We start from the raw sequence: 55,586 nt of genomic DNA, 5'->3' as shown, positions 1-55,586 counted from the left end.
GCCAGGTCGGCGGCGACACGATGCAGAAGTCCGGCGGCGACGCGGCCGTGGTACGCATCCACAACACCGAAAAGGCGCTGGCGATCAGCACCGACTGCTCGCCGCGTTACTGCTACGCAGACCCCTACGAGGGCGGCAAGCAGGCCGTGGCCGAGACCTATCGCAACATCAGCGCAGTGGGCGGCCTTCCGCTCGCCATCACCAACTGCCTGAACTTCGCGAACCCGCAGCGTCCCGAAATCATGGCGCAGATCGTCGGCTGCCTTAACGGCATGGGCGATGCCTGCCGCGCGCTCGACTATCCGATCGTTTCGGGCAACGTCTCGCTCTACAACGAATCGAAGGCCACCGGCGGCGGCTCGGCGATCCTGCCGACCCCGGCCATCGGCGGCGTCGGCATCCTCGCCGATCACGAGAAGATGGCTACGGTGGCGTTCAAGAACGCCGGCGACGAAATCTTCGTTCTGGGCGGCAAGGGGACGCACCTTGGCCAGTCGATCTGGCTGCGCGAGATCGCGGGTCAGGAAGCCGGTGAAGCCCCCAAGGTCGACCTCAAGGCCGAAGCCGAGAACGGCGCATCGATCCGTGAATGGATCGGCGCGGGCAAGGTTACCGCCGTTCACGACGTCAGCGACGGCGGTCTGCTCGTTACACTCGCCGAAATGGCGCTCGCCAGCGGCCTTGGCGTTGAACTCGACGGCGCGCTGACCACGGAAGAGGCTTTCGGTGAAGACCAGTCGCGCTATGTCGTGACGGCTCCGGCTGGCACCACCCTGCCCGGCGCCGTAAAGATCGGCACGGTCGGCGGCACTACCGTTTCCGGCGTCGAAATCGCCGCCCTGAAGCAGGCCAACGAGGCCTTCTTCAAGGACTGGATGGAAGCCTGATCCCGTATTGGCGGACTGCTACGGTAGCCCGCTGATCAAGAATTATCGCTCAAGCCCGGCCTTACCGACTGCGTGTGAGGTCGGGCTTGAGCAATTTACCGAACTAGCTCAGGTTTTGCAGGCGGCGCTGGCCGCTATGACCCCACCTACGTCACCGAAAACGCGCTTGGCGAAGTCCGCCTGCCGATGGGCAGGACGAAAAGCCTGCGCATTCGGCAAGCAAACTTGCGACGCCAGAGCACCGGCCCTCAAAAAGATCCCGTCGTCCCCGCGAAGGCGGGGATCCCGCTAAACTTGGTGGGTGGCGCAAGAAAGCGGGGCCCCCGCCTTCGCGAGGGCGACGAGTTCCACACGTTAATGAATCCGCCCAATTGAAGGATCGGCAATCAGCCGCCCGTCGAAGACGCCAACACATTAACCGTCAGCGCCAAAATCCCGAGATTGAACGCAAACGCGAAGAGCCCGTGAAATGTGGACACCCGCCGCATGCTCGAATCGGTGATCTCGATATCGGCAGTCTGGCAGGTCATGCCGATCACGAAGGCGAAGTTCACGAAATCCGAGAAGTCCGGCACGCAGTCGCCCGGGAAATCGAGCCCCCGGCTGTCGCCGCCATCGCGCGAGGAATAGAAAAGCCGCGCATAGTGGAAGGCGTAGATGAGGTTGGCGAAGGTCCAGCAGGACAGCAGCGTCACCACCAACAGCGCAATCTCGCCAGTTTTCAGGCTCTTGTTGTCGAGAACCAGAGTGCCTAGCGCGGCAAGGATCACCGAAGTGACCACCCCAGTCAGCACGAGCAGCATGATCTGCCCGGCATCGTCGCGCTTGGCCTGCTGGCGCATGACCGTGGCATTGCCATTGCACCACAGCGGCACGCAGGACAGCGTGAAAGCGATCACCCCAAGGTCGAAGGCCGTGACAACGGCCTCCACCGCAGGCGCTACGGACAGCAATGGCAGGACGGAAAGCGCCATCACCGCAAGAAACAGCAGGTAGCGCGGGTGCGATAGCCGGCTCAGGATCGGATCTCGTTCACCGGCCATCGCTTGTCCTCTCTCAGACCCGAACCCATTCCTGCTCGTCGATGCCGAGCAGGCGCAGCCCGCTGGTCAGGTCGCCCCGGTCGATCCAGCCGTTGGCCGCCGCGCGCGCCTTGGGCTTGGCGCGATAGGCAATGCCATACGTCGCCGCTTCCAGCATCGGAATGTCGTTGGCGCCGTCCCCAGTGGCAAGCGTGGTGACATCGCCGAGCGCCGCCAGTTCGGCCAGCAGGGTCGCCTTCTTCACCGAGCTGTCGACAATCGGACCGGCAAGGCCGCCGGTCAGCTTGCCGTCCGCAACCTCAAGCCGGTTGCCGACCACATGCTCGAAGCCCAGCGAGGCAGCGACCGGATCCGCGAAGTGATGGAAACCGCCGGTCACCAAAACGGTGCGGCAGCCCAGCTTCTTGAGCGTCTCAACCAAAGTGCGCGCACCCGCAACAGGCCGGATCCGGCTGGCAAGGCATTCGTCGATCGCGCCGACAGAGAGACCCTTGAGCAGGCCCACGCGCTCACGCAGCGCCTGTTCGAAATCGAGTTCGCCCTGCATGGCCCGCTCGGTAATCTCGGCGATACGGTCCTTGATACCCGCGAAATCGCCCAGTTCGTCGATGCACTCCTGCCCGATCATGGTCGAATCCATGTCCGAGATGAACAGGCCGGGCACGATTGGCTCATGATCGCAGACAAGCCCGTCGGTCGGCGCGAAGTGATCGTCCAACGCCTTGCGGAGCGTGGCCGCATCGTCATCCGGCGAGGCGATCTGCATGGTCTGTTCGCAGAAATCGAGCATGGCGGCGGAAGCGAGGCGCACGCCCCCTTCCTGCATTTCGGCACGGGCAGCATCGATTCTTGCCGAGAGGTGGTCCGGTTCTGCTATCAGCCGCGCAATGAGCACTGCGAATTCCCTTGAAGCTACGTATGAAAATTCCACCGGCGGCGATCCGTCAGGACACAAGCCACCGCTCGCGCTCATCGCAGGGCCGACCGCGAGCGGCAAGAGCGATTGTGCCGTTTCGCTTGCGCAGGAACTGGAGCGGCGCGGCCGCCGCGCGGTCGTGGTCAATGCCGACAGCTCGCAAGTCTATGCCGATCTGGCGGTCCTGAGCGCGCGCCCCTTGCCCGAGGAAATGGGCGGGATCGAGCACCGCCTGTTCGGCGCCTGGGACGGCGCGACAAGCTGCTCCGCCGCCGACTGGGCCCGTGCCGCGCGCGAGACGATTGCCCCCATCCATGCCGAAGGCGCCGTGCCGATCCTGGTCGGCGGCACCGGCCTCTATATCCGCACCCTGCTGGACGGCATCGCTCCGGTGCCCCAGATCGACCCGGCCGTGCGCGAGGCCGTCCGCGCCCTGCCCGTCTCCGAAGCCTATGCCGCGCTTCAGGCCGAGGACCCCGAACGCGCCGCCCGCCTCGCCCCGGCCGACTCGGCGCGCATTGCCCGCGCGCTCGAAGTGGTGCGCTCCACCGGCAAGCCGATCGCCCACTGGCAGGCCATGACTTCCGGCGGGATCGGCCATGCCGTCTCGCTGTTCCCCGCTGTACTCCTGCCCGAGCGTCAGGCGCTCTACCGCCGCTGCGACTTGCGTTTCGACCGCATGATCGAACGCGGCGCTCTGGGCGAGGTCGAAGCCCTGCTCGCCCGCAAGCTCGATCCGGACCTTCCGGTCATGCGCGCCATCGGCGTTCCCGAACTTGCCGGAGTCGTTCGCGGGGACTGGGGACTCGCGGAAGCCGCCGCGCGCGGCGCGCAGGCCACCCGCAATTACGCGAAACGCCAGTTCACTTGGCTCCGGCACCAGCCTCCGCAAGATTGGACAAGGATCGCGTACGATAATTTCGAGCAAAAAACACTTGAAGATAGATTGTTTCAGGTTATGGGGTTGACGTAACATTTTCGTCCCCCTAGAGCCCGCTTCAAGTCCTGCCGTGGAAGTGAAGCAGGAGGAGAGGGAGACCCGGCACGGCGTCCGTCGTGTCGGGTCGGTTTCATTATAGTGCGTCAACAGGCGCGCTATGGTTTTTTCAGGCGGCAAGATTCGTATCGAGCCGCAATATTCGAAGACGACCCTACCCCCGGGGCCCGTCCAAGAGTCAAAAAGGAATGTATTGTGACTGAAGAGCGCAGCGGCGCGAACATCCTGGTCGAAAGCCTGGTCAAGCAGGGAGTCGAATTCGTATTCGGTTATCCCGGCGGCGCCGTGCTACCGATCTACGATGCTCTATTCGGCGACGAGCGACTTCGGCACATTCTTGTGCGTCACGAAGCCGGTGCGGCTCACGCTGCCGAAGGCTATGCCCGTTCGACCGGCAAGCCCGGCGTCGTGCTGGTCACTTCCGGCCCGGGCGCGACCAATGCGGTCACCGGCATTGCCGATGCCTTCATGGATTCGATTCCGCTGGTCGTCATCACCGGGCAGGTTCCGACCGGCCTGATCGGCTCGGACGCCTTCCAGGAAGCCGATACCGTCGGCATCTCGCGCCACTGCACCAAGCACAATTACCTCGTGAAGGATCCGGCCGACCTTGCCGCGATCATCGACGAGGCGTTCGAGATCGCCACCACCGGCCGCCCCGGCCCGGTCTTGATCGACATCCCCAAGGACGTCCAGATCGCGATGGCGCCCTGGCACGAAGCTCTGGTCCAGCGCCGCAAGCGCTACGACCCGCGCACCATGGGCACGACCGACGAGATCGCACAGGCCGTCGAGATGATTGCCAAGGCCAAGACTCCGGTGTTCTACACCGGCGGCGGCGTCATCAATTCGGGCCCGCGCGCCACGGAGCTGCTGCGCGAGCTGCAAGAAAAGACCGGCGCGCCGGTCACCTCCACGCTAATGGGCCTTGGTGCCTTCCCCGCCGACCATCCGGACTGGCTGGGCATGCTGGGCATGCACGGGACCTATGAGGCCAACCTGGCGATGAACCAGGCCGACCTGATCATCTGCGTCGGCGCCCGCTTCGACGACCGCGTGACCGGCCGCCTCGACGCTTTCGCGCCGAATTCGAAGAAGATCCACATCGATATCGACCGCGCCTCGATCAACAAGACGGTGCGCGTCGATCTGCCGGTCATCGGCGATTGCGCGAACGTGCTGGCCCAGATCCTCGAAGGCTGGGGCAACCGCGCGCCGCAGGATCTCGCTCCGTGGAAGGCCCGCATCGAGGGCTGGCGCGAGAAGAAGAGCCTCTCCTTCCCGGAGAACCGCAACGCGATCATGCCGCAGCTGGCGATCCAGCGCCTGTTCGAACTGAGCAAGGACAAGGATCCGATCATCTCGACCGAGGTGGGCCAGCACCAGATGTGGGCGGCGCAGCACTTCCACTTCTTCGGTCCGAACAAGTGGCTGACCTCGGGTGGTCTCGGCACGATGGGTTACGGCCTGCCCGCCGCGATCGGCGCGCAACTCGGCAATCCGGACAGCCTTGTCATCGATATCGCGGGCGATGCCTCGATCCAGATGAACATCCAGGAACTCGGCACCGCCACGCAGTACCGCCTGCCGGTGAAGATCTTCATCCTCAACAACGAGTGGATGGGCATGGTTCGCCAGTGGCAGGAACTCACCTACGAGAGCCGCTACTCGCAGTCCTATTCGGACAGCCTGCCGGACTTCGTGAAGCTGGCCGAGGCCTATGGCTGGAAGGGCATCCGCATCGAGAACGAAGCCGATCTCGACGCCGGCATTCAGGCGATGATCGACTATGACGGCCCCGTCATCGTCGATTGCCTGGTGGCCAAGGAATCGAACTGCTTCCCGATGATCCCCTCGGGCGCATCGCATGTCGAGATGATCCTCTACGGCGACACTGTCGCCGGCACGATGGACGATGCCGCCAAGGCGCTGGTCTGAGACCGCACGAGATCCGAGAGTACTTATGATGCACATCCAGCACGAAGCCGAGGAACGGCACGTCCTGACCGTTACGGTCGATAACGAGGCGGGCATTCTCGCGAAGATCGCGGGCCTGTTCACCGCGCGCGGCTACAACATCGACAGCCTGACCGTGGCGGACATCACCGAAAACCACGCGCTCAGCCGCATCACCATCGTCACCCACGGTCCGCCGAGCCAGATCGACCAGATCCGTGCCCAGCTCGAACGGCTGGTGCCGGTTCACAAGGTGATCGACCTTACCGAAGTGGGTCCTTACGTGCAGCGCGAACTGGCGCTCGTGAAGGTGACGGGCGTCGGCGAAAAACGCGTCGAGGCGCTGCGCATCGCCGGCGTGTTCCGCGCCCGCCCGGTGGACACCACCACCGGCAGCTTCATCTTCGAGCTGACCGGCGCGCCGGACAAGATCGACAGCTTCGTGGCGCTTATGCGCGAACTGGGCCTTGTCGAAGTCGGCCGCACCGGCATCGTCGCGATGATCCGCGGCGCCGAAGAGGCCTGACGCAAAGCCATTTTCCCGGCCCCACGGCCGGAAACTGAAATCCCCGCGCCCCCGCGCGCAGACAACATCCGGCCCCGCCACCGGGCCCTCGAAAGGGTAGTACAATGAAGGTCTATTACGACGCCGACTGCGACATCAACCTGATCACGGACAAGAAGGTCGCGATCCTCGGTTACGGCAGCCAGGGCCATGCCCATGCCCAGAACCTGCGCGATTCGGGCGTCAAGAACGTGGCCATCGCGCTCCGCGAAGGTTCGGCCTCGGCCAAGAAGGCCGAAGGCGCCGGCTTCAAGGTGCTGTCGAACAAGGACGCCGCCGCATGGGCCGACGTGCTCATGATCCTCGCGCCCGACGAGCACCAGGCCGCGATCTACGCCGCCGACATCCATGAGAACCTGAAGCCCGGCGCGGCGCTCGCCTTCGCCCACGGCCTCAACGTCCACTTCGGCCTGATCGAGCCCCGCGCCGACATCGACGTGATCATGATCGCGCCGAAGGGCCCGGGCCACACCGTCCGCGGCGAATACACCAAGGGCGGCGGCGTGCCCTGCCTCGTCGCGATCCATCAGGACGTGACCGGCAACGCGCAGGACGTGGCTCTGGCCTACGCTTCGGGCGTCGGCGGCGGTCGTTCGGGCATCATCGAAACCAACTTCCGCGAGGAATGCGAAACCGACCTGTTCGGTGAGCAGGCCGTGCTCTGCGGCGGCGCCACCGCGCTGGTCCAGGCTGGTTTCGAAACGCTGGTCGAAGCCGGTTACGCGCCGGAAATGGCCTACTTCGAATGCCTCCACGAGCTGAAGCTGATCGTCGACCTGATGTATGAAGGCGGCATCGCCAACATGCGCTACTCGATCTCGAACACCGCCGAATACGGCGACATCAAGACCGGTCCGCGCATCATCACCGACGAGACCAAGAAGGAAATGAAGCGCGTTCTGGAAGACATCCAGTCGGGCCGTTTCGTGAAGGACTTCGTGCTCGACAACCGCGCCGGCCAGCCCGAGCTGAAGGCTTCGCGCAAGGCCGCCCAGCGTCACCCGATCGAAGAGACCGGTTCGAAGCTGCGCGCGATGATGCCGTGGATCGGCGCCAACGCGCTGGTGGACAAGGAAAAGAACTGATCGGAATTTAATCCGGTTAAGCAATTCCCCGTTTGACGGTGAAGCGAAGGCGGCGCAGAAATGCGCCGCCTTTTCCTTTGTCCCGACGGGAGTTGCCGATGCGTCTTTCCTATTTTGCGGTTCCGCTCGCCCTTGCCGCTGCCCTCGCGGCCCCCGTCATCGCGCAGCCCGGCCCCGGCGGTCCCGGCGGCCGGATGGAGACGCTTCACGGTGCAGGCACCCCGGCCGATGTGAAGGCCGGCACTTACGCGGTCGAACCCGCGCATACGCAAGTCACCTTCAGCGTCGCCCATTTGGGTATTTCCCCCTTCGCCGGCACGTTCTCGGGCGCCAGCGGCTCGATGACGATCGATCCCAAGAACCTTGGCGCCACCAAGCTGAGCGTCACCATCCCCATCTCATCGGTGCAGACGACGAGCGCCAAGCTCTCGCAGGAACTGGTCAGCGCCGACTGGTTCGACGCCGCCCGCTTCCCCACAGCGACCTTCGTCGCCACCTCGGTCACCCCACGCGGGCCTGACAACGCCGCGATCGACGGCACGCTCACGCTCCACGGCGTCAGCAAGCCGATCACGATCATGGCGCACTTCTTCGGCGCCGCGCAGAACCCGATGAGCAAGAAGGAATCGATCGGTTTCCTCGCCCGCGCCATGATCAAGCGTTCGGACTTCGGCATCACCAAGTACGTGCCGATGGTGTCCGACGAGACGGTGCTGGTCATCAACGCCGCGTTCGAGAAGCAGTAACCCCGCGCGAGGTGCGGGCTGTCATCGACTGTTCAAGCATTTTCGTGCATCCTCCTCTCCGGTAAAATCGCGAAGGGAGAATGGCATGATCCGCAGATCGACCACGATGACCGCCCTCACCGCTGGCCTTCTGGCCCTTTCCGCCTGCTCCGGCACGGGTGCCGGCACCGGCAAGGAGAAAGTCGCCGAAGCCGCGCCTCCGCCCGCGCCGCCCCCTTCGATGGAGCCCGATTGCGGCGCCGACAAGCTCGGTTCCTATGTCGGCCAGCCCGCCAGCGACGAAGTGATCGCCGCCATCGCCGCAACCCGGGGCGACAAGCCGATGCGCGTCATCAAGCCCGGCATGGGCGTCACCATGGACTACATGCCGGAGCGTTTGAACGTCCAGGTTGGGGAAGACGGCAAGATCAAGGGCTTCAACTGCACCTGACCCCTTGATCGTCCCCCCGCGCACCGCCACGGTGGTTCCTCAATGACGAGGACCGGCGAATGAACGACGTGGACGATATCGAGCGCGAGGACGGCGTCGCCCGGGTCGAGGCCTTTTCCGACGGCGTCCTCGCCATCATCATCACCATCATGGTGCTCGAACTGAAGGCGCCCGCGGCCGAGGGACTGGCGGCATTCTGGCCACTCTGGCCGGTGTTCCTCGCCTATGCGCTCAGCTATGCCTATGTCGCGATCTACTGGGTGAACCATCACCGCCTGTTCAGCCATGCCCGCGTCATCACCAGCGGCCTCGTCTGGGCCAATATGCTGCTGCTCTTCACGCTCTCGCTGATCCCCATCTCCACCGCCTACCTCGGCGAGCATCATTTCAGCCGCGAGGCGACGGTGATCTACCTCGTGACGATGTTCGTCCCCGCACTCGCCTACGTGACGCTGCAAGGCCGCGTCGCCGCCACCGGTGCGCGCAACAGGGCAAGCCGGGTCTATCACCGCGCCTCGCGCCGCAAGGGCCTTGCCGCCTCGGCGGTCTATGCACTCGGCATTCCGCTGAGCTTCATCACGCCCTGGCTCGGCGTCGCCTGCGCGGCACTGGTGGCCGTGTTCTGGATGCTGCCGTGGAGCCGGCTGGACCGACTCTTCCTCGCCTGCGAGGACTGACCGGGCCGAGATTATCGCCGGGCAAGTTTCTTGCGCGAGGCAATGCTGCGCCTGCAAGACTTTATGCCTTTTCGCTTTACAAGCGGCCGGTCAGTGCTCATAGGCACCCACATGACCCTTCGTCTTGGCCTTATTCTGCGACTTACACGCCCTTGGGCGTGAGATGACGCGTCGGTCCTGCGGCGCGCTCGGCGCTCAAGGGGACCCTGCCAGACCAGGCCGAAATTGCGGCCTTATCCGACGAAGACGAAAATCCGAGCGAGATTACCCATGACCATGTTGACAGACCCCTCGGTCAAGTACCGCCCCTTCCCGCAGATCGATCTGCCGAACCGCCAGTGGCCTTCGCAGGTCATCACCAAGGCACCGCGCTGGCTTTCGACCGACTTGCGCGACGGCAATCAGGCGCTGATCGATCCCATGGGCGCGGAGAAGAAGAACCGCTTCTTCGATCTGCTGGTCAAAGTGGGTATCAAGGAAATCGAGGTCGGCTTCCCGAGCGCGGGCGCGACCGAGTTCGACTTCATTCGCGGTTTGGTCGAGAACGACCGGATTCCCGAAGACGTGCTGGTGCAGGTCCTGACCCAGTCGCGCGAAGACCTGATCACGCGCTCGTTCGAGAGCCTGGAAGGCGTGCCCGCCGCGATCGTCCACCTCTACAACGCGGTCTCGCCGCTGTGGCGCACGGTCGTCTTCGGCATGGAGCCGCACGAAATCCGCGGCATTGCCGAGAACGGCGCGAAGATCCTGCGCGATCAGGCCGCCAAGTATCCGCAGACCAAGTGGCACTTCGAATATTCGCCGGAGACGTTCTCCACCGCCGAACTCGATTTCTCGATCGAGTGCTGCGAAGCGGTGATGAACATCCTCCAGCCGACGCCGGAAAATCCGATCATCCTCAACCTGCCGGCGACGGTCGAGGCGGCAACGCCCAACGTCTATGCCGACCAGATCGAGTACTTCTGCCGCAACCTGCCGAACCGCGAATCGGCGGTGATCTCGCTGCACACCCATAACGATCGCGGCACCGGCGTCGCGGCGGCCGAGCTGGGCCTGATGGCCGGCGCTGACCGCGTCGAAGGCTGCCTGTTCGGCAATGGCGAGCGCACCGGCAACTGCTGCCTCGTGACCGTGGCGCTGAACATGTACACGCAGGGCGTCAATCCCGAGCTGGACTTCTCGGACATCGACGAAGTGATCCAGACCGTCGAGTACTGCAACCAGCTCAAGGTTGCCGAGCGCCATCCCTATGGCGGCGAACTGGTCTTCACCGCCTTCTCGGGCAGCCATCAGGACGCCATCAAGAAGGGCTTCGCGGCGCAGGAAAAGCGCAACGACCAGATCTGGGCCGTGCCCTACCTGCCGATCGATCCGGCCGATCTGGGCCGCGACTACGAGGCGGTGATCCGCGTCAACTCGCAGTCCGGCAAGGGCGGTTTCGCCTGGGTGATCGAGCAGGATCAGGGCCTCAAGCTGCCCAAGCGCATGCAGGCCCACTTCTCGAAGCATGTGCAGGAACTGGCCGACGAACTGGGCCGCGAACTGCAAGCCGCTGACATCTGGGAAGTCTTCCGCAAGGCCTACCGCCTTGACGATCCGCAGCACTTCGCTCTGATCGACTGGGAAGAAGCCAAGGCGGCCGACGGCACCCGCGTCTTCGCCGGCAAGATCGGCGTCGACGGCAAGGAGCAGACGGTTTCGGGTCGCGGCAATGGCCTGATCTCATCGGTTACCGCGACTCTGGCCGAAAGCTTCGGCGTCACCCTCGACGTGCGCGACTATGCCGAGCACTCGATGGGCAAGAGCACCGACGCGCGCGCCGCCGCCTACGTCGAATGCGTGACGCCGGATGGCCGCACGATCTGGGGCGTCGGCATCGACGAGGACGTGGCCACGGCCTCGGTCCGCGCCGTGCTCAGCGCCGCCAACGCCGCGCGTCCCTGACGTTTTGCGACAGGGGGCCTCGTGCCCCCTGCGCTTCCCGCGAGTGGCGCTCAGGCCTCCAGCGCGCTTACCATCACCCGATAACCGTCCGGATCGCGCAAGGCGAATTCCAGCGTGCCCGTGGCCGGGTTGCGATGCGGCTCTTCGTCGAGTTCCGGCGTGAGCGAACGCGCGCGCTCCAGCGCCTGCTCGAAATCGTCGACACGGAAGAACAGCAACAGACCGTTGCCCGGTGACGGTTCTGGCCCGATCAGCGAGGGATGCTCGTGATCGCCCCATCGGTGGAGGCACAGCAGCACGGTGCCGTCCGGGTCCACGATCTGGCCGAACCAGTCATGGGCGGGCGATGCTTCGGGTAGCCCCAGCAAGTGCCGGTACCAGGCGAAACTGCTGGCGACATCCGCGACGCCAATGATCGTCCACAACCGCTTCATCACACACTCCCGCGCGCCCGGCGTTAATTCAATCCATACCAGAGCCCGTACAGAAACGCGGCATGCGCTACGTGTTCATCGCCGCCGCCCTTACCCTGACCGCCGTGCCTTTGCAGGCCGGGCCGGGAGATATTCCGCTGGTGGCAATCGGGCTTCCCTTTGCGCCGGAGTCGCCAAAGCCGGTGGGGCCGACGCATCCACTATACCACAGCATCGAGATCGGTGAGATCGAGGGCCTTCCCTCGACCGTCGGCAGTTCGGCGCTCAACTTCATAGCTGCCGCCAAGCGGTCCAGCATCAACGCCGGGCTGCGCGAAAGCTTCGAGCGCATGAACATGCTGGCCCCGAAGGACGGCAAGGCGCGCGGGCGGCTCATCGTCAGCTGGGGCGGGAGCCATACGCCGTTTCGGATCGCAACCTCCAACGCGGCCACGGCGACGCTGCATTATCGACTGGTGCGGATCGACAACGGCCACATCCTGTTCGAGCGTGACATCACCACGTCGATGAAAGGCTCGGGCAATGGAGATGCCGGCATGCGCGACAATGGAATCGTCCGCGCCGCCATCGCCTCGAACTTCGCCTCTGCCGCCTACTGCCTTGACCATACCGCGCTCGGCAAGCCGCCCGCGGACTGCGCGCTGGTTCCGCAATTTTCGGTTTCCGTCACCCGCGTCTACAACCGCTGACCGTCCCGCCCGCACAAACGAAAAGGGCGGCCCGAGGACCGCCCTTTTCTTGAATTCTGCCCAATAGCGATCAGTCGCCGGTCAGGATGCGGTCGACGAGTTCCTTCACGGTCGGCGTGAAGCCGTTCGAGTAGAACGGATCCTGCTTGAACTTGTAGGCGGCGTGGCCTGCAAACATCAGGTTCTCGTCGATCGGGCCGCCATGGGCGATGTCCTGCAAGGTCTTCTGGATGCAGAAGCTGCGCGGATCGGCGAGGCGGCCGGTGGTGTAATCGTCGTGGTCCTTCCACGAGGAGAAACCGCAGTGCGACAGGCAGCCCATGCAGTCGGCCTGATCCTGGCGGATCACGTCGCGTTCGGCGGGGTTCACGAAGATGATCGTGTCGTCCGGCGTGCGCAGGCCGTCGGTGTAGCCCTGTGCCGACCAAGCGCGTGCTCGGTCGAGATCGCGCGGCGTGACCCAGAAGTTCTTGCCCTTCACGCCGACGTCGAGCCGCACGGTGTGCTCGCCCGCTTCGACCTTCGAGTAGGGAATCTGACGCTCCGAGCGCGCTTCGAGGTTGCGCAGGAACGGATTGCGGACGGCCGAGGAATAGAACCCGGTCGGCGAGAAGCGGTGAAGCAGCACATCACCCGGCTCGAGCGTGCGCAAATGGTCCTTCCACTGCTGCGGAATCGGGCTTTCCTGCGTCAGCAGCGGGCGCGTGCCGTACTGGAAGGCGATCGTGCCGAGTTCGGGATTGTCGATCCACTCGTTCCAGTCCCGCAGGAACCAGACGCCGCCGGCCATGACGATCGGCACGGCATCAGAGATACCCTCGGCGCGCATGGTTTCGCGCAGCGCCTTGACGCGGGGATAGGGATCCTCCGGCTTGAGCGGGTCTTCGGCGTTCGACAGGCCGTTGTGACCACCGGCCAGCCAGGGATCTTCATAGACCACCGCCGCCATCAGGTCGGAAACCTTGTGATAGGCACGCTTCCACAGCGCACGGAATGCGCGGGCGGAACTGACGATCGGCAGGTAGTTCACGTTGAAGCGGGCCGCGATCTCGGACAGCTTGTAAGGCATGCCCGCGCCGCAGGTCACGCCGGTGACCATGCCCTTCGTCTTCTCCAGAACGCCTTCCAGAACGGCCTGCGCGCCGCCCATTTCCCACAGCACGTTGATGTTGATCGCGCCGTTGCCGTTCGAGATCTCGTACGCGCGCTGCACCTGTTCGACAGCGCCGTCGATGGCGTAGTCGATCAGTTCCTGATGGCGTTCCTTGCGGGTGAGCGCACGGTAGATCTGGGGAACGATCTTACCCTCGGCATCATAGCTGTCCGCATTGACCGCGCTGACGGTGCCGATGCCGCCGGCCGCCGCCCAGGCGCCCGAGCTCATGTGATTGGTCGCGGCAACGCCCTTGCCGCCCTCAACGAGCGGCCAGACTTCGCGTCCACCATAAACAATCGGCTTGAGACCCTTGAAACCCATCTTCTCTTTCAACTTTCCCCCGGCGCGGCGGGTCGATCAGACCTGCCTTATACGCCCTGTGTTACTGACGCTCACCTGTTTTGCGTCGCGGTTTTGCCGGAGAGCCGGCACGGCACGATATTTTCGGGCTCCGGCCGCGCTCCCACAGCCTCGAACTGTGCGAGATACCCTTGAAGTTCCGGCTTACGAACAAATTCGGTCAAGCGGAAGCCCAACGCACCAAATTCGCAGAAAAGCAACTGCGGCGGAATGCCATGGCGATCGCTCGCCCGGTCCGCCTCGACCACGATGACGCGTCCGTTCGGCCGCAACGCCGGGCGCAAGTTCCAGAGGAACGCATAAGGCTCGCTCACCTCGTGATAGACATGCACGAGGAAGATGCGGTCGAAGCTGTTTTCCGGCAGGCTCGGATTGTCGGGCTGCCCCAGCTTGATCGAGACGTTGTCGAGCTGCTCGCGTATCACGCGGGTGCCCAGACGCTCGTTCGCGGCGTGGTCGATATCCTCGGCCAGCACCCTGCCCTTTGCCCCCACGCGCTTGGCGAGGCGCACCGTGTAATAGCCCTCGCCCGCGCCGATATCGGCCACGGTCATGCCCGGCTCGATACGGGCAAGATCCATCACGACTTCCGCCTCATGGAGGGAATCGCGCTGGATTTCGGTGGAGGAATCGGTGTCGCTTGCCTTGCTGACCGGACGGTCCGCCACCGGGAAAGCGCGCACGCTTTCGGGGCGCCCGTCGTCAGGCGTCTTCTGGTGGCAAGCGCCGACAGCCAGCAGAAGGGCCAGCGTCGCGGTTCGACCGGAAATGAAGCGGGGCAAGCGCATGCGGCCCTTTAGCGGTTCGGCCCGCGCTTGGCAAAACGGTCTGCCGAAAGCGCTGGCCGAAACCGCCGCAGATCAGTCGACGTCCTCGACCTCAACCTTCTCGCCCGTCACGCGCTGCGAGAGCGCGGCGGCCATGAAGGGGTCGAGCGCGCCATCGAGCACGTCACCCGGCGCAGTCGAGACGACGCCGGTGCGCAGGTCCTTCACCTGCTGATAGGGCTGGAGAACGTAGGAACGGATCTGGTGGCCCCAGCCGATATCGCTCTTGCTTGCGTGTTCGGCGCTGGCGGCCTCTTCACGCTTGCGCATTTCTTCCTCGAACAGGCGCGCCTTCAGCATGCCCATCGCGATTTCGCGGTTCTTGTGCTGCGAACGGTCGATCTGGCTCGCCACGACGATGCCCGAAGGCGCGTGGGTGATACGCACCGCCGAGTCCGTGGTGTTGACGTGCTGACCGCCGGCACCCGAAGCGCGATAGGTATCGATCTTCAGATCGGCCGGATTGATGTCGATCTCGAAGCTGTCGTCGATCACCGGGTAGACCCAGACCGACGAGAAGCTGGTGTGACGGCGTGCCGAGCTATCGTAAGGGCTGATGCGGACCAGACGGTGGACGCCGCTCTCGGTCTTGGCATAGCCATAGGCGTTCTCGCCCTTGATCAGCAGCGTGCAACTCTTGATGCCCGCGGCTTCACCGGCGTGATAGTCCACCAGCTCGACCTTGTAGCCGTGACGCTCGGCCCAGCGCGTGTACATGCGCTGGAGCATCTCGGCCCAGTCCTGACTCTCGGTACCGCCGGCACCGGCATGGACTTCGAGATAGGTATCGTTGCTGTCGGCCTCGCCCGAAAGGAGCGCGGTGACCTTGTCCTGATCGGCACGTTCGGCCAGCGCGGCAAGCGTCGCGATACCCTCGTTGATGGTATCCTCGTCATCTTCCATTTCGCCGAGTTCGACGAATTCGATGGCGTCCTGCATCTCGCGGCTGATGTCGTTCACGGCACCGATAGAGGCTTCGAGGCGGCGACGTTCCTTCATCACCGCTTCGGCTTCCTTGGGCTTGTCCCACAGGGTGGGATCCTCGACGCGTGCGTTCAACTCGGCAAACCGGCGCAGGGCGCGGTCCCAGTCGAGGAACTTGCGGACCAGCGCGAGGGCCTTCTCGATACGCGCAATGTGGGCCTGCCCTTCGGCACGCATGACATGAAACTCCCAAGAAACGAACGCCGCGCATAGCGCAGCGGCGACATAAGTAAAGCGCGCGCAACGCCGTCGGCGCGGGAAGCGGCGCTATTACTCGCTGATGGGGGTACTGTTCAAGGCTGGAGTGATCGGCGCCACGCCGAGACTCTCACCCCGCGCAACACCTGCCGATCTTCAGCCCTTGAGCTTCTTCACCGCTTCAAGTGTGAGCTTCACGTGATCGCGATAGTCGAGATCGGAATGGACCATCACGATCCGCCCGTCCTGCCCGATCACATAGCTGGTGCGGTCGGTCATGCCCGCAGGCGCGCCTTCGCGCTTCAGGGCCACATCGTAGGCCTTGATGATGTCAGGCGTGGCAACGGCGACAGCGAACTTGTCGCGGCAAGCCTCGGTCGAGAACTTCTGGAGCGTCGGCAGATCGTCGTTGGACATGCCGATCACCGTCGCGCCGAGCTTGGCGAAATCGTCGGTGGCATCGGCAAAGGCATGCGCTTCAAGCGTGCAGCCCTGCGTGAAAGCCTTGGGGTAGAAGTAGAGCACGACCGGCCCCTTCTTCAGGGCCGCCTTAAGGTCGAAGGCCATGACCTTGCCGCCCTTGGCGCCCTGCGTCGAAAACGCGGGGGCCTTGGCGCCGACCGGCAGTGCCGCATCGGCCGCAACGGCGGAAAAAGCGAGAGCCAGAACGGCGGCGATGGCGGGTAGGGTCTTGCGCATGAAACGCAATCTGAACCCATGAAGGGAACCTGTCCAGCCCCCTTCACACCCGCCATAATCGACCGCGATAACAGGCCGTTACTCGATATAACCGAGAACGGTGCCAACCTCGTAAGTCTCGCCCACCGAAGCGACGATCTTCAGCGTGCCCGAAGCAGGCGCCTCAACCTCGTTGGTCGACTTGTCCGCCTCAAGCGAGAACAGCGGCTGGCCTTCGGACACCTGATCGCCGTCCTTGGCCAGCCATTCGGCGACCTGGCCCTCCTGCATCGAGAAGCCGATCTTGGGGAGGAGAATTTCAACGGCCATGGTCAGTCCCAATCCTTTACGAATGTCTTTGAAAGGTTGCCTATCGCGCGCCCGCGCTCCGGCATAGGACCAAGAGCACGGGCGAACGCAGGTTTCGCCGGTACGATTACATCGCCAGTGCCGCGTTTTCGCGCGCGCAGTCCGGCACGGGCAGCGAAGTGCGCTTTTCCGCGACTTCCGCGCGCGCGGCAGCCAGATCGGCGACAAAGGCCGGTTCGGCGTTGAGGCGTGCGAAAACGGCGGCGGCAACCACGCGCCCTTCCTCGATATCGCTCAGCCAGTGGACGTTGCAGATCCGGCGGCTATCCCCGAAGGCACGACCACGCGCGACCAGTTCGGCGGCCCGCTCGGGCACCACGCTGGCAAGGATCAGGCCCGCGCCGAAGCCGATGGCACTATGCCCCGACGGGTAGGAGCCGTCCTTGCGCAAAATGGCCTCCTGATCGGGCGTGCAGGTCGGCTTGCCATTGGCCATGAACGGCCGGCCCCGCTGATAGCGGTTCTTGGTCGGGTAGCTGGCCAACCCGAAGTCCATCATCGACTTCAGCAGCAGTGCTTGCAGCTTGGGCGTAGTATCCGCGCCGATCTTGACGCCCGCCGCACAAGAGAACGTATCGGTTACCTTGGGCGTGAAGAGGTCAGCGTCGATCTTGGCCTGTTCCCAGCGCGGGGTTCCCTGCATGGCGATGGCGGCGCGGGCACCCTCCTCGTCGCGCGCCATGGCGGCTGAGCCGGCGGCCGGCGGTGGCGGATTGAACAGCAGGCTGTTCGGCGCCGAACCGCGCGGCAGATAGCTGCCATTGCGCATGATCGCCGCCATGGCCGCTTTCCGGGCATCGGCATCGGAAGTTGCCGCCGGAGGGGTAAGCGACGGGGCCGGTGCGGCCTGCGGCTCGCTCGATGCGACACTCGCCGCGCAGACGGCGAGCAGGAACGCTCCGCCTATGCCTGCTACGATCTTGCCGGTTGCGGCCTTGCCGCCTGCGATCTTCGTCGCCTTCATTCCCGTTCTCCCTTGATCTTGGCCTTTGGGGCCTGCTTCGCGTAGCAGGCCCCGGCCATCTGACCATCGGGAAAACGAGGCAATTTCCGGTTATCGCCCCGGCAATGGGGTCATTCCGGCACCTTCCCGTCCTCGTGCGCCATCCAGTGCACGAAGCGGTGCAGCGGATACATGGCATCATGCGGATTGCCGATCGTCGACGGGCCTGCCTCGCCCAGATGAACCACGCGCTGGGCGCCGCCCGCAGCCAGCCGGTCGCGATAGTCGGCCATGCGGTCGAAGGGATAGAAGCCCACCGTCTGCGTGGCGACATTGATCCACTTCACCGCTTCATCAAGGCTATCGACGCGCACGACGTTGGCGGTCTTGTTGATCGGGTGGAAATCGACCGGCTCCTCGGAGCGGATGACAAGACCCTTGCCGTCGGTCCGGCCCCAGACGCCGTATTCGTCGTCCATCAGCATCATCGTATCGACCGCCTCCCGCATGTCGCGATCGAGCGGGCGAAAGTCTCCGCTTTCGGCGGCGCGGCGGGCGATGTGGTGGTGCAGGCGGGCGCAGAAACGGTCCACTTCCTCCTCACTGCCTTCCACGAACTGGAAGCGACTGGCGACGCAGGCTTCCTGGTTCAACGTCATGACGTCAGTGGAGCAAAGGTCCGCCACGCGGTCGATGGTGGCGTCATCGGTCAGCCCCTCGCGCCCGACCATCGAGATCGAGGTCTTGGGATCGAACGAAACGAGCTGAAAACCGGGGCCCAAGTACTTGATGACATTGTTAATCGCGTCGCCGCCACCCCAGGCGACGATCTTGTCGAAATACTGCGGACGATAGAGCACGCGCTCGGTCGCATCGTCGCCGCCGCGCCAGTAGACGGCCGACATCGAGCGAACGATCGGATGGTTAGCGTCGATATCCGCCATGGTCCGCAGGATCGCGACCATAGTGAAAGGGTCCGCGCTGCTCATTTTGAACAGGTTCACGCCCTTGACCATCGAACCCTGCGCCACCGACTTCACGGCCACGCCCGGCGAATTGCCCGGCAGCACATGGATCAGGCGCGGCGCGAAGGCCCGCACGAAGCTCTTGCGGCCCGTGAAGTCCTGCTTCGGCACCCACTCGTCGAGCGCGCGCGGATCGGGGAAGTTCTGCTCCACCTCGGCCATCAGCACGCGCTTGTCGAGATAGGCGGCAGCATGGCGCGCGGTGTTCTCGACGACGGCACGCGGCAGGATATGCGTGCGACACATCCGCTCGATGCATTCCTGCATGTGATCGTTGTCGGAAGCGGTCAGACGCTGGCCGGTTTCGACAAGGAAATCGATGATCTCCGCCAGCGGCACGTTAAGCAGCGGCGGCACTTCGGTGCGCGGCGGCACGGCGCGGTCGAAGGGTATCTTAGGTGTCGCGAAGGTCACGCCAAGGTCGCGCGACGTCTGGATCACGTCAGTGCCGTGCAGCACCTCGCCGCGCAGGAAGAACGGGGCCGAAACAAGTCCTTCTGTTTCAGTTGCTTGTGTCAGAGAGTTCATGCCACACCTCGCACATAAGCATCGACCGTGCCTGCACAGCCGATCTTGTCGTCACCTTCCAGATCCGCGTAGCGCACGATGTTGTCGCGGATCGAAGGACCGTGGTTCCCGCACTTGCAGGGGCTGTAATCGAGCGAGATCTTGTCGCCCGTAATCACGCCGCCCCAGCGCCCGTCGAGCGAGAGATCGAAGAAGGCAGCGCGACCTTCCATTTCACCTGAAGTGTGATCCAAAGCATTGTCGCCCGACTTGTCGAGCAGCACCGGCACGATCCACGGCGGCACATGATAACGCCCGCCCTCGCGGCACTTGGGCATGCCGGAGTTCAGCTCCTGCATCGAATAGTTCTGGAAGTGGCGATCTTCCGGAATGTTGAAGGTATCGAACACATACTCCTGATAATCCTCAGGAAGTTGCGCGCGCTTGAGCCCGCCACCGACATAGATCGAGTTGTCCGGATCGAAATCGGCGCGGCCATACCCCGCATCACGCACGGCCTTCGCGACCTGCCACAATCCGCTCCAGAGGCCCGAAAGCTGAAGCTTGCGATGGCGGTTCTCGATGATGAACTGCGCCGTCGCCGGGATCGCATCGGCCACGGCCTTGGCGCGCGCGGCCGAGGTTTCCTCGAAAGCGGCGATCTCGTCCGGACGCGCGGTGCCCTCGGCAATCTTCTTGCGCATGACCACCATCGAAGTGAGCGAACCCACGGTGATCGGCGGCACGGGATAGTGCCAGCGCGGCGCCGAAGGATCGGCAAAGGCCTCGTACTGCGCCTGCGCAATCGTGGCGTTTTTGGGCACAGTGGCGACCGGAGCGCAGCCAACGATCACGCGGTCCTGCGCCGGAACCACACCAGAGCCCCAGGCGAAGACATTGACCGTATCGATCTTCGACCAGTCCATGTCCTTCTGCGAGGCGATCAGCATGGCCGACTTGCCGGTGGTGCCGCTGGAGCAGGAGATGAAATGACCGAGTGCCGCCAACCGCTCGATCCAGTCATCGATACCTTCGACGCCTTCGAGGTCCAGCCCTTCGATCGGATAGGGCGAGATCGTGCCGAGCCACTTGGTCAGCTTGTCCCAGCGTTCTTCCATAAGGAAGCTCTCAGGATAGGACTTGTAGGCGGTATGCGGAAACAGCAGCGGCACCATGTCCGCGACAGAAGCGATCTTGTCGATCCCGGCGTCACGGGCACGCAGGCTCAGCAGCTTGATGCGGTCCTTGCGTTCCTGAAAACGCTCGTCGAGCGCGGCGACCTGCGTTTCGCGCAGTTCATCCGCGCTGAAACTGAAACGCTGCGGATCGGCGACCAGCGCCATGAGCTTGTCGGCGGCTTCACCCATTCGTTCTCTCCCAATTCCCTGTCGGCCAGAGGTCGCGGCTGGACGCCCGGCCTCGACTCGATTAATGGCAACTTGTGCGTATCATTATTCACGATTCTCTTGGCAGGGCAAGCGAGATCGGTTCCTATGGCGCGATGAACGAGCCTGCCGACGTAATCGAAACCGCCACCCCTTCCGCTCCCGCCAGCGTGCGCGCTGGTCGGCCGACGCGCGAACAGGCGCAGGCCCGGCACAAGCAGTTGCTGGACTGCGCGTTCGAGAATTTTCTGGAAAAGGGTTACGAGCCGACCACCATCGAGGCGATCGCCGCCGAAGTCTCGATGACGAAGCGCACCGTCTATGCGCGCTATCCGGAGAAAGCCGCCCTCTTCCGCGCCGCCCTGCGCCGGGGGACAGAGCGCCGCGCCGCGAGCCCCGAGCGGATCGCGGGAACGCGGACGGCCGATCTCGAAGCCACGCTGGTCAACATCGCCCTGCTGCGCATCGAACTCGCCGGAACCGAGGAAGGCCTGAAGATGCAGCGCCTCATCAATACCGAGGCCTACCGCTTCCCGGATATCTTCCAGACCTATTACGACATCGCCGCGCTGCCGACAGTGACGTTCCTGGCCGCGATCCTGGCCGACGAAACCGTGGCCGGACGGCTGGCGGTCGAAGACCCGATGCTGGCAGCGAATGTCTTCATGAGCATGGTGGTGAGCGGCCCGGTGCGCTTCCTCGTCTCGGGCAACGCGCTCAGCGAGACGGATGTGCGCAGCCGGGTCGACTTCGCGGTGCGGCTATTCCTCAAGGGCGCGGAACCGCGCTGATACCGAACAAAATGGGAGAGTAAGCAGATGGGCGAAACGGCACAATCACGCCAGCGATGCGTCGTCATCACCGGCGCCAGCGCGGGCATCGGCAAAGCGAGCGCGCAGGCCTTCGCGCGCATGGGCTGGCACGTCATCGGCACCGGCCGCGACGAGGTGCGCTGCGAAGAAGCGGCCCGGGAACTGGCCGCCGGGGCCGCAAACGGCGGACGGGTGGACTTCCTGCGCGGCGATTTCACCGAAATGCGCGACGTTCTCTCGGTCGCCCGCCAGATCGGCGAACTGACCGACCGGGTCGATGTGCTCGTCAACAACGCCGGCGGCGTGCGCGACGGCCAGTACCGCACCTCAGAGGGGCTGGAGGCGACATTCGCCGCCAATCACCTTGCGCCCTTCCTGCTCACGCGCGCGTTGATGCCGCTGTTGGAACGCGCGGCCGGAGACAGCGCGCCCGGGCTGGTCCGGGTCATCGCAGTGTCCTCTTCCGGGCATGCCGGGTGCCAGGAGATGCGCTGGTACGATCTCAATATGGATGCCGCTTTCAACACCAGCGCCGCCTACTGCCAGGCCAAGCTTGCCAACCTGCTGTTCGCCCGCGAGCTGGACCGGCGGGTGCGAGACAAGGGCATGGTCTCGCTCGCCATGCACCCGGGGCGCGTTGCCTCCAACTTTGCCAGCCACGGCGATGCGCAGATGCAGGCCTGGATGGCGAACAACGACAGCGTGCCGCCCGAGCAGCCCGCGCGCACGATCGTCTGGCTGGCGACGGCGCAGGAACTGGGCGGAATGGGCGGCCGCTATTTCCATGACCTGAAGGAAGAAGAGCCGGCGGCGCAGGCGCTCGATGACGAAGCCGCCCGGAAGCTCTGGAGCGAAAGCGAACGGATGCTCGATCGCATTCTCGTAACCTCGAATTGACCTGAGGTAGCCCCGGAAGGTTGCCGCCCCGCGTCCGCGCCATTCGCCCATGCCATTGGCGGCATCGGCTTCGGCGCGATCACGGGGCGGCGAGTTGCGACCCTCAATTTTATCGTATCGTTTCGGCGGGAAGGGGAACCCGCCCTTTCGCGACCGCCGAGGCTGAAAACGATCGCTGACGACAAGGGCAAGTATAGCCCCCCGAACAATCGATTACATCTGGACTTTAGGCCAATGCATAAGCCCTCATCTGGCGGGTAACGGGTTAGCAACCATGATTACCCCGCAAGGGCCGGTCATGTATCGCCCGGGCATCGCGGTGCTCCGCTTGACCCGGGCGCCCTCTCCAACGCATTGAACTTCCCCCGCCGAGGAGCCCGACAGGATGACCGCTACCCCCAATGACCGCCCGCGCCGCAGCGCGCTTTACCTCCCGGCATCCAACGAACGCGCCATCGCCAAGGCCCGCACCCTGCCCTGCGACGTGGTGATTCTGGACCTTGAGGATGCCGTTGCGCCCGAGGCGAAAGATGCCGCGCGCGAAACGGCGATACGTGCCGTGGCGGAAGGCGGATTCGGCCACCGCGAAGTGGTGATTCGTGCCAACGGGCTGGATACCGAATGGGGCGCGGCAGACCTTGCCGCCATTGCCGGATCGCAGGCCGACGCCGTGCTCGTTCCCAAGGTGAACAACCCCGAAGACATCGCCCGCTACAACGCCGCGCTGGCCGGTGCCGCGCCCGCCATGCAGCTCTGGACCATGATCGAGACATGCGCGAGCGTGGGCAACCTGCCCGCCATCGCCGCCATGGCCGAAACGACGCGGCTATCGCTCTGGATCATGGGCACCAACGATCTCGCCAAGGAAATGCGCGCGCAGCTTACGCCGTGCCGCACGCCGTTCCTGCCGTTCCTTTCGATGGCGGTCGCCGCCGCCCGCGCGCATGGCGTCGCCATTCTCGACGGTGTCTGCAACGAGTTCCGCGACCTCGACGCTTTCGAGGCCGAGGCGCGTCAGGGCCTGATGTTCGGCTTCGACGGCAAGAGCCTGATCCACCCCGCGCAAGTCGAGCCCTGCAACACGGTGTTCTCGCCCGGCGAGGCCGATCTGGCATGGGCCCACAACGTGATCGAGGCTTTCGCCCTGCCCGAAAACCAGGGCAAGGGCGCCATTCGCGTCGATGGCAAGATGACCGAACTGCTGCACCTCGATCAGGCGCAGCGCCTGATTGCCGTCGCCGAACGGATCGCAGCGGCAGGCTGATAGGAAAAGGGGCGGAAAATCTCCCGCCCCTTCCCCCAATTCAGATCATCCGGCTCATTCAGAGTGCGCCGGAACCTTGGCGATCTCGCCGGGCTCGTTGGCGATCACCTTGAGCACGGCCGTCCAGGCATCGACATTCTGCTGAAGCGCGGCCGGATCGACCTTGTCCAGCGTATCGTCGGGCGTGTGGTGCAGGTCGAAGTAATGGGTGCCGTCCTGCCCGAGGTCGATCACCGCAAGCTTCTGCGCCTGAATGATGCCGGACACGTCCTCGCCGCCATCGGCCGCGCCTTCGTGGGGGGTGATGCCCATCGGCCAGAGCGCCGCCTTGACCTTGTCGATCATCGCCTGGTTCTGCGAGGCGACCGAGAACTTCACCTGCCACACCTTGTCCGCGCCGAAGTCGCTTTCCATCGCCAGTGCATGCGGTTCCGATCCGTGCATCCGCACATAAGCCGCGTTGCCACCGTCGTTGAGGCCCATTTCCTCGTTACCCGCCCAGAGCACGCGGATCGTGCGCAAGGTCTGCCCGTCCTTCTGCGCGGCAAGCGCCGCGGCGGTCACGATCGCGCAGCCCGAAGCATTGTCGATGGCGCCGGTGCCGAGGTCCCAGGAATCGAGATGGCAGGCCAGCACGATCTTCGGCAGCGAAGGATCGCGGCCCGGCAGTTCGCCAATCACATTGCCCGAAGGCGCATTGGGGAACGGCTTGCCCATCAGCGTCAGATCGATCTTCATCGGCTGGCCGCGCTTGGCGACGCGGGCGATCAGGTCGGCATCGGGGTTCGAGACCGCGCCCGCCGGGATCGACGTCACGCCCTTGGGAAATATGGTCGTACCGGTATGCGGATTGCGGTGGTTGTCGGTTCCGGCCGAGCGGATAACGATGGCGGCGGCGCCCTTCTGCGAGGCAAGCGCCGGGCCCTTGCGGCGCACGTCGCCATAAGGGCCGTAGCCCGAACCATCCTGCGCCGCGCGCATGGCGTGGTCCACGAAGGCAACCTTGCCCTTGAGCGAGCCGTCAGGCGCGGCGCGCAGTGCGTCAAGCGTGGGGAAGTACACCATCTCGGCCTTGAGCCCGCCCGCCGGAGTCGGCACCGACATGCCCAGCGCGGCGATTGCCAGCGGCTGCGTGTAAGGCGCGATCAGCATCGCCTTTTCCTCGCCGCGCGTCCAAGCGAGCGTAGTGAAACGCTCGACCTTGACGTTCTGGAAGCCCAATGCCTTGAGCCTCGCCTCGGCCCAGACGCGCGCGCGTCCTTCCGCATCCGAACCGGCAAGGCGCGGACCGATCTCCGTGGTCAGGCCCTCGACGATGTCCCAGGCCGTGCCCGAACCCTCTTGAGGCGTGGCGAAAGCGGGCGCTGCGATGAGCGAAGCGGCGGATGCGGCAAGAAGCGCCGCGCGAGAGAATCTGCGTTGCATGACAGAGACGTAACGCGCTCCACCGCTCGTGCCAACCGGTCCATCTCGGCCATGCACGACGGGACCAGCCGGGGCGCGTTCGCCTTTCGCCGCAGGGCCGAATGGCGCGAAGAATCCTCCCTTCGGACCACCTTGAAAATCGCCCCCATCGACACAATCTCCAACATCGATACCACGCACGAAGCCATACAGGCCCCACTTATGGAGGCGGCCTTGGCAAGGGGGCCGCGCCCCTGTAGAGCGAACCCCAATTTCCAGACCCAGATCCTATTCCAGAGGAAACCGATGGCTGCCCAATACGCCTTCGTCATGAAGGGCATGACCAAGACCTTCACCGGCGCTCCGAAGCCGGTGCTCTCCGACATCAACCTCCAGTTCTACCAGGGTGCCAAGATCGGCATCGTCGGTCCGAACGGCGTCGGTAAGTCGACCCTGATCAAGATCATGGCCGGCATCGACACCGATTACACGGGCGAAGCCTGGGCCGGTGAGAACATCACCGTCGGCTACCTTGAGCAGGAGCCGGAACTCGATCCCAGCAAGACCGTGCTTGAGAACGTCAAGGACGGCGCGCGCGCAACGGCCGACATGGTCGATCGCTTCAACGCGATCGGCATGGAAATGGGCGAGGAAGACGCCGATTTCGAAGCACTCGGCGCCGAGATGAGCGAGCTGCAGGACAAGATCGACGCTGTCGACGGCTGGACGCTCGACAACCAGCTTGAAATCGCGATGGAAGCGCTGCGCTGCCCGCCGGGCGACTGGCCGGTGGACAAGCTCTCGGGCGGTGAAAAGCGCCGCGTCGCGCTGACGCGCCTGCTGATCCAGAAGCCGTCGATCCTGCTGCTCGACGAACCGACCAACCACCTTGACGCCGAATCCGTCGAATGGCTGGAAAACCACCTGAAGGAATACGCGGGCGCGGTGCTGATGATCACCCACGACCGCTACTTCCTTGACCACGTAGTGGACTGGATCCTCGAACTCGACCGCGGAAAGTACTTCCCGTACGAAGGCAACTACTCGACCTACCTCGAGAAGAAGGCCAAGCGCATGGAGCAGGAGGACCGTGAGGAATCCGGCCGCCAGAAGGCGCTCAAGGACGAGCTGGAATGGATGCGGCAGACGCCCGCCGCCCGCCAGACCAAGTCGAAGGCGCGTATCCGCAAGTTCGAGCAGCTTCAGGACGCCCAGGCCGGCCGCAAGCCCGGCAAGGCCCAGATCGTCATCCAGGTCCCCGAGCGTCTTGGCGGCAAGGTCATCGAGGTCAAGGACATCTCCAAGGCCTACGGCGACAAGCTGCTGTTCGAGAACCTCTCGTTCATCCTGCCGCCGGGCGGCATCGTCGGCGTGATCGGCCCGAACGGCGCGGGTAAGTCGACGCTGTTCAAGCTGCTCACCGGCAAGGAAACGCCTGACACCGGCTCGATCGAAATCGGCTCCACCGTGCACCTCGGCTTCGTGGACCAGAGCCGCGATCACCTCGATCCGAAGAAGAACGTCTGGGAAGAAATCTCGGAGGGTCATGACTACATGACCGTCAACAAGCACGAGATGTCGACCCGCGCCTATGTCGGCGCGTTCAACTTCAAGGGCGCCGACCAGCAGAAGAACGTCGGCAAGCTCTCGGGCGGTGAACGCAACCGCGTGCACATGGCCAAGATGCTGAAGCTTGGCGGCAACGTCCTGCTGCTCGACGAACCGACCAACGACCTCGACGTGGAAACGCTGGGCGCTCTGGAAGAAGCCATCGAAAACTTCGCGGGCTGCGCCGTGGTCATCAGCCACGACCGTTTCTTCCTTGACCGTCTGGCCACGCACATCCTCGCCTTCGAGGGTGACAGCCATGTCGAATGGTTCGAAGGCAACTTCGAAGCCTACGAAGAAGACAAGCGCCGCCGCCTTGGCGATGCGGCCGACCGTCCGACCCGTCTGGCTTACAAGAAGCTGACGCGCTGACGCTCTGATCGGAGCGCTCCTCGCGGACCGCACGGGCCGCCGTTCCGGGAAACCGGGGCGGCGGCCTGTTCATTTTCGTTGATGCAATTATGAATGAACGGCAACCGCCCGGTTCACGGATGCGACAGCCCCTCCCCTGTATCCAGTGTCTTAGGATAAGCCGCGAGAGGGTGCGGCAAGTCCGGTTTGGAGACCGGAAATGATTACGAAGGGTACGACATTGAAGGCGAAGTTCCTCAAGGGCGTGGGTGCTGCTGGTGCCATGGCGGTGGCAGTGACGGCCCTTTCGGCGCCCGCCATGGCCCGAGACGACCAACGCGCGGCTAACGCCCGCGGTGACAATCAAGCCCGCAATCACGGCGGTGACGGTGGCGGCGGCCGCAACGGTGGCGGTTTTGCCAACCGGGGCGCCGTGCAGCAGGGTCCGTCGCGTCCGCAGATGCAGGCGCCGCAGGCTCAGCCGCAGGGCCAACCGCGTCCGCAGATGCAGATGCAGGGCCGCCCGCCCGTGCAGGCACAGGCTCGCCCGCAGCAGAATGATCGCCAGCCGGGCCACGTGCCCTTCTGGAATCCGGGCGCGCGCCTTCAGGGCCAGCAGGCACCGAACTTCGCCCAGCAGGGCCGCCCGCCGATGCAGCGCGACGACCCGCGTCCTCCGCAAGGCAACCGCGCACCCAACTGGGCACAGGGCCGCGATGATCGCCCCGGTGGACCGGCACAGGTTCGCCCCGTTCCAGGCGGTGTCCCGGGTGGTCCGGGCGCCGTTTCCGATCGCGGACCGGATCGGACCAGCGCCTGGAAGAGCCCCTCGTACCGCAACGACCAGCGCGATCCGCACTGGAACAACAACCGCAACGATAATCGCAACGACGATCATCGCTGGGACAACCGCAACAACGGCGGAAATCGCAACTGGGACCGCGACAACTGGCGCCGCGACCAGCGTTACGACTGGCGCGACTACCGCAGCGCCCACAGCGATATCTATCGCGGACGGCCCTACTATGCGCCCTATCGCGGCTACGCCTATCGGCGCATCGGCATCGGGTTCACGCTGGGCTCGCTGTTCTACGGCAGCTCGTACTGGCTCGACGATCCGTGGATGTACCGCCTCCCGCCGGTCTACGGCCCCTATCGCTGGGTACGCTACTATGACGACGTGGTGCTGGTGGACGTCTACACCGGCCAGGTGGTCGATGTGATCTACGATTTCTTCTACTGAAACGAATGGCCCCGAAGCACCCGCTTCGGGGCCATTTTCCTATATGCGAAGCAAGCGATTGATCTTGCCCGCAACTGGGTTAGTCTCCCTTGCGATGAGGGGAGAAAACCATCCTGACTGCGAGGCGCTGGCCCGGATCGGTGCCGGCGTGCGCGACCGGCTGGCGCGGGTACCCTCGGCACACCGCGCCGTCATCGAAGGCGCGGAGATCTACACCGTGGCGGACTTCATCTCCGCCGATGCCTGCCGCCGGCTCACATCGCTGATCGACGCGGTCGCCTGCCCCTCCCGCCTTGTCGAGGAGGAAGACTGGGAGGGATACCGCACCAGCTATTCGGGCGACATCGATCCCGCCGATCCCACGATCCGCACGCTGGAGCGCAACCTGAGCCGCCTTACCGGACTGGATACCGCCCGCAGCGAATGCGCGCAGGGCCAGCGCTATCTCTGCGGCGAATATTATCACGAACATTGCGATTGGTTCGATACCGATGCCGACTACTGGCCGCATGAGAATGGCAATGGCGGCCAGCGCAGCTGGACGGCGATGGTCTACCTCAACACGGTGGAATTGGGCGGCTATACCGATTTCACCAAGCTTGGCCTGCGCGTCACGCCCCAGCCCGGCACGCTGCTGCTCTGGAACAATGCCTGTCCGGACGGCTCACCCAATCCGTGGACGCTGCATGCCGCCCGCCCGGTGGAGCGCGGCGTGAAGTACGTCGTCACCAAATGGTACCGCGCACGCCGCTGGCAATAAGCGCGGGTGGCGATCAGGCCTCTTCGCCGTCCTTGGCCGCCTGCCGGTTGTCCAGATATTCCATGAGGTGATCGAAACGGCGGTGCAGCCGGATGATCTCCAACTGCGTGCGCAAGTTCACCTCATAGTCGTGGCGGGCGGTGATGCGATCCTTGTCCGACTGCCGGTTCTGGCTCATCATGATGACCGGCGCCTGGATCGCCGCCAGCATCGAGAGCATCAGGTTCAGGAAGATGTAGGGATAGGCGTCGAAGGGCTTGATCCCGAGTGCCTGAAGCACGCTGGAATTGAGCAGCATCCAGACCAGCAGCACCACGCCGAAGGCAATGATAAAGCCCCAGCTACCGCCAACCGCCGCCACTTTGTCGGCAATGCGGTCGCCGTGCGAGGCGTGCATGGAGGCCAGTTCGTCCGCATCGGGGCCGATCAGCGTTCCCGACGCGATCCGGCCCAGCACATGGCGGTCTTCGGGATCGAGTTCCTCCAGCTTACGCCCGAGGAGTTCCTCGGCGAGTTCCTCGGGCGTTCGCGGATTTTTGTGCATATTCGGCCCCAATCAAGCGGCCGAAAGGGCCTCCGCAATCAGTTTGCGCGTTTCGGGTACGCCGTAAAGGGCAATGAAGCTGCCCATGCGCGGACCCTGCGGAGAACCGAGCAGCGTCTCGTAAAGCGCCTTGAACCAGTCGCGTAGCGTCTCGAAGCCATAGGCCTCGTTCTTGCCGATCTCGTAGACCGCATTTTGGAGGTTTTCCGCCGTGGCATCGGCGCCCAGCTTTTCCAGTTCGGCGTCCAGCACCTTGAGCGCCTCGGCCTCATTGGCGGTCGGCGCGCGGCGCTTCAGGGTCGGCGCGATGAAGTCGCGGTTGGTGGCGAGCGCAGCGCGGACCATCTCGCCCAGTTCCGGATGCGCTTCGGGACGGGCGTCCTCGATATAGTTGCCGAGGTAGGACCAGACCTGCTCCGCCGTGGCATCGGCACCAAGCACGCCGACAAGGTTGAGCAGCAGCGAGAACGTCACCGGCACGGTATCGCCTGCGCCCGCGCCCTCACCAGAAGCGCTCGCGCGCAGCAGGTGCCAGACCGGGTTGCCGAGCTGCTTGTCGACTGCCTGATCGGCCAGATTGCCGCGGAACTGCCAGTATTCGTCCACCGCCTTGGGAATCACGCCGACATGGAGCTGCTTGGCGCTCTTGGGCTCGCGGAACAGGTAGAAGCCCAGCGATTCCTCGGTGCCGTAAGTCAGCCACTGCTCGATGGTCAGGCCGTTGCCCTTGGACTTCGAGATCTTCTCGCCATTCTCGTCAAGGAACAGCTCGTAGATCAGGCCTTCCGGCTTACGCCCGCCCAGGATCTGCACGATCTTGCCGGACTGGGTGACCGAATCGGTCAGGTCCTTGCCGCACATTTCATAGTCGACGCCCAGCGCGTACCAGCGCATCGCCCAGTCGACCTTCCACTGGAGCTTGGCCTTGCCGCCGAACGCGCTCTGCTCGACGACAGAACCGTCCTCGTCAGTGAATCGGATCATGCCGGTGGCCACGTCGAGCACTTCGACCGGAACCTGAAGCACCACGCCGCTGCTGGGCGAGACCGGCAGGACCGGCGAATAGGTTTTGCGGCGCTCCTCGCGCAGCGTCGGCAGCATGACGTCGAGAATGCCCTGGTTGCATTCCAGCACGCGCGTCAGCGCCGCGTCGAACGCGCCCGAATTGTAGCGATCGCTGGCCGAGACGAACTCGTAGTCGAAGCCGAAACGGTCAAGAAAGTCGCGCAGCATCGCGTTGTTGTGGTGCGCAAAGCTCTCGTGCGTGCCGAAAGGATCGGGAATGCGGCTGAGCGGCTTGCCGAGATTGGCGGCGAGCACATCGGCGCCCGGAATATTGTCCGGCACCTTGCGCAGGCCGTCCATGTCGTCCGAGAAGGCAACAAGGCGCGTGGGCGCGCCGCCGGTCAGCGTCTCGTAGGCGCGGCGCACCAGCGTGGTGCGCAGCACTTCCTGGAACGTGCCGATATGCGGTAGGCCCGAGGGACCGTAACCGGTCTCGAACAGCACCGGCGCATTGCCGGGTTTGCCATTCGGATAACGCTTGAGCAGCTTCTGGGCCTCCTGGAAGGGCCAGGCCTTGGACACGCGAGCGGCTTCGATCAGGGCTTGTTCAGTCATGCGCGCGCTATGACGCGAATTCGCCGCATTTCGCAAGCGCGAAGCGGTCTGGGGAACTACTCCAGTGGGGAAGCCGTTAGGTTCCTCATGTCGCAAAAGGATACGAATTGATCGTGAGATACGTCGACACCCTGCAAAGACAGCTCGAAAGCATGGCCGACAGCTTCGTGGCAGCGCTGCCGAGCCTCGTCATTTCGCTGATGGTGCTGGTGGTCACCTGGATTCTCGCACGATTCGCCGTGCGCATCGCCGACAAGCTGACCGGCCGCACGCGCATCCGCAACGACCTCAAACAGCTTTTCGATACGCTGGTGCGTCTGTTCGTGTGGATCATCGGCTCGCTGGTGGCCCTGACCGTTGCCGTGCCGAGCTTCACGCCGGCGGGTGCTTTTGCCGGTCTCGGTGTCGGCGCCCTCGCCATCGGTTTCGCGTTTCAGGACATCTTCGAAAACTTCCTCGCCGGCGTGCTCATCATGCTGCGCGACAAGATGAACATCGGCGATTCGATCGAATGCAACAACATCCAGGGCAAAGTCGAACGCATCACCCTGCGTGAGAGCCACATCCGCCAGTTCACCGGCGAACTGACCGTCGTGCCCAACTCGATGCTGTTCAAGAACCCGGTGCGCATCCTCAATGACGAACCGGTGCGCCGCGACGAACTGGTCGTGGGCATTTCCTACGACGCCGATCTCGACCGCGCCGAAACCCTGCTTCGCGATGCTGTCGCCGGAGTGAAGGGCATCGATGCCACGAAGGCCGTGCTCGTCGTCGCCCAGCGCTTCAATTCCAGCTCGATCGACTTCCTGATCCAGTGGTGGGCCGATACCAGCCCGCAGGACATGCGCGTGACCAAGAGCCATGCCATCAAGGCGATCAAGACGGCGCTGGACGGCGAAGGGATCGAGATCCCCTACCCCTATGTCACCAATACCTTCAAGGAAGCGCTGCCGATCGACCGCGCCCATTCGCAGGACAAGCGCGCGGCCTGACGCTACTGCCGAAAACGACACCGCCCCGCCTCCCACCGGCCTTGAGCCGGATGGGAGAGCGGGGCGGTGTCGCTTTGGATCAGTGGATCACTGAGCCGCAGTTTCCTGCCATTGCCAGTCATAGGTCAGCGGATCTTCGCGAAAGGCGAAGCGGTCGATATGGCGCGCGACCACGTCGGTCAGTTGCTCCACATCGTCCCGGTTCTCGCCGGTGATGGCGATGGCGATGCCCTCGCCATCCGCCGTCATCGTCGCCACAGCCGTCGGGAACGTTACCGTGCCGGTATCGCCGTCCACGCGGCTTTCCAGCTTGTGGCTCCAGTGCTTGCAAAGCTGCTGGACGTACTTGCCGCCATTCGGCGTGGCGACTTTCGCCGTGATCGTGTGGCTCAAACCTCGATCCTTTCGATCTTGCGGGTTGCCTCGTCGAGCGCATCGGCGATCTGGAGGATGACCTCGCGATTGGCGCCGTCCTTCGAAAGACGGTCGTGCATCGCGGTCCGCAGCGCATGGATCGCGCGGCGCACCGGGGCCGGATCGACCTTGTCGCGCGCCTCGGCCAATGCCGAGAGGCGGGCCTTCAGTTCCACGGCCTTCTCGGCGTCGGTCTCGGCCTGCTTGCGGCCTTCATCGGTCGCTTCGTAGGACTTGCGCGCGCCTTCCTCGGCCTTTGCCGAGATCAGGCCCGCTTCTTCCATGTAGGTGAGCGCGGGATAGACCACGCCCGGGCTGGGCGCGTAGTCACCGCCCGAAAGCGCCTCGATCTCGCGGATCAGCTCATAGCCATGGCGCGGTGCCTCGACGATCAGCGCGAGCAGGAGAACCTGGAGTTCGGCCTGTTCGAACAGACGCTTGCGACGACCGCCCATGCGGCCGCCACCGGGACCGAAGCCCCCGCCAAAGCCGCCACCGAAGCCTTCGCCCCGGCCGCCGCGACCGCGTCCACGGCCACCGGGGAAGCCGCCCTCGAAATCGTCACCATCGCGGCCGAACGGACCGCGTTCCATGCCGAAACCGCCGCGACCGCGCATGCCGCGCGGGTCGAAGCGCCTGTCACCAAAGCCGTGACCGCCAAACTCGGCGCCGAATTCTTCGCGGCCACTGCGTTCGCCGCGGCCGCATCCGCGGCCATGGCCGCGCTTGTGATGGATCTTCATCATTTTCATCTCGTTTCGTTGTGTCTTCATGATGGCTACAAGATATATCTTAAAGCGAGATCCGCAAGAGGCTAAAATGTATCTTGACGTATTTTTATCGAGACACCCTCGTTTCTGACGAAAGCGCGCCCCGCGAGGTTTCCCTTCGCGCCCTCCGCGCCTAAGACGAAGGCCATGGCCGCCCTACCCTTGCCCGCGCTCCACGCCAGCCACGCCGGCTCCTGGCTCCGCGAGGGGCCCGGCACGACTCGCCCGGTATCGAAGGGAGAGGCCGTCACCGCCGCTGCCGACACGCCGCTGCTGATCCTGAACGCGCCGCTGGTGGCGACGCGGCTCGGTTATCCGGACCTTTCCGGGCTCGACCTGCTCGAACTCTACGCCTTCATTCACCCGGCGCGCTTCGTGGTGCCCACTCCCAAGGGCCTCGCCCACGCGCTGGGCCTTGAGGAACCCACCAGCGATGCCGACGTGCCGCGCCTGTTACAGGAAGCGGCGGGCGCCCTGCTGGAAACGTGCGAAAGCCCCGACTGGCCGGAGCGCGAGGGCGCATGGACCGGCCTGCAATCGCTGATCCGCATGCGCTGGCCATGGTCCACCTTGCTCACAGCGCGGATCGCCAAGCCGCAGCGCGCCGAACGCTGGCTCTTCACGCGCCTTCCCGAGTGGGACGAAACGCCGGAACTCCCGCAGCCCCGCCAGATCACGCTGCAGCCCGGCGAAGTGTTGCAACGGCTGGCCCAACTCACCGGAACCGGCGCGGAACAGCGCGAGAGCCAGCGCGCCTATGCGGTAGAGGCCTCGGAAGCCTTCGCCCCGCGCGAGGCGCGCGGCCGTCCGCACGTGGTGCTGGCGCAAGCCGGCACCGGCATTGGCAAGACGCTGGGCTATCTCGCCCCGGCCTCGCTCTGGGCGCAGCAATCGGGCGGAACCGTCTGGGTTTCGACATATACCAAGGCCCTGCAACGCCAGCTTCGCCAGGAAAGCCGCCGCGCCTGGCCGGAATACCGGCCGGACGGCAGCCAGCCCGTCGTCGTGCGCAAGGGCCGCGAAAACTACCTCTGCCTGCTCAACCTTGAGGACGCGCTGCAAGGCGGATTCGCCGGTCGCGCCGCGATCATGGCGCAGATCGTTGCGCGCTGGGCCGCCTATTCGCAGGACGGCGACATGATCGGCGGCGACCTGCCCGGCTGGCTGGGCACGCTGTTCCGCCAGCGCGGCATCACCGCCCTCACCGACCGGCGTGGCGAATGCGTCTATGCCGGGTGCCCGCATTTCCGGAAGTGCTTCATCGAACGCGCCACCCGCGCCAGCGTCGGCGCGGATCTCGTGATCGGTAATCACGCCCTCGTCATGATCAATGCCGCGCGCGGCCGCGATCAGGCCTCGCGCCCTACTCGCGTGGTGTTCGACGAAGGCCATCACGTGTTCGACGCCGCCGATTCGACGTTCGCTGCCGCGCTGACCGGCACCGAGGCCATCGAGTTGCGCCGCTGGGTGATCGGCCCTGAAAAGAACGCGCGCGGGCGCCGTCGCGGGCTTTCCGCGCGACTCGCCGATGTCGCCAGCTATGACGAGGCCGGCGCTAAGGCGATCACCGCAGCCGTCGCCGCCGCCGAGGCGCTGCCGGGCGACGGCTGGATGCAGCGCATCGTCGAAGGCGCGGCATCGGGCCCGCTGGAAGAGCTTTTCGCGGCCGTCCGCGCGACGGTCTATGCCCGCGACGAAAGCGGCGGGCAGGAAGCGGGCTACGGACTCGAAACCGAGGCGGCCGGGCTCGACGGCGCCTTCGTGGAAGTGTCCGAAGCCGCGCGAGAGGCACTGGCAGAGCTGCGCCAGCCCCTCATGCGCCTTGGCCTCAGGCTGGAGGCACTGCTGGAGGACGGGCCGGACTGGCTGGACGGCCCCGGCCGCGCCCGTATCGAAGGCGCGCGCCACTCCCTGAGCTGGCGAATCGACCTGCTGGCAGCATGGGAAGCGATGCTGGCCCGCCTCGCCGGCCCGGCCGATCCCGAATTTGTCGACTGGCTGTCGCTCGAACGCTCCGAGGCGCGCGAGTACGATACCGGCATCCATCGCCATTGGCTGGATCCGATGAAGCCCTTCGCCAGTGTCGTGCTGGAACCCGCGCACGGCGTCGTCATGACGTCCGCCACGCTGCGCGACGGCGACACGTGGGATCAGGCGATCAAGCGTTCCGGCACGCCTTATATCGACGTGGCGCCCAAACTTTCCGAGCATCTGAGCCCGTTCGACTACGCCGCGCAGGCCGAAGTGCTGATCGTCAACGATGTGCCGCGCGGCGATATTCCGGCGCTGGCTGGCGCCTATGGGCGACTGATCGAGGCATCGGGCGGCGGCGTGCTGGGCCTGTTCACCGCGATCCGCCGTCTGCGCGCGGTGCATGGCCGCATCGCCGATCGTCTCGCGCGCGGCGGGCTGCCGCTCTATGCCCAGCATGTCGATCCGATCGACACCGGCACGCTGGTCGACATCTTCCGCGACGATCCCAAGGCCTCGCTATTGGGCACCGATGCCTTGCGCGACGGTGTGGACGTGCCCGGCCATTCGCTCCGTCTTGTCGTCATGGAGCAAGTGCCTTGGCCGCGACCGACAATTCTGCACCGCGCGCGGCGGGTCGCCGGGGGCGGTTCCGCCTTTGACGACAGCCTGATCCGCGCCAAGCTGGCGCAGGCCTTCGGCCGCCTGATCCGCAGCCGCGAAGACCACGGGCATTTCGTGGTGCTTTCCTCCGCTTTCCCCTCACGCCTGCTCAGCGCCTTCCCGCAAGGGACCCCGGTGCGTCGCATTTCGTTGGAGGAAGCCTTGCATCGTGTGGCAGCAAGTGTTTCAGGGGAAACCGTGAAGGACGGCGATCCCGTCCGCCCCCCAGTGTGAGCGCATCATCGGCATGAAGACTCTCGGCATTTTCAGGCACGCCAAGTCCGACTGGAACGATGCACGCCTGCGCGATTTCGACCGCCCGCTCAACAAGCGTGGGCGCAAAGGCGCAGCACTGATGGGCCTGCACATCCGCGATCACACGGTAAAGTGGAACCGTATCCTGGCCTCGCCCGCCGTGCGCGCGGCGCAGACCATCGAACTGGCCGAAGAAGCCGCCGGCGAGTCGCCGCCGCTTACGTGGGACCGCCGACTCTATCTCGCCAGTTCCGCCACGCTGATCGACCTGCTGCGCGAACAGTCGGGCGATCCGCGCGCGATCATGCTGGTCGGCCACAACCCCGGTCTCGAAGACCTGATCTTTGACCTCGTGCCCGACGATGGATCAAGCCCGATGCGCGACATGGTCGAGGAAAAGTTCCCGACCGCCGCCTTTGCGGTGATCGAACTCGATATCGATTCGTGGGCGGACATCAGCGAGGGTCGCGGCAGGCTGGTCCATTTGACTCGCCCGCGCGATCTTGACCCGGCGCTGGGTCCTCAAGTCGAATATTGAGAAGAAAATGGCGGGTCCATAAAGGTGCCCGCCCTGTCGAAACCCCGCCCTATCGAAACCTTGTCAGGCCGCGACCAAAGCCTGGGCTAGATGCGCCCGAATGGCGCGCAGGCGATCCATAATTTCGTCATTGGAAACGGCGTCATGCGCCGGAATTGCGGCCTCGACGACGACAGGTCCGGCGCTTTCGTCCTCATCGGAACGTCCCTCGATCGCCTGGCGCGCGCCGCGCAACGTATAGCCCTCGCGGTGGACGAGCCGGTCGATTTCGGCAATCAGCGCAATGTCTTCCGGGCGATAGTAACGCCGCCCCCCAGCACGCTTGATCGGCTGAAGCGCGGGAAACTGCTCTTCCCAGTAACGCAGCACGTGCTGGCGCACACCAAGCGCCTTCGTCACTTCGCCGATAGTGCGAAGCGCCTGCGCATCCTTCCCGTCCTCAAAGCGGGGACGTTCCGAATTTCCGGACATGAAACGGGCTCCTCTGGGCGGTGCCGCCCCGCGGGAGCGGCCACGATCACATCTCTGCGATGCGATCCTTGAGCATCTGGCTGGCGCGGAATGTCATCACCCGGCGCGGGGTAATGGGCACTTCCACCCCCGTCTTCGGATTGCGTCCGACACGTTCGCCTTTGTCTCGCAACAGGAATGTACCGAAACCGGAGATCTTTACGTTCTCCCCATCGGTAAGTGCGAGCGACATGTGCTGGAGTATAGCCTCCACCATGCCCAGCGATTCGGCGCGTGAGAGCCCGAGCCTCCGGTGAATGGCTTCCGCGATCTCAGCCCTGGTCAATGTTTCCATGGAGCGCATCAATCCCGCATCCCCTAAGAGCGCTGACCCCCATGACGATAATATGAAAAAATGAGGGAAAAGCAATGCTCCGTGCAGTAAATGCCACGATACTTTCGATCGTGGGCAAATTCACATGCGGACGAGGCTTGCTCCCCAGGTAAATCCGCCGCCCATTGCCTCGAGTACAACGAGGTCTCCCTGCTTGATTCGGCCATCGCGAACGGCCTGATCGAGCGCCAGCGGAACCGATGCGGCGGACGTATTCGCGTGCTGACCGACGGTCATCACGACCTTTTCTCTCGGCAGATTCAGCTTCCTGGCGGTCGCGTCGAGGATGCGGGCATTGGCCTGATGCGGCACCAGCCAGTCGATATCCTGCGAAGTATGGCCGGTTTCGACGAGCACTTCCTCAAGGACTTCCGCCAGATTCACCACCGCATGGCGGAAAACCTCACGACCCTTCATACGCAGCTTGCCCACGGTCCCGGTGGTCGAAGGACCGCCGTCCACATAGAGAAGCTGGTTGTGGGCGCCATCGGCATGAAGGCGGGTGGCGAGTACGCCGCGCAGATTCTCACCGCCCTGCTCCTGCGCTTCGAGCACGATGGCCCCGGCGCCGTCGCCGAAGAGCACGCAGGTCGTGCGGTCTTCCCAGTCGAGAATGCGGCTGAAGGTTTCCGAACCGATCACCAGCGCGCGCTTGGCCATGCCCGAACGCAGCATCGAGTCGGCCACGCCCAAGGCATAGAGAAAGCCCGAGCAGACCGCGGCCACGTCGAAGGCGATTCCGCCACGGCAGCCGAGATTCGCCTGCACCAGAGTCGCGGAAGCCGGGAACGTCTGGTCCGGCGTTGCCGTGGCGAGCACGATCAGGTCGATCGAAGCCGCCTCGATCCCCGCCGCCGCCAGCGCGTTGCGCGCGGCATCGGTGGCAAGGCTGGACGTCGTTTCGTCGTCGGCAGCGATATGGCGGTTGGAAATGCCGGTGCGCTCGACGATCCACTCGTCGCTGGTGTCGACTTGCTCGGCAAGCTCGGCATTGCTGACCGCACGGCGCGGCAGGGCGGAGCCCGTGCCGACAATGACCGAACGCAACATCAGGCGCTCTCTTCCGTCACGCGCGGCTTGCGCAGGGAAGTCCCGCCCACGCGGGCGAGGTCGGCGGAGATCCGCTCGGTCACGTTTTCCTCCAGGAGGCGCGCCGTAACCGCCACGGCATTCGCGACCCCGGCGGCATTGGCACCGCCATGGCTTTTCACGACAATGCCGTTGAGACCCAGGAAAACCGCGCCATTATGATTGTTGGGATCGAGATGATGCTTGAGCAGCTCGGTCGCCGGTTTCGAGATCAGGAACCCGATCTTCGAACGCAGGGAGCTGCTGAAGCCGCGGCGAAGCAGATCGGCCACGAAACGCGCCGTGCCTTCCACCGCTTTCAGCGCGACATTGCCGGAGAAACCATCGGTAACGATGACGTCCATGTCCCCGCGCCCCAGCTTGTCGGCCTCGGAGAAGCCGTCAAACGAGATCGACAGGTCGGCCGCCGCCGCCTTGAGCATCGCTGCCGCGTCGCGCAGCATGTCGGTGCCCTTGGTTTCTTCGGTACCGATGTTCAGCAGGCGCACGCGCGGTTGCTCGCGCCCCGTGGCGACGCGGGCATAGGCAGCGCCCATGATCGCGAATTGCACGAGGTTGCGCGCGTCGCACTCGGCATTGGCGCCGAGGTCGAGCATCACGAGGTCGTTTTCACCCAGCGTCGGCAAGAGCGCGGCCAAGGCCGGCCTGTCGATACCGGGCATCGTGCGCAGCGTCAGCTTGGAGATCGCCATCAGGGCGCCGGTGTTACCGGCACTGACGGCGGCTCCGGCGTCGCCCGCCTTCACCGCCTCGATAGCGCGCCCCATCGAGGTGCCCTTGGCCCGGCGCAATGCCTGGCTGGGCTTGTCCTCGCCACTGATGACGCCATCGGTGTGCAGGATTTCGGAGCTTGCCCTGAGGTTCGGGTGATCCTCGAGCGCGGATTTGATCCGCGCCTCGTCACCCACCAGCAGGAACTTGAAGCGATCATGGCGACGGCGCGCGAGTGCCGCGCCCTCAATCATGACGCGCACGCCCTCGTCGCCGCCCATCGCATCGATTGCGATACGCGGCAGACTCATGCTCTTTCTCCGAAAGTCGTCGTTGGTCTTAGACTTCGACCGCGACGATCTCACGACCGTTGTAGTGGCCGCAAGCGTTGCAAAGGTTGTGCGGGCGCTTCAGCTCGCCACAGTTCGAGCATTCGTGGAAAGCCTCGACCTTCAGCGCGTCATGGCTGCGGCGCATGCCACGGCGGGAAGGGGTGGTCTTTCTCTTAGGGACAGCCATTTCGGCACCTGTTCCTGGAATAAATGAATGTCAAAAATGCCGCCGAGACCGACTTCAACCGGACCGGCGGCTTGCGAAGGCGCGCCTATAACCGATTTCTCACGAGTTGCAACCCGTTCCTCCCCGGCGCATGAACGCGAAAACCGCAACACCCCGGGGAACGGAGAGAAACCTCACATGATTCTGCAGACAACCTTGTGCCTGGCAGCCGCTGCCGCGGTAATTACCTTCTGGCATATACTCCGCATCGGCCAGCTTCGCACCAAGGAAAAGGTTCTCCACGGCGATGGCGGCAACGCGCGGCTTGCCTATCGCATGCGCGCGCAGCTCAATTTCGTGGAGAGCACGCCGTTCGTGCTGATCCTCGTCGCCGCGATCGAGATGACCGGCAAGGCGGGGGCCTGGCTGGCCATCGTCGGGTCGATCTTCATGCTAGGGCGCGTGCTCCACGCCTTTGGCATGGATCTGGACCGTCCCAACCTGCTCCGCGCCGCGGGGACGATCATCACCATCCTCACGCTGCTGGGCCTGTCGGTCATGGCGCTTCTGATCGCCCTCGGACGATTCTGAGCAGAAGCCCGGCCGAAACCGGACTTCACACTTACATATAGACTCGCTGCCTGAGCGCGCCCCGGACGTGCTCAGGCAGGCAGGCCTCGCGCCAGCGCCGCATCGCCTACATAAGGATTGCTGCGGCGCTCCTCACCGAAAGTGCTGACGGGGCCATGCCCCGGAACGAACGTCACTTCATCGCCCAGCGGCCAGAGGTGCCCGGTGATCGAGTTCACAAGGTCTTCCAGATTGCCGCGTGGGAAGTCCCAGCGGCCGATTCCGCCCTGGAACAGCACATCGCCCACCATCGCGAACTTGCTGGCCGCATGGTGGAAGACGACATGGCCCGGCGTATGACCGGGGCAGTGATAGACATCGAGCTCAAGCTCGCCCACCGTCACCTTGTCGCCGGTATCGAGCCAGCGATCCGGTTCGAACGTGTGCGCCTCCATGTTCCAGCGCGGGCCGTCGTCATTGAGCTGCGCGATCCAGAAACGATCTTCCTCGTGCGGCCCCTCGATGGGAACGCCCATTTCCTTGGCGAACACCCCGGCCATCCCGCAGTGATCGAGATGCCCGTGCGTGACGAGAATCTTTTCGAGCGTCACGCCGGTCTGCTCCAGCGCCTTGCGCAACTTCGGCAAGTCCCCACCGGGATCGACGAAAGCGCCGCGCATGGTCTTCGTGCACCACAGGAGCGAGCAGTTTTGCTGGAGCGGCGTCACGGGAATGATTCCCACGCGCATCGGTCGTTCGTCGGCAGTTTCAGTCATGCCTGCCGAAATGGCCGCAAGCCTTCTCGATTGCAACCGGACTAGATTCGGCCGCCCTTCCAGACGACTCGGCCGATCACCACGATTTCGGCAAGTCCGCAGGTAATGGGGCGATAGGCCGGATTGTCGCTGGACAGCACGACGCGCCCTGCCCCCACCGATCCCAGTCGCTTGACCAGCACCGTATCGTCGAGCCGCACGACATGAATGCCGTCGCGCAGCGGCTGCCACTCACTGTCGACAAGAATCTCGTCACCGTGCCGCAGAGTCGGCTCCATCGAATCGCCCGAGACCGTGATGGCCGACAGCATTTCGGGGCTCAGCCCCATCGACCGCAGCCACCGGGCCGAGAAACGCAGCGTGCCGAAAACTTTCTCATCCCCGGCGTGCGCGCCCGGCCCCGCCGAAGCCCCCACGGTCAGACGCGGAACACCGATCCATGCCGGTGCCGCGTCGTAATTTTCCTTCGCCTTTCCCAGCTCGCTCTCTTCCACGCCGAAGAAACGGGCGAGCGCGCTTCGGTCCACCTCCTCCAGCTTTTTCGGACTACCTTTCTTAATGAATTGCTGAAGATAGCTCGCATTCTTGCCGATCATCCGGGACAGGGCGGAGAGGCTCACGCCCCGCCCATCGGCAAGTTCAAGCAGGCGGCTGCGGGCATCGGCGCTTTCCATAATATAATCCGTACGCGAAGGAAATTTCCTAGACAAGTAGGATTTCAGTTGGAACATTTGAGGAACATAAACCGCCGTCCATAGGAGGACACCCCCAAGATGCTCCTGCGCCAGATAGAGATTTTCCTGCGCAACACCGACATGCCGTGCACCAAGTTCGGCCGACTCGCCGCCGGCGACCCCCGATTCGTTGTCGATTTGCGCAATGGCCGCATGCCGCGTCCCGGCACCGCCGCCCGCGTCGAAAGCTTCATGGCCACTTACAAGGAGGCCGATCATGCGTTCTGAGTCCCTGGATTCCGCATCGCCGCTCGCAACCGCCCGCCGCGCGCTGGGTACCGAATCGCACTCGCGCGGGCCCTGGCTGCTGCTGCTTTCGGAAGTGCTGCACCTCGCCGGCCCGCGCGCCGAGTTCCAGCGCCATGCCGAACGGCCGTGGAGCAGCGCGACCTTTTCCGGTTCACGCCATACCATCGCGCTGGAATTCACGGGCCGAGACGGTCTCGACGCGGGCGAAGCGCTGATTGCCGCCCTGCCCGATCATGAATTCACGCTGCCCGGACAGCTTGTGGCCGATGCGACGATTGCTGGAGTCGATCATGTGGCGGGCTCACCGGCACACATGATCGTCGAGGTGGAACTGCTGCTTCTCGACGAGACCTGACGCTTAGGCGGCCACCCGCCAAAGCGCTCGTTATCGACGTCGGACCGTCAGTCTAACCACTCCGTCGCCCCCGCGAAGGCGGGGGCCCCGCTTCCTTCTCAACCTCTCGTGTCGGGTTCCTTCTCAACCTCTCGTGTCGGGCTCAAGAAGCGGGATCCCCGCCTTCGCGGGGATGACGGGAAAATTTGGCGGCCCCTTGCAGCTTTGCCTTAGTATCCCAGCGAAAAGTCGACGACGTGCGCGAGCGGCTCGCCGCGCACGAATCGGCCAAGATTGGCCAGAAACCGGGCCGCCCCCCGCTCGAACAACGCATCTTGCGCCCGGCCGGACAAGTGCATCGAGACATGCACGTTATCGCGCGACCAGAGCGGGTGGTCGGCCGGTAGCGGTTCCGGTTCCGTCACATCGAGGAACGCGGCGCCAAGATGCCCCGAATCGATGGCGTCAAGCAGCGCATCCTGTTCGATCACCGTGCCGCGCGCAAAGTTGAGGAAGAACGCCCCTCGCTTCATCGCCGAAAATTCCGCCGCACCGAACATCCGCAGCGTGTCCGGCGTCGACGGCACGATGGCGATCACCCAGTCGAACCCGCCAAGCTTTGCGCGCCATTCATCGGATCCGAGTTCGCCCGGGCCCGGACTGCGACGCACGCCGGTCACTTCGGCCCCGAAGGCGCGCAGGATTTCGGCGATCCGTCCGCCGATCTCACCCGCACCGACGATCAGGACTTTCGAATCGAGCAACTCGCGCTTGCCAGGCGGCTCCATCAGCCATTCGTGACGATCCTGCGCGCGCACCACGTCGCGCCAGCCCTTGGCCACGGTAAGCATGCCCATCACCGCATATTCTGCGACCGACTGCGCGTGGATCCCTGCTCCATTGGTGAGTCGAATCCCCCGCTCGGCCATGAGTTTCAGCGGCAACCAGTCCACGCCGGAGGACATGGCATTGTACCAGGCGAGCTTGCCCGCCCGTGCAATGAACTCCCCAGCCACCGCCGGCGGGATCGGATCCAGCCACGCGACGTCAGCCCGCGGCGCCAGTTTCAGAAGCTGATCGTGGCTCTCGAACCAGAGCGGCTCGACGCCCTCGGGCAAACGCCCTTCCAGCAGCGGCCGGGACCGGGCGTTGATGAGGGCTGCGGTCATTCTTCGTACTCCGGAATTCTGCAAATTCTTGAAGTTAACGAAGATCGGCAAGCGGGGACAGGATGGCAAGGGCCCGTCCAGCAGACATCATTGCGCTTTTCGGCGTGATGATGGCGTCTGCCGCAATAGCACCAGACAAGAGGCGCAGCCCCGGGTTGCTCCTCCCAGGAGTCAGCCGAGCTTCCATTCCCAGCCGAGTGGGTCGCCGTCCATCGCTTCCACGCCCTTGGCGGCGAGTTCGTCGCGCAGGGCGTCGGACGTGGCGAAGTCCTTCTCCGCACGCGCGGCCTTGCGGCGGGCGAGCACATCCTCGATCTCGGCCTCGGTGATTTCGGCGATCTTGGGACGGATGCGAAGGTCCGCGCGGCCGGTACCGAACAGGTCGAGCCCAAGCACCGAATCCATCGCCTCGATCGCCGCGCGCTTGGCGCCGGGATCGACCTTCTTGGCGGCCAAAACCTCCTCCAGCGCGGTCAGCGCGACGGCAGTGTTGAGATCCTCGCCAATCGCCTTCTCGAACGTTTCGAGCATCGGCGCGAGCTTGGGATGACGGGCATCGCCCGGCTCCACATCGCCCAACCGCTCCACCACCATGATCATGCGCTTCAGGCGTACAAGCGCGGCAGCAAGCCCTTCCCACGAGAACTCAAGCTCCGACCGGTAATGCGCCTGAAGGCACATCATGCGGTAGCCAAGCGGGTGGTAGCCCTTGTCGATCAGCAATTGCAGCCGCAGGAACTCGCCCGAGGACTTGCTCATCTTGCCGGAGCGTTCGACGAGGAAATTGTTGTGCATCCACAGCTTCGCGCCCGAATTTGCGGGCACGTCGAGGCCATTCGTGCAGCAGAACGCCTGGTTCTGCGCGATCTCGTTCGGGTGGTGGATCTCGCGGTGGTCGATGCCGCCGGTGTGGATATCGAACGGGAAGCCGAGCAGGTCACCCGACATCACCGAGCATTCGAGATGCCAGCCGGGAGCGCCCTTGCCCCACGGCGAATCCCATTCCATCTGGCGCTTCTCGCCCTCGGGCGTCTTGCGCCAGATCGCGAAGTCAGCGGCATTGCGCTTGCCCTCGACTGCCTCGATGCGCCCCTCGCCCTCATCGGTGACAGCACGCGCGAGGCGGCCGTAGTCGGAGACGGTGGAGACGTCGAAGTAGAGCCCGCTTTCCAGTTCGTAGCAGTGGTTTGGCGCGATCTTCTCGGCGAATTCGATCATCTGCGGCACATAGTCGGTCGCGATCGACCACTTGGCCGGCTGACGAATGTTGAGCGCCTTGATGTCGGCCCAGTAGGCCTGCGTGTAATGCGCGGCGATGTCCCAGATCGATTGCGCCTGGGTCCGCGCCATCTTCTCCATCTTGTCCTCGCCGGCGTCGGCGTCATCGGTCAGGTGGCCGACATCGGTGATGTTGATGACGTGGGTGAGCTTGTAGCCCGCATGGCTGAGCGTCCGGCCCAGAATGTCCGCGAAGACATAGGCGCGCATGTTGCCGATGTGGGGATAATTGTAGACCGTAGGCCCGCAGCTGTAGACCCGTGCCTCGCCAGCGTGGACGGGCTGGAACGGCTCCAGCTGGCGGGTCAGGCTGTTGAACAGCGTCAAGGACTTCGTTTCGGTCATGACGCAGGGCAATTAGGCAGGAGCCGGGCGCAGTCAAGCCGCGCCCGGCATTACCATTACTCGAAACCGAGGAACTTCACCTGATCGTCCAGCGCGACGCGGGGGCGATCGAAGGCGTTTACCGGCACGTCGAGCCGCTTGCCGATCGAAAGACCGCAGAACAGCAGGTGCGTCTCGTCCGACACGCCGATGTGGTCCTTGATGAGGCGGGCGTAGAGACCCATCCACTCCTGCGGACAGGAATCGAGGCCTTCCTCGCGCAGCAGCAGCATGATCGTCTGGAGCCACATGCCCACGTCCGACCATTGCGGCGGCCCCATGAAGCGCTCGAAATAGCAGACCAGCAGCGCCGGGGCGCCGAACGAGGTGACGTTCTGGTTCATGAACGCCTTGCGGCCCTCACCATCGTCGCGACCGATGCCCATCGCCCCATACATGAAGCCGCCCAGTTCCTGCAGACGCGCGGCGTGGCGCGGGGACTGCATGGGGGCGGACCAGTTGTATTCCTCGGGATCCTGCGGCTGGCTGGCCAGCATCTTGTCCTGCAGCGCCTTCAGCGGCTCGCCGGTCAGTACGGTCGCTTCCCAAGGCTGGAAGTTGCAGCCCGAAGGCGCCATGCGCGCCTTGTCGAGCACGCGGCGCAGCACGTCGAGGCTCACCGGCTCGTCGCTGAATGCGCGGATCGAGCGGCGGCTGAGGACTGCGTCAGTTACGTTCATGAATTTCCCTTCGTTGGCGACAGTTTGCAAACCGCCGCCGAACTTGGGACCGGGCGGTACAGATTCAATACCGCCCGGTAGAAAAATCACTCTTCCTCGAACAGTCCCGCCAACTGCTCGATCATCGTGCCGCCAAGCTGCTCTGCATCCATGATCGTGACGGCACGGCGGTAATAGCGCGTGACGTCATGGCCGATGCCGATGGCGACAAGCTGGACCGGGCTCTTCGCCTCGATCCATTCGATCACGCGGCGCAAATGCGCCTCCAGATAACCGGCCGAGTTCACCGACAGCGTCGAATCGTCCACCGGCGCGCCGTCGGAGATCACCATGAGGATACGGCGATCCTCCTGCCGGGCGAGCAAGCGGCTGTGCGCCCAGAGCAGCGCCTCGCCGTCGATGTTTTCCTTGAGCAGGCCCTCGCGCATCATCAGGCCAAGGTTCTTGCGCGCGCGGCGCCAGGGTTCGTCGGCCTTCTTGTAGATGATGTGCCGCAAGTCGTTGAGGCGGCCGGGATGTGCGGGGCGGCCGCTCGCCAACCACGATTCGCGGCTCTGTCCGCCCTTCCAGGCGCGCGTGGTGAAGCCGAGAATCTCGACCTTCACGCCGCAGCGCTCCAGCGTTCGCGCCATCACGTCCGCGCTGATCGCCGCGATGGAGATCGGGCGTCCGCGCATCGAACCCGAATTGTCGAGCAACAGGGTGACGACGGTGTCCTTGAACTCCACGTCGCGCTCGATCTTGTAGGAGAGCGACTGGCCGGGCGAGACCACCACGCGGGCCAGCCGCGCGGCATCGAGCATGCCCTCTTCCTGATCGAAGTCCCAGGACCGGTTCTGCTGCGCCATCAGGCGACGCTGAAGCCGGTTGGCAAGGCGCGTCACCACGCCCTGAAGCCCCTTGAGCTGCGCGTCGAGATAGGCGCGCAGCCGCGTCAGTTCTTCCTCGTCGCAGAGGTCGGCGGCGCTGGTCACTTCGTCGAAAGCCTCGGTGAAGACCTTGTAGTCGAAGCTGTCGGGAATGTCGGTCCAGGGACGGTTGGGCCGGACGGGGAGCATGCCCTCCTCGCCTTCCTGCCCTTCCTCGCCCTCGTCCATGTCCTCGGAATTTTCGCCCTCGGCCTCGCTCTCGCCTTCGTCCTGACCTTGCGAGGGTTCGGCGGCGGCTTCGGCGGGCTGTTCCTCGCGCCCGCTTTCGTCGCCGGTCTCGTCGTCCTCGGTCTCCTCGTCGCCGTCCATGTCGTCGGCGTCCTCGGGCGGCATGTCGATTTCATCGGCCTGCGTCATCTCGAGATGCGCGAGCATGTCGAGCGAGAGCTTCTGGAAAGCCTTCTGATCCTCCAGCAATCCAGCGAGCGCATCGAAATCGGCAGCCGCCTTCGATTCGATCCAGCGGCGGACCATGGCGACGCCGGTCTGGGCTGCCTCGGGCACGGGCTGGCCGGTCAGGCGTTCGCGCAGCATCAGCGCCAGCGCGGTCGGCACCGGTACCTTGTCCGGACTGTCGGCGCGGGAAATCGGATCGGTGGCGATGCGCGCTTCGAGCGAGGCGTCGAGATTGTCGCGCATGCCGGCATAGGCATTGGCGCCCAGCGCTTCGTAGCGCACGGCCTCCACCGCGTCGTAGCAGGCCCGCGCCGAAGGCTCGCTGGGAGCATGGCGCATGTGCAGACGGTCGTCATGATGGCGCAGCCGCAGCGCGAAGCTGTCGGCATAACCGCGCGCCTGCATCGCCGCGCCGCGCGGGACCGAGCGGCCCGGCATCGGAACGCGGAAGGTGCCCCCGCTGGCACTGGGGGCATCCGCCGTCCAGTTGACCTCGACCTCGGCATCCTGCGCAATGGCGCGCGAGGCGCCGGTCAGCGCGAATTTGAAGCGATCGACGGGTGTTTCATCGGACATGACCGCTCAATGGCGTCATAGCCGCGCCTGTGCAAGCCGCCGCTATGCAAAACGCCGGAGGCGCGATGCACCTCCGGCGTTGAATTTGCTGGCCTTGCGCCGACCCACCCGAAGGTGTGCTTATTTTATGAGCGCGGCTATCAGAGCGACTGGCCGGTCTTGGCCCAGTCCGCCATGAAGCCTTCGATGCCCTTGTCGGTGAGGACGTGCTTGACGAGGTTCTTGATGACCGCCGGCGGCATCGTCGCAACGTCCGCGCCGATGCGTGCGCATTCGAGCACGTGGACCGGGTGGCGGATCGAGGCGGCGAGGATCTCGGTCTCGTAAGCGTAGTTGTCGTAGATCAGGCGGATGTCGCGGATCAGGTCCATGCCGTCGAAGCCGTTGTCGTCATGACGGCCAACGAAGGGCGAGACGAACGACGCGCCAGCCTTGGCGGCGAGCAGCGCCTGATTGGCCGAGAAGCACAGCGTGACATTGACCATGGTGCCATCGCTGGTGAGCGCCTTGCAGGTCTTCAGGCCGTCGAAGGTGAGCGGCACCTTGATGCAGACGTTGTCCGCGATCTTGCGGAGGATTTCGGCCTCGCGCATCATGCCTGCGTGGTCGAGAGCGACGACTTCGGCGCTGACCGGACCATGGGTGAGGCCGCAGATTTCCTTGGTGACTTCGATGAAGTCACGGCCGGACTTGGCGATCAGCGACGGGTTGGTGGTCACGCCGTCGAGCAGGCCGGTGGCGGCAAGGTCGGCGATTTCGGCGGTGTCGGCGGTGTCGACGAAGAACTTCATGGCACAAATCCTGTGATGGGGCCCGTAACGGCAGTTCGGCGCGAGCGAGGGATCCAGCGCCGATTCTGGCGCCCGCTATAGGCAAGCGCGCCCAATCTGAACACCCCGAGCGGCCGATCCGGCCCGGGGCGGATATTGGCGCGGTTTTTTGGTGCCGGTGCCTGGGCGCACCGATGAATTCGCTGCCGACTGACGGCGCAATCAGGATGAGAGCGCCCGATTGCGATACCGCGATATTATTGCAAGCCCGCTATATTGATTACACCGCACCCCATCCCCCCGTCATCCCCGCGAAGGCGGGGATCCCGCTTCTTGTGTAAAGCGAGAGCTTGCAAAGAAGCGGCCCCCCCGCCTTCGCGGGGGCGACGGGATGGAACAGCTGGTGCGCGAACTGTCGATCAGACACCGCAATAAACGATGCGGCCCAAAAGGCTCAATCGCTCCGGAATATTGCAATAGCTGATCGGGATTTTCCCGTTCGAATTCGCCCAAATCCGCCTTAGCCGCCCTTCAGCGCGCCAATCAGCACGGCATCGTTGGTCTGCGTGGGATCCTGCCGGATCGCGGCTTCGGCCGAGCCGATCTCGTACCAGATCGAATTGTCGGCCTCGATCGCGAGGGCATGCGCGGCATCGGTGATCGTCACGCCCTTGAGCGCGGCGATCGCCTGGCCCAGCGTGGGATCGGTGGTCTGCTGCATGGCCCGCTCGATCCCCGGCATCATTGCATTGACGACGCCGGGCCCCACGGCCTTGCGCAGCAGCGTGGTGGCCTCGGTCCGCCCCCCGCGAAGCACGCCCGCGGCGTTGGGAATGGCCATGTCCTTCGCGGTTTGCGACACCACCGAGGCGGCAGCTCCAGCGCTCTGGCTGGCAATCGTGTTGAGCTGATGCTGAAGCTGTTCGCGGAATTTCGGCGATTTCAGCACGGCCGATTTGGTCGAACCGGTGCGGGTGAACAGCACCGGCAGCGGAATGCGCGCGACCGGGCTGGTCCAGAAGCCATCGGGCTGCACCAGCCAGGTAAAGGCCCGCTCCGAGGAATAGCGCATGAGGCGCCGCACCGGCTCGGCGTCGGCGGGGCTGCTTCCGGGCAGACCCATTGTTGCGCAACCGGAAAGCATGCCGGTCAGCGCAAGGCCGCCCACCATCACCAACCCGCCCAGCACCGTGCGGCGGGCCATTCTGTAGTCGTTCTGCTGCCCGACCGATTCAGGCGATCCCCAATTCACCATCATCATCTCCTTCACGTGCCCTTGTCCGAGTGCCTATATGCATTTCAGATGAAACGCATTCGAATCCTTGTCTTCAATGCCGCGCTGGGCGTGCTCGACTATCGCGTGCCCGAAGGCATCGCGGTCGAATACGGATCCGTGGTGATCGCGCCGCTCGGCCCCCGGCAAGTGCTGGGGATCGTGTGGGAAGCAGAACGCCTGAGCGCGCAGGAAGTGCCTGAAAGCAAACTACGTCCGATTCTGGAAGTGCTGCCGGTGCCCCCTCTCCCCACCCGGCTGCGGCGGCTGATCGAGTGGACGGCGGATTACTACTGCGCCTCGCTGTCTTCGGTGGCCCGCATGGCGCTGGGCTCGATGGCGGCGCTGCGCGGCGGCGGGACGACCACCGAATACCGGCTGACAGGCGCGGAACCGGCCCGCCTCACCCCGCAGCGCGCAGCAGCACTGGATGCGTTGCAGGGCGAACAGGCCTCGATCAAGGAACTGGCCGAACTGGCCTCGGTCTCCGACGGCGTGCTGCGCGGCATGGTCGGCGCGGGGCTGCTGGAGCCGGTGGTGGTCGATCTCGACCGGCCTTATGCTCACGCCAATCCGGAATTCGCGGTGCCCGAACTCTCGGAAGGGCAACAGGCCGCAGCGGACATTTTCGTCGAGGCGGTGCGCGGGGACAAGTTCGCGCCCTTCCTGCTCGACGGCGTGACCGGATCGGGCAAGACCGAGACCTATTTCGAAGCCGTGGCCGAAGCGCTGCGGCTCGGAAGACAGGTCCTGGTGCTGCTGCCCGAGATCGCGCTCACTGAAAATTTCCTCCGCCGGTTCGAGCATCGCTTCGGTGTTCCGCCGATCCTCTGGCACTCCTCGCTCAAGTCCAGCGAGCGGCGGCGCGCGTGGCGCTCCATCGTTCTAGGTAACGCTCAGGTCATTGTAGGTGCCCGCTCGGCGCTGTTCCTGCCTTATGCGAATCTGGGCCTTGTCGTGGTCGACGAGGCGCACGAAATCTCGTTCAAGCAGGACGACGGCGTGCGCTACAACGCCCGCGATGTGGCGGTGATGCGCGCCAAGTTCGAGGCGTTTCCGGTCATTCTCGCCAGTGCCACTCCGGCGCTGGAATCGATGCAGCTGGCCGAAGCCGGGGTTTACCGCAAGATCGACCTCCCCGCCCGCTTCGGCGGCGCGCAGCTTCCCGATATCCAGATCCTCGACTTGCGCAAGGAAGCGCCCGAGCGCGGCAAATGGCTGGCTCCCCGGCTTGTCGAGGAGATGAAGGCCCGGCTCGCGCGCGGTGAACAATCGCTGCTGTTTCTCAACCGCCGGGGCTATGCGCCGCTGACGCTATGCCGCCATTGCGGCTACCGCTTCCAGTGTCCGAACTGCACGGCATGGCTGGTGGAGCACCGGTTTTCCAAGCGGCTTGCCTGCCACCACTGCGGCCACGAAGTGCCGGTTCCGGACGCCTGCCCCGAATGCGGAACGGGCGACTGCCTCGTCGCCTGCGGCCCCGGTGTCGAGCGGATTGCCGACGAAGTGGCGGAAATCCTGCCCGAAGCGCGCGTGGCGCTAGTGACGTCGGACACCATGAACACGGCAGAGGCGATGAACGAATTCGTCGCCAAGGCCGAAAGCAAGGCCATCGACGTGATCGTCGGCACCCAGCTCGTCACCAAGGGCTACCATTTCCCCGAACTGACGCTGGTCGGCGTGGTCGATGCCGATCTCGGGCTGGAGGGCGGCGACTTGCGGGCGGCCGAGCGCACGTACCAGCAGGTCGCACAGGTCGCCGGACGCGCGGGTCGCGGCGAAAAGCCCGGCGAAGTGCTGATCCAGACACGGCATCCCGAGGCCGCCGTGATCGCCGCCCTCGCCGCCGGGGATCGCGATGCTTTCTATAGTGCCGAGATCGAGGCCCGCCGCGACGCCAACGCCCCGCCCTTCGGCCGATGGGCGGCAATCATCGTATCGTCCGAGGATCAGGCCGAAGCGAAAGCCGCCGCTCGCGCCATCGGCGGCACCGCCCCCAACCATCCCGACATGCTGGTGCTGGGCCCTGCTCCGGCGCCGCTCTCCCTGCTGCGCGGACGCCACCGCTTCCGCCTGCTCATCAACGCCCGCCGCTCGGCAGAATTGCAGAAGATGCTGCGCGAATGGCTGGAGCCGCTGCAATTCCCGCGCGGCGTGCGCGTGAATATCGATATCGACCCCTACAGTTTCGTCTGAGCGTTTTCGCGCCGGAGCAGCTCGCGCTTGATCGCCTCGCCATAGGCATAGCCGCCGATCGCGCCGTCGGAGCGGATCACGCGGTGGCAGGGGATCAGCACGGCGACATTGTTGGCGCCATTGGCCGAGCCCGCCGCCCGAACCGCGCCGGGTTTGCCCACGGCGGCGGCGATCTGCGCATAAGTCCGCGTTTCTCCCGCCGGGATGCGCTGCAATTCGCGCCAGACCGCCTGCTGGAAAGCGGTGCCCTGCACGTCTAGCGGGATCCGCTGCGAATGCTCGGGCTGCTCGACTGCGGCGACGACATCCTCAAGAAGCCGCGCGAAATCCTCGCCGCCCTCGATCAGTTCCGCCTTGGGAAAGCGCGCGGCCAGATCCTCGCGGTCTTCGTCGAACGACAGTCGGCAGACGCCCCGGTCGGTCGCAGCGACCAGCATTCGCCCCAGCGTCGTGGCGACTACCGCCCAGTGGATCCGCACGCCGCCGCCGCCGTCCCGCCATGCCGAAGGTGCCATACCCAGACGCTCGGCGCTGCTCTCGTAAAAACGCGAAGGCGCGCTGAAACCGGCCTCATGGATAGCCTCGGTCACGCTCGCACCGCCGCTAAGCGCCTCGCCTGCCCGCTCGAACCGTCGCGCGCGGCCATATTCGGCGGGTGAGAGCCCGACGGCGCGCTTGAACACGCGCTGGAAATGTGTGGGACTGTAGCCCACCGTCTCGGCCAGTTCGGCCAACCCCGGCGCGGTATCGCCTACCTCGTCCAACATCGCCAGTGCGCGGGTGACTGCCTCCTCGTCGCGCGACACGTCGTTCGGGCGGCAACGCAGGCAAGCCCTCAGCCCCGCACGCTCGGCCTCGGCCGGTTCGGCGAAGAAGCGGACGTTCTCGCGCCGGGGATGGCGCGCGGAACACGAGGGGCGGCAATAGATGCCGGTGGAAAGGACGCCGGTAACGAAGCGCCCGTCGAATTTCCGATCCCGCGCCAGCACGGCCTGCCAGGCACGCTCGTCGTCGGGTTTGGCAACAGTATGTGTCACAGTCCGTCTCCCTCGCGTTCGATCCGCGCCGCGAAGCAGCCATGGGCGGCATTGTGCGCGTGGATGCAAGCGACCTCCGGATCGGAGAACAGCAAACTTATGCCCGCCTCCACCATGCCGGGTGCGGCAAGAAGCGCGTGAACCATCATTCCATCCCGATCGAAACCACGCAGCGACATCGTCCTTCCCTCGAACACCGGTGGGAGCCGATCGACGAAGGGTTCGGCCTCGCTCGCACCTTCCCGAATATATATCGCATGCGCGGTGCGGTAAGGATTGGCGACTTCGTGGCTCACGAAATTCACGAGCAGGACGCGCTCGCCCGCCTCGGCGTCCCGCAAACTGACGCGGCACGGATAGCCGGAATCGCTGTCCGCAATGAGACGCCGCGCTCCGGAATCAATGAGTTCCCGGTCGTTCATGGAGAAATAGTGGGCAAACGGGGCCGTTAGCAGGCCAACGATTCGATAGGTCATGAAAAACTCCGGTCTCGCTTCACCGGAACTTCTGCAGCACTGAAACCAACGGCGCTTCCCGTGCCTTGCTTTCAAACCGCTTTTTTAGGCATTGTCCCCAAGCGCCCTCCCGCGCCTTGCATAGTAACACTATCGTCGCTATGCGCGCCCCGTCTGCGGGCCGGGGGGCACGTTATATTCGTGTACCCAAGTGCCTCAGCCCACCCGATGTAAGGATAGGACACGCGTGGAGAATTCCGGCGGCATCAAAGCCAGCTTGCAAGGGCGCTACGCTTCGGCGCTGTTTGACCTTGCCAGCGAGAACGGCGTCGTAACGAACGTCGAGGGCGACCTCGACCGTATCGGCGCTGCGATCAAGGAAAACGGCGACCTCGCCGACCTGATTCGCAACCCCGAAATCAGCCGCAAGGCGGCCGGTGCGGCCATGGAGGCTGTTGCCGACGTGCTTGGCCTCTCCGCCCTGACGAAGAACTTCGTCGGCGTGCTGGCGGCCAATCGCCGCCTTTCCGCGCTGCCCCAGATCATTCGTGCCTTCGCAGCGATCGCCGCCGCCCAGCGCGGTGAGGCTACTGCCGAAGTCACCACGGCGCACCCGCTCAACGACGCTCAGGTCGAAGAGCTGCGCCAGAAGCTGGAACTGCGCGAGGGCCGCAAGATCAGCGTGAAGACCAGCGTGGACGCCGATCTGCTCGGCGGCCTTGTCGTCACCATCGGCTCCAAGCGCATCGACAGCTCGATCCGCACCCGTCTCAATTCGCTCGCCCAGGCCATGAAGGGCTAAGAAAGGCACCACAATGGACATCCGCGCCGCAGAAATCTCGAAGGTCATCAAGGACCAGATCGCCAATTTCGGCACCGAAGCCCAGGTTTCGGAAGTCGGTTCCGTGCTCTCGGTGGGTGACGGCATCGCCCGCATCCACGGCCTCGACAAGGTCCAGGCCGGCGAAATGGTCGAATTCGCCAACGGTGTGCAGGGCATGGCCCTCAACCTCGAAGCCGATAACGTCGGCGTCGTGATCTTCGGCTCGGACGCCGAGATCAAGGAAGGCGACAGCGTCAAGCGCACCAACACCATCGTCGACGTTCCCGTCGGCAAGGGCCTGCTCGGCCGCGTGGTGGACGCTCTCGGCAACCCGATCGACGGCAAGGGCCCGATCGTTGCTGAAAAGCGCGCCCGCGTCGAAGCCAAGGCTCCCGGCATCATCCCGCGCAAGTCGGTGCACGAACCCGTGCAGACCGGCCTGAAGGCGATCGACGCCCTCGTCCCCGTTGGCCGTGGCCAGCGCGAGCTGATCATCGGTGACCGCCAGACCGGCAAGACCGCCGTCGCGATCGATACCTTCATCAACCAGAAGGAAGCGAACGCCGGCACCGACGAATCCAAGAAGCTCTACTGCATCTACGTCGCCGTCGGCCAGAAGCGCTCGACCGTTGCGCAGATCGTGCGTCAGCTCGAAGAAAACGGCGCGATGGAATACTCCATCGTCATCGCCGCTACCGCTTCGGAGCCCGCTCCGCTGCAGTACCTCGCTCCCTACACCGGCGCCGCGATGGGCGAGTTCTTCCGCGACAACGCGATGCACGCCGTGATCGTGTATGACGACCTTTCGAAGCAGGCCGTCGCCTATCGTCAAATGTCGCTGCTGCTGCGTCGTCCTCCGGGCCGCGAAGCTTACCCGGGCGACGTGTTCTATCTCCACAGCCGCCTGC

General features: G+C 64.6%; 56 protein-coding genes (2 of these 56 only partly in view). 25 read left to right on the top strand and 31 right to left on the bottom strand.

Going from position 1 to position 55,586, the window contains the following annotated elements:
- Positions 1-887, top strand: partial view of a phosphoribosylformylglycinamidine synthase subunit PurL gene (gene purL, locus AC1VVM_RS11485; protein ID WP_482904033.1) — the end only. Its footprint begins 1,273 nt before the window's first position; 887 of the gene's 2,160 nt are visible here — the last part of the coding sequence; its start codon lies off the left edge, out of view; its stop codon occupies positions 885-887.
- 386 nt (positions 888-1,273) lie between these two features.
- On the opposite strand, the gene AC1VVM_RS11480 is transcribed toward purL, so the two are convergent.
- On the bottom strand, positions 1,274-1,930 hold the full coding sequence (locus AC1VVM_RS11480; RefSeq protein ID WP_243652358.1) for a DUF1345 domain-containing protein: 657 nt from the start codon (positions 1,928-1,930) through the stop codon (positions 1,274-1,276).
- 13 nt (positions 1,931-1,943) lie between these two features.
- Complete coding sequence (serB, locus tag AC1VVM_RS11475; protein WP_482904032.1) at positions 1,944-2,825, bottom strand: phosphoserine phosphatase SerB; 882 nt, start codon at positions 2,823-2,825, stop codon at positions 1,944-1,946.
- On the opposite strand from serB, the gene miaA reads away from it, so the two are divergent.
- From miaA to leuA, 8 genes are all read left to right on the top strand, one after another.
- A complete protein-coding gene (gene miaA / locus AC1VVM_RS11470; RefSeq protein WP_482904031.1) occupies positions 2,818-3,819 on the top strand; it encodes a tRNA (adenosine(37)-N6)-dimethylallyltransferase MiaA in 1,002 nt (333 codons plus the stop codon). The genes serB and miaA overlap by 8 nt on opposite strands.
- 219 nt (positions 3,820-4,038) lie before the next feature.
- Positions 4,039-5,781 (top strand): biosynthetic-type acetolactate synthase large subunit, encoded by a 1,743-nt coding sequence (gene ilvB / locus AC1VVM_RS11465; protein ID WP_482904030.1) that lies wholly within the window; start codon positions 4,039-4,041, stop codon positions 5,779-5,781.
- 25 nt (positions 5,782-5,806) lie between these two features.
- On the top strand, positions 5,807-6,325 hold the full coding sequence (ilvN, locus tag AC1VVM_RS11460; protein ID WP_132385252.1) for an acetolactate synthase small subunit: 519 nt from the start codon (positions 5,807-5,809) through the stop codon (positions 6,323-6,325).
- Between the two features lie 104 nt (positions 6,326-6,429).
- Entirely contained in the window at positions 6,430-7,449 is a 1,020-nt protein-coding gene (gene ilvC / locus AC1VVM_RS11455; RefSeq protein ID WP_132385251.1) for a ketol-acid reductoisomerase, read from the top strand.
- A 98-nt stretch (positions 7,450-7,547) separates the two neighbouring features.
- Complete coding sequence (locus tag AC1VVM_RS11450) at positions 7,548-8,195, top strand: YceI family protein (protein WP_482904029.1); 648 nt, start codon at positions 7,548-7,550, stop codon at positions 8,193-8,195.
- An 85-nt stretch (positions 8,196-8,280) separates the two neighbouring features.
- Entirely contained in the window at positions 8,281-8,625 is a 345-nt protein-coding gene (locus AC1VVM_RS11445; protein WP_243652356.1) for an I78 family peptidase inhibitor, read from the top strand.
- 59 nt (positions 8,626-8,684) lie between these two features.
- On the top strand, positions 8,685-9,302 hold the full coding sequence (locus AC1VVM_RS11440; protein ID WP_482904028.1) for a TMEM175 family protein: 618 nt from the start codon (positions 8,685-8,687) through the stop codon (positions 9,300-9,302).
- A 270-nt stretch (positions 9,303-9,572) separates the two neighbouring features.
- On the top strand, positions 9,573-11,246 hold the full coding sequence (gene leuA, locus AC1VVM_RS11435) for a 2-isopropylmalate synthase (RefSeq protein WP_132385249.1): 1,674 nt from the start codon (positions 9,573-9,575) through the stop codon (positions 11,244-11,246).
- 50 nt (positions 11,247-11,296) lie between these two features.
- Here the strand turns inward: leuA and AC1VVM_RS11430 are convergent, their stop codons facing one another.
- Positions 11,297-11,680 (bottom strand): VOC family protein, encoded by a 384-nt coding sequence (locus AC1VVM_RS11430; protein ID WP_482904026.1) that lies wholly within the window; start codon positions 11,678-11,680, stop codon positions 11,297-11,299.
- Positions 11,681-11,742: 62 nt separating this feature from the next.
- On the opposite strand from AC1VVM_RS11430, the gene AC1VVM_RS11425 reads away from it, so the two are divergent.
- Positions 11,743-12,369: a hypothetical protein gene (locus AC1VVM_RS11425; protein ID WP_482904025.1), complete on the top strand. Its 627-nt coding sequence runs from the start codon at positions 11,743-11,745 to the stop codon at positions 12,367-12,369.
- 70 nt (positions 12,370-12,439) lie between these two features.
- Here AC1VVM_RS11425 and AC1VVM_RS11420 read toward each other — a convergent pair whose 3' ends face one another.
- The 8 genes from AC1VVM_RS11420 to AC1VVM_RS11385 form a co-directional block, all read right to left on the bottom strand.
- Positions 12,440-13,846 (bottom strand): NAD(P)H-dependent flavin oxidoreductase, encoded by a 1,407-nt coding sequence (locus AC1VVM_RS11420; RefSeq protein ID WP_482904024.1) that lies wholly within the window; start codon positions 13,844-13,846, stop codon positions 12,440-12,442.
- 71 nt (positions 13,847-13,917) lie between these two features.
- The gene (locus AC1VVM_RS11415) at positions 13,918-14,673 is read right to left on the bottom strand and encodes a class I SAM-dependent methyltransferase (protein ID WP_132385245.1); all 756 of its coding nucleotides are present in this window, start codon (positions 14,671-14,673) and stop codon (positions 13,918-13,920) included.
- A gap of 72 nt (positions 14,674-14,745) precedes the next feature.
- Positions 14,746-15,873 (bottom strand): peptide chain release factor 2, encoded by a 1,128-nt coding sequence (gene prfB / locus AC1VVM_RS11410; RefSeq protein ID WP_132385244.1) that lies wholly within the window; start codon positions 15,871-15,873, stop codon positions 14,746-14,748.
- A gap of 177 nt (positions 15,874-16,050) precedes the next feature.
- Positions 16,051-16,593, bottom strand: coding sequence for a peroxiredoxin (locus AC1VVM_RS11405; protein WP_132385243.1), 543 nt, complete (start codon positions 16,591-16,593; stop codon positions 16,051-16,053).
- A gap of 78 nt (positions 16,594-16,671) precedes the next feature.
- Positions 16,672-16,902 carry a biotin/lipoyl-containing protein gene (locus AC1VVM_RS11400; RefSeq protein ID WP_132385242.1) on the bottom strand — a complete coding sequence of 77 codons (231 nt, stop codon included), beginning with the start codon at positions 16,900-16,902 and terminating at the stop codon, positions 16,672-16,674.
- Positions 16,903-17,008: 106 nt separating this feature from the next.
- Positions 17,009-17,905 (bottom strand): acid phosphatase, encoded by an 897-nt coding sequence (locus AC1VVM_RS11395; protein WP_482955075.1) that lies wholly within the window; start codon positions 17,903-17,905, stop codon positions 17,009-17,011.
- 110 nt (positions 17,906-18,015) lie between these two features.
- Positions 18,016-19,437, bottom strand: a complete 1,422-nt coding sequence (locus tag AC1VVM_RS11390) for an acyl-CoA reductase (RefSeq protein WP_482955074.1) — start codon at positions 19,435-19,437, stop codon at positions 18,016-18,018.
- Positions 19,434-20,783 carry a hypothetical protein gene (locus tag AC1VVM_RS11385; RefSeq protein WP_482904020.1) on the bottom strand — a complete coding sequence of 450 codons (1,350 nt, stop codon included), beginning with the start codon at positions 20,781-20,783 and terminating at the stop codon, positions 19,434-19,436. The genes AC1VVM_RS11390 and AC1VVM_RS11385 overlap by 4 nt, the downstream gene beginning before the upstream one ends.
- Positions 20,784-20,857: 74 nt before the next feature.
- Between AC1VVM_RS11385 and AC1VVM_RS11380 the strand changes: the two genes are divergently transcribed.
- The 3 genes from AC1VVM_RS11380 to AC1VVM_RS11370 all read left to right on the top strand — a co-directional run bounded on the left by AC1VVM_RS11380 (position 20,858) and on the right by AC1VVM_RS11370 (position 23,774).
- On the top strand, positions 20,858-21,592 hold the full coding sequence (locus tag AC1VVM_RS11380; protein ID WP_482904019.1) for a TetR/AcrR family transcriptional regulator: 735 nt from the start codon (positions 20,858-20,860) through the stop codon (positions 21,590-21,592).
- A gap of 27 nt (positions 21,593-21,619) precedes the next feature.
- A complete protein-coding gene (locus AC1VVM_RS11375) occupies positions 21,620-22,510 on the top strand; it encodes an SDR family NAD(P)-dependent oxidoreductase (protein WP_482904018.1) in 891 nt (296 codons plus the stop codon).
- 385 nt (positions 22,511-22,895) lie between these two features.
- Positions 22,896-23,774, top strand: coding sequence for an HpcH/HpaI aldolase/citrate lyase family protein (locus AC1VVM_RS11370; protein WP_482904017.1), 879 nt, complete (start codon positions 22,896-22,898; stop codon positions 23,772-23,774).
- A 54-nt stretch (positions 23,775-23,828) separates the two neighbouring features.
- On the opposite strand, the gene AC1VVM_RS11365 is transcribed toward AC1VVM_RS11370, so the two are convergent.
- Positions 23,829-25,199: a M20/M25/M40 family metallo-hydrolase gene (locus AC1VVM_RS11365; RefSeq protein WP_482955073.1), complete on the bottom strand. Its 1,371-nt coding sequence runs from the start codon at positions 25,197-25,199 to the stop codon at positions 23,829-23,831.
- 285 nt (positions 25,200-25,484) lie between these two features.
- Between AC1VVM_RS11365 and ettA the strand changes: the two genes are divergently transcribed.
- From ettA to AC1VVM_RS11350, 3 genes are all read left to right on the top strand, one after another.
- Entirely contained in the window at positions 25,485-27,158 is a 1,674-nt protein-coding gene (ettA, locus tag AC1VVM_RS11360) for an energy-dependent translational throttle protein EttA (protein ID WP_482904015.1), read from the top strand.
- A 199-nt stretch (positions 27,159-27,357) separates the two neighbouring features.
- A complete protein-coding gene (locus tag AC1VVM_RS11355) occupies positions 27,358-28,380 on the top strand; it encodes an RcnB family protein (RefSeq protein WP_482904014.1) in 1,023 nt (340 codons plus the stop codon).
- Between the two features lie 94 nt (positions 28,381-28,474).
- A complete protein-coding gene (locus tag AC1VVM_RS11350; protein WP_482955072.1) occupies positions 28,475-29,140 on the top strand; it encodes a prolyl hydroxylase family protein in 666 nt (221 codons plus the stop codon).
- 13 nt (positions 29,141-29,153) lie between these two features.
- Here AC1VVM_RS11350 and AC1VVM_RS11345 read toward each other — a convergent pair whose 3' ends face one another.
- Positions 29,154-29,684 (bottom strand): DUF1003 domain-containing protein, encoded by a 531-nt coding sequence (locus AC1VVM_RS11345; protein WP_482904012.1) that lies wholly within the window; start codon positions 29,682-29,684, stop codon positions 29,154-29,156.
- Positions 29,685-29,696: 12 nt separating this feature from the next.
- Positions 29,697-31,304, bottom strand: coding sequence for a lysine--tRNA ligase (locus tag AC1VVM_RS11340; protein ID WP_482904011.1), 1,608 nt, complete (start codon positions 31,302-31,304; stop codon positions 29,697-29,699).
- Positions 31,305-31,417: 113 nt separating this feature from the next.
- Here AC1VVM_RS11340 and AC1VVM_RS11335 point away from each other — a divergent pair, with 113 nt between their 5' ends.
- Complete coding sequence (locus tag AC1VVM_RS11335) at positions 31,418-32,296, top strand: mechanosensitive ion channel family protein (RefSeq protein ID WP_132385231.1); 879 nt, start codon at positions 31,418-31,420, stop codon at positions 32,294-32,296.
- Positions 32,297-32,383: 87 nt separating this feature from the next.
- Here AC1VVM_RS11335 and AC1VVM_RS11330 read toward each other — a convergent pair whose 3' ends face one another.
- Entirely contained in the window at positions 32,384-32,689 is a 306-nt protein-coding gene (locus AC1VVM_RS11330; RefSeq protein ID WP_482904010.1) for a DUF2218 domain-containing protein, read from the bottom strand.
- Positions 32,686-33,456 (bottom strand): PadR family transcriptional regulator, encoded by a 771-nt coding sequence (locus AC1VVM_RS11325; RefSeq protein ID WP_482904009.1) that lies wholly within the window; start codon positions 33,454-33,456, stop codon positions 32,686-32,688. The genes AC1VVM_RS11330 and AC1VVM_RS11325 overlap by 4 nt, the downstream gene beginning before the upstream one ends.
- A 171-nt stretch (positions 33,457-33,627) precedes the next feature.
- Between AC1VVM_RS11325 and AC1VVM_RS11320 the strand changes: the two genes are divergently transcribed.
- Positions 33,628-36,348, top strand: a complete 2,721-nt coding sequence (locus AC1VVM_RS11320) for an ATP-dependent DNA helicase (protein WP_482904008.1) — start codon at positions 33,628-33,630, stop codon at positions 36,346-36,348.
- A 13-nt stretch (positions 36,349-36,361) separates the two neighbouring features.
- A complete protein-coding gene (locus AC1VVM_RS11315; protein ID WP_132385227.1) occupies positions 36,362-36,907 on the top strand; it encodes a SixA phosphatase family protein in 546 nt (181 codons plus the stop codon).
- Positions 36,908-36,970: 63 nt separating this feature from the next.
- Here the strand turns inward: AC1VVM_RS11315 and AC1VVM_RS11310 are convergent, their stop codons facing one another.
- The 5 genes from AC1VVM_RS11310 to rpmF all read right to left on the bottom strand — a co-directional run bounded on the left by AC1VVM_RS11310 (position 36,971) and on the right by rpmF (position 40,070).
- Positions 36,971-37,378 carry a MerR family transcriptional regulator gene (locus AC1VVM_RS11310; RefSeq protein ID WP_482904007.1) on the bottom strand — a complete coding sequence of 136 codons (408 nt, stop codon included), beginning with the start codon at positions 37,376-37,378 and terminating at the stop codon, positions 36,971-36,973.
- A gap of 46 nt (positions 37,379-37,424) precedes the next feature.
- Complete coding sequence (locus tag AC1VVM_RS11305) at positions 37,425-37,721, bottom strand: integration host factor subunit alpha (RefSeq protein ID WP_132385225.1); 297 nt, start codon at positions 37,719-37,721, stop codon at positions 37,425-37,427.
- A gap of 111 nt (positions 37,722-37,832) precedes the next feature.
- On the bottom strand, positions 37,833-38,801 hold the full coding sequence (locus tag AC1VVM_RS11300; RefSeq protein WP_482904006.1) for a beta-ketoacyl-ACP synthase III: 969 nt from the start codon (positions 38,799-38,801) through the stop codon (positions 37,833-37,835).
- Positions 38,801-39,862, bottom strand: a complete 1,062-nt coding sequence (plsX, locus tag AC1VVM_RS11295; RefSeq protein WP_132385223.1) for a phosphate acyltransferase PlsX — start codon at positions 39,860-39,862, stop codon at positions 38,801-38,803. The genes AC1VVM_RS11300 and plsX overlap by 1 nt, the downstream gene beginning before the upstream one ends.
- A gap of 28 nt (positions 39,863-39,890) precedes the next feature.
- On the bottom strand, positions 39,891-40,070 hold the full coding sequence (rpmF, locus tag AC1VVM_RS11290; protein WP_132385222.1) for a 50S ribosomal protein L32: 180 nt from the start codon (positions 40,068-40,070) through the stop codon (positions 39,891-39,893).
- Between the two features lie 177 nt (positions 40,071-40,247).
- On the opposite strand from rpmF, the gene AC1VVM_RS11285 reads away from it, so the two are divergent.
- Positions 40,248-40,640 (top strand): MAPEG family protein, encoded by a 393-nt coding sequence (locus AC1VVM_RS11285; protein WP_132385221.1) that lies wholly within the window; start codon positions 40,248-40,250, stop codon positions 40,638-40,640.
- A gap of 71 nt (positions 40,641-40,711) precedes the next feature.
- On the opposite strand, the gene AC1VVM_RS11280 is transcribed toward AC1VVM_RS11285, so the two are convergent.
- Complete coding sequence (locus tag AC1VVM_RS11280) at positions 40,712-41,395, bottom strand: MBL fold metallo-hydrolase (RefSeq protein ID WP_482904005.1); 684 nt, start codon at positions 41,393-41,395, stop codon at positions 40,712-40,714.
- Positions 41,396-41,436: 41 nt separating this feature from the next.
- Positions 41,437-42,069, bottom strand: coding sequence for a S24 family peptidase (locus AC1VVM_RS11275; protein ID WP_482904004.1), 633 nt, complete (start codon positions 42,067-42,069; stop codon positions 41,437-41,439).
- A 99-nt stretch (positions 42,070-42,168) separates the two neighbouring features.
- On the opposite strand from AC1VVM_RS11275, the gene AC1VVM_RS11270 reads away from it, so the two are divergent.
- Positions 42,169-42,357: a hypothetical protein gene (locus tag AC1VVM_RS11270; RefSeq protein ID WP_482904003.1), complete on the top strand. Its 189-nt coding sequence runs from the start codon at positions 42,169-42,171 to the stop codon at positions 42,355-42,357.
- On the top strand, positions 42,347-42,733 hold the full coding sequence (locus AC1VVM_RS11265; RefSeq protein ID WP_482904002.1) for a hypothetical protein: 387 nt from the start codon (positions 42,347-42,349) through the stop codon (positions 42,731-42,733). The genes AC1VVM_RS11270 and AC1VVM_RS11265 overlap by 11 nt, the downstream gene beginning before the upstream one ends.
- 209 nt (positions 42,734-42,942) lie before the next feature.
- Here the strand turns inward: AC1VVM_RS11265 and AC1VVM_RS11260 are convergent, their stop codons facing one another.
- The 6 genes from AC1VVM_RS11260 to AC1VVM_RS11235 all read right to left on the bottom strand — a co-directional run bounded on the left by AC1VVM_RS11260 (position 42,943) and on the right by AC1VVM_RS11235 (position 50,149).
- Positions 42,943-43,881, bottom strand: a complete 939-nt coding sequence (locus AC1VVM_RS11260; RefSeq protein ID WP_482904001.1) for a D-2-hydroxyacid dehydrogenase — start codon at positions 43,879-43,881, stop codon at positions 42,943-42,945.
- 171 nt (positions 43,882-44,052) lie between these two features.
- A complete protein-coding gene (gene cysS, locus AC1VVM_RS11255) occupies positions 44,053-45,504 on the bottom strand; it encodes a cysteine--tRNA ligase (protein ID WP_482904000.1) in 1,452 nt (483 codons plus the stop codon).
- Between the two features lie 56 nt (positions 45,505-45,560).
- Entirely contained in the window at positions 45,561-46,223 is a 663-nt protein-coding gene (locus AC1VVM_RS11250) for a nitroreductase (RefSeq protein WP_482903999.1), read from the bottom strand.
- An 86-nt stretch (positions 46,224-46,309) separates the two neighbouring features.
- On the bottom strand, positions 46,310-48,124 hold the full coding sequence (gene cobT, locus AC1VVM_RS11245; RefSeq protein ID WP_482903998.1) for a cobaltochelatase subunit CobT: 1,815 nt from the start codon (positions 48,122-48,124) through the stop codon (positions 46,310-46,312).
- 140 nt (positions 48,125-48,264) lie between these two features.
- Positions 48,265-48,915, bottom strand: coding sequence for a fructose-6-phosphate aldolase (gene fsa, locus AC1VVM_RS11240; protein WP_132385213.1), 651 nt, complete (start codon positions 48,913-48,915; stop codon positions 48,265-48,267).
- A gap of 499 nt (positions 48,916-49,414) precedes the next feature.
- The gene (locus AC1VVM_RS11235) at positions 49,415-50,149 is read right to left on the bottom strand and encodes a DUF4197 family protein (RefSeq protein ID WP_482955071.1); all 735 of its coding nucleotides are present in this window, start codon (positions 50,147-50,149) and stop codon (positions 49,415-49,417) included.
- A 48-nt stretch (positions 50,150-50,197) separates the two neighbouring features.
- Between AC1VVM_RS11235 and AC1VVM_RS11230 the strand changes: the two genes are divergently transcribed.
- Positions 50,198-52,363 carry a primosomal protein N' gene (locus AC1VVM_RS11230; RefSeq protein ID WP_482955070.1) on the top strand — a complete coding sequence of 722 codons (2,166 nt, stop codon included), beginning with the start codon at positions 50,198-50,200 and terminating at the stop codon, positions 52,361-52,363.
- On the opposite strand, the gene ada is transcribed toward AC1VVM_RS11230, so the two are convergent.
- Positions 52,348-53,400 (bottom strand): bifunctional DNA-binding transcriptional regulator/O6-methylguanine-DNA methyltransferase Ada, encoded by a 1,053-nt coding sequence (gene ada, locus AC1VVM_RS11225; RefSeq protein ID WP_482903996.1) that lies wholly within the window; start codon positions 53,398-53,400, stop codon positions 52,348-52,350. The genes AC1VVM_RS11230 and ada overlap by 16 nt on opposite strands.
- The gene (locus tag AC1VVM_RS11220; protein WP_482903995.1) at positions 53,397-53,876 is read right to left on the bottom strand and encodes a DUF1203 domain-containing protein; all 480 of its coding nucleotides are present in this window, start codon (positions 53,874-53,876) and stop codon (positions 53,397-53,399) included. The genes ada and AC1VVM_RS11220 overlap by 4 nt, the downstream gene beginning before the upstream one ends.
- A 226-nt stretch (positions 53,877-54,102) precedes the next feature.
- On the opposite strand from AC1VVM_RS11220, the gene AC1VVM_RS11215 reads away from it, so the two are divergent.
- Positions 54,103-54,657 (top strand): F0F1 ATP synthase subunit delta, encoded by a 555-nt coding sequence (locus AC1VVM_RS11215; RefSeq protein ID WP_132385209.1) that lies wholly within the window; start codon positions 54,103-54,105, stop codon positions 54,655-54,657.
- A 13-nt stretch (positions 54,658-54,670) separates the two neighbouring features.
- Positions 54,671-55,586, top strand: partial view of a F0F1 ATP synthase subunit alpha gene (gene atpA, locus AC1VVM_RS11210; protein ID WP_132385208.1) — the 5' portion only. Its footprint extends 614 nt past the window's final position; 916 of the gene's 1,530 nt are visible here — the first part of the coding sequence; it begins with the start codon at positions 54,671-54,673; its stop codon lies beyond the right edge, outside the window.

The organism is Novosphingobium sp. BL-S-33 (assembly GCF_056857025.1).
Note: the sequence above shows the minus strand (reverse complement) of the source record. Positions and strands in the feature narration are given on the sequence as shown.

Excerpts from the sequence above, each read along its gene's own strand:
- AC1VVM_RS11480 (WP_243652358.1), bottom strand. The coding sequence starts at position 1,930 with ATGGCCGGTGAACGAGATCCGATCCTGAGCCGGCTATCGCACCCGCGC.
- miaA (WP_482904031.1), top strand. The coding sequence starts at position 2,818 with ATGAGCACTGCGAATTCCCTTGAAGCTACGTATGAAAATTCCACCGGC.
- ilvN (WP_132385252.1), top strand. The coding sequence starts at position 5,807 with ATGATGCACATCCAGCACGAAGCCGAGGAACGGCACGTCCTGACCGTT.
- ilvC (WP_132385251.1), top strand. The coding sequence starts at position 6,430 with ATGAAGGTCTATTACGACGCCGACTGCGACATCAACCTGATCACGGAC.
- AC1VVM_RS11450 (WP_482904029.1), top strand. The coding sequence starts at position 7,548 with ATGCGTCTTTCCTATTTTGCGGTTCCGCTCGCCCTTGCCGCTGCCCTC.
- AC1VVM_RS11445 (WP_243652356.1), top strand. The coding sequence starts at position 8,281 with ATGATCCGCAGATCGACCACGATGACCGCCCTCACCGCTGGCCTTCTG.
- AC1VVM_RS11440 (WP_482904028.1), top strand. The coding sequence starts at position 8,685 with ATGAACGACGTGGACGATATCGAGCGCGAGGACGGCGTCGCCCGGGTC.
- leuA (WP_132385249.1), top strand. The coding sequence starts at position 9,573 with ATGACCATGTTGACAGACCCCTCGGTCAAGTACCGCCCCTTCCCGCAG.
- AC1VVM_RS11430 (WP_482904026.1), bottom strand. The coding sequence starts at position 11,680 with ATGAAGCGGTTGTGGACGATCATTGGCGTCGCGGATGTCGCCAGCAGT.
- AC1VVM_RS11425 (WP_482904025.1), top strand. The coding sequence starts at position 11,743 with ATGCGCTACGTGTTCATCGCCGCCGCCCTTACCCTGACCGCCGTGCCT.
- AC1VVM_RS11420 (WP_482904024.1), bottom strand. The coding sequence starts at position 13,846 with ATGGGTTTCAAGGGTCTCAAGCCGATTGTTTATGGTGGACGCGAAGTC.
- AC1VVM_RS11415 (WP_132385245.1), bottom strand. The coding sequence starts at position 14,673 with ATGCGCTTGCCCCGCTTCATTTCCGGTCGAACCGCGACGCTGGCCCTT.
- prfB (WP_132385244.1), bottom strand. The coding sequence starts at position 15,873 with ATGCGTGCCGAAGGGCAGGCCCACATTGCGCGTATCGAGAAGGCCCTC.
- AC1VVM_RS11405 (WP_132385243.1), bottom strand. The coding sequence starts at position 16,593 with ATGCGCAAGACCCTACCCGCCATCGCCGCCGTTCTGGCTCTCGCTTTT.
- AC1VVM_RS11400 (WP_132385242.1), bottom strand. The coding sequence starts at position 16,902 with ATGGCCGTTGAAATTCTCCTCCCCAAGATCGGCTTCTCGATGCAGGAG.
- AC1VVM_RS11395 (WP_482955075.1), bottom strand. The coding sequence starts at position 17,905 with ATGAAGGCGACGAAGATCGCAGGCGGCAAGGCCGCAACCGGCAAGATC.
- AC1VVM_RS11390 (WP_482955074.1), bottom strand. The coding sequence starts at position 19,437 with ATGAACTCTCTGACACAAGCAACTGAAACAGAAGGACTTGTTTCGGCC.
- AC1VVM_RS11385 (WP_482904020.1), bottom strand. The coding sequence starts at position 20,783 with ATGGGTGAAGCCGCCGACAAGCTCATGGCGCTGGTCGCCGATCCGCAG.
- AC1VVM_RS11375 (WP_482904018.1), top strand. The coding sequence starts at position 21,620 with ATGGGCGAAACGGCACAATCACGCCAGCGATGCGTCGTCATCACCGGC.
- AC1VVM_RS11370 (WP_482904017.1), top strand. The coding sequence starts at position 22,896 with ATGACCGCTACCCCCAATGACCGCCCGCGCCGCAGCGCGCTTTACCTC.
- AC1VVM_RS11365 (WP_482955073.1), bottom strand. The coding sequence starts at position 25,199 with ATGCAACGCAGATTCTCTCGCGCGGCGCTTCTTGCCGCATCCGCCGCT.
- ettA (WP_482904015.1), top strand. The coding sequence starts at position 25,485 with ATGGCTGCCCAATACGCCTTCGTCATGAAGGGCATGACCAAGACCTTC.
- AC1VVM_RS11355 (WP_482904014.1), top strand. The coding sequence starts at position 27,358 with ATGATTACGAAGGGTACGACATTGAAGGCGAAGTTCCTCAAGGGCGTG.
- AC1VVM_RS11350 (WP_482955072.1), top strand. The coding sequence starts at position 28,475 with ATGAGGGGAGAAAACCATCCTGACTGCGAGGCGCTGGCCCGGATCGGT.
- AC1VVM_RS11345 (WP_482904012.1), bottom strand. The coding sequence starts at position 29,684 with ATGCACAAAAATCCGCGAACGCCCGAGGAACTCGCCGAGGAACTCCTC.
- AC1VVM_RS11340 (WP_482904011.1), bottom strand. The coding sequence starts at position 31,304 with ATGACTGAACAAGCCCTGATCGAAGCCGCTCGCGTGTCCAAGGCCTGG.
- AC1VVM_RS11325 (WP_482904009.1), bottom strand. The coding sequence starts at position 33,456 with ATGATGAAGATCCATCACAAGCGCGGCCATGGCCGCGGATGCGGCCGC.
- AC1VVM_RS11320 (WP_482904008.1), top strand. The coding sequence starts at position 33,628 with ATGGCCGCCCTACCCTTGCCCGCGCTCCACGCCAGCCACGCCGGCTCC.
- AC1VVM_RS11315 (WP_132385227.1), top strand. The coding sequence starts at position 36,362 with ATGAAGACTCTCGGCATTTTCAGGCACGCCAAGTCCGACTGGAACGAT.
- AC1VVM_RS11310 (WP_482904007.1), bottom strand. The coding sequence starts at position 37,378 with ATGTCCGGAAATTCGGAACGTCCCCGCTTTGAGGACGGGAAGGATGCG.
- AC1VVM_RS11305 (WP_132385225.1), bottom strand. The coding sequence starts at position 37,721 with ATGCGCTCCATGGAAACATTGACCAGGGCTGAGATCGCGGAAGCCATT.
- AC1VVM_RS11300 (WP_482904006.1), bottom strand. The coding sequence starts at position 38,801 with ATGTTGCGTTCGGTCATTGTCGGCACGGGCTCCGCCCTGCCGCGCCGT.
- plsX (WP_132385223.1), bottom strand. The coding sequence starts at position 39,862 with ATGAGTCTGCCGCGTATCGCAATCGATGCGATGGGCGGCGACGAGGGC.
- rpmF (WP_132385222.1), bottom strand. The coding sequence starts at position 40,070 with ATGGCTGTCCCTAAGAGAAAGACCACCCCTTCCCGCCGTGGCATGCGC.
- AC1VVM_RS11285 (WP_132385221.1), top strand. The coding sequence starts at position 40,248 with ATGATTCTGCAGACAACCTTGTGCCTGGCAGCCGCTGCCGCGGTAATT.
- AC1VVM_RS11280 (WP_482904005.1), bottom strand. The coding sequence starts at position 41,395 with ATGACTGAAACTGCCGACGAACGACCGATGCGCGTGGGAATCATTCCC.
- AC1VVM_RS11275 (WP_482904004.1), bottom strand. The coding sequence starts at position 42,069 with ATGGAAAGCGCCGATGCCCGCAGCCGCCTGCTTGAACTTGCCGATGGG.
- AC1VVM_RS11270 (WP_482904003.1), top strand. The coding sequence starts at position 42,169 with ATGCTCCTGCGCCAGATAGAGATTTTCCTGCGCAACACCGACATGCCG.
- AC1VVM_RS11265 (WP_482904002.1), top strand. The coding sequence starts at position 42,347 with ATGCGTTCTGAGTCCCTGGATTCCGCATCGCCGCTCGCAACCGCCCGC.
- AC1VVM_RS11260 (WP_482904001.1), bottom strand. The coding sequence starts at position 43,881 with ATGACCGCAGCCCTCATCAACGCCCGGTCCCGGCCGCTGCTGGAAGGG.
- cysS (WP_482904000.1), bottom strand. The coding sequence starts at position 45,504 with ATGACCGAAACGAAGTCCTTGACGCTGTTCAACAGCCTGACCCGCCAG.
- AC1VVM_RS11250 (WP_482903999.1), bottom strand. The coding sequence starts at position 46,223 with ATGAACGTAACTGACGCAGTCCTCAGCCGCCGCTCGATCCGCGCATTC.
- cobT (WP_482903998.1), bottom strand. The coding sequence starts at position 48,124 with ATGTCCGATGAAACACCCGTCGATCGCTTCAAATTCGCGCTGACCGGC.
- fsa (WP_132385213.1), bottom strand. The coding sequence starts at position 48,915 with ATGAAGTTCTTCGTCGACACCGCCGACACCGCCGAAATCGCCGACCTT.
- AC1VVM_RS11235 (WP_482955071.1), bottom strand. The coding sequence starts at position 50,149 with ATGGTGAATTGGGGATCGCCTGAATCGGTCGGGCAGCAGAACGACTAC.
- AC1VVM_RS11230 (WP_482955070.1), top strand. The coding sequence starts at position 50,198 with ATGAAACGCATTCGAATCCTTGTCTTCAATGCCGCGCTGGGCGTGCTC.
- AC1VVM_RS11220 (WP_482903995.1), bottom strand. The coding sequence starts at position 53,876 with ATGACCTATCGAATCGTTGGCCTGCTAACGGCCCCGTTTGCCCACTAT.